This window comes from Faecousia sp., assembly GCF_048519415.1.
In the GTDB taxonomy this organism is placed as follows: domain Bacteria; phylum Bacillota; class Clostridia; order Oscillospirales; family Oscillospiraceae; genus JAZOXB01.
The window spans coordinates 1-43034 of the sequence record NZ_DBFZUT010000036.1; the positions used below are offsets into that span (position 1 = coordinate 1).

A 43034-nucleotide genomic window follows, 5' to 3' on the forward strand; every position below is an offset into this window, starting at 1 on the left:
ATGGAATGGTCTTCCCTGACGCACCGGGCAAAGAAGACCGTGATATCTGAAAAGACCGGAAAGCCCCGAAGCAAAAAGCGGTTTGGAAAGTCCATTGCCAACAAGGCACCCGCCATGCTGATCGAAATATTGCGGCAAAAATGCAAGTCTCTCGGGCTGCCGAATGTTGTAGAGATCAACCCGGCAGACATCAAAGCAAGCCAATATAATCATTTGACCGGTGAATATGTTAAAAAGTCTCTTTCCCGGCGTTGGAACGAAATGCAGGACGGTGAGCATCTCCAACGTGATCTCTATTCCGCCTTCCTGCTGCAGCATTATGACTCTATGTCAAAAGCTCTTGATCTCGATTCCCTTGCGCGGGACTACCCCGCCTTTGTGCAGTACCATCATCGGGAAATCGAGCGTCTGCACGCTCTCCCCAAAACGCCCGCCAGTATGGGCATCCGCAGAAGCATTGCCTGACGCGAAGGGCAGGCAGATATAAAATGCCGGTGCCGTTCGCACCGGAGAAAACCGGTCGATTGTCCGTCCGGGGCTACCGTTAATGGCAGCAGAGGCTGCTTTGGTAGCAGAAGAGCTCGGGAAAATAGTCAGCGCGCAGCAGATCTTCGTGCTGCGAAAAGCTATCTACCGACTCACAGCGCATTCCACAAATCCGCACGCGGTGCTTTGTGCACATTTGCCGTTGCGATCTGCACGCGGTGCGCTGAGACAAAGTGTAACACCACGCCACGTCGCCGATTGGGTCTCGGTTGCGATCCGCACGCGGTGCGCTGAGACAAAGAACGCCGGGATCCATAATATTTTGACCTATAACGATTGCGATCCGCACAAATCGCGCTGAGACGAAGAAGCAAGCCGTTAAATACATCAGTATTGAGATGCTGATCTCCGATGCCAGGGAGGCCTATTATGAGGCCCAAAATAGCACAATCTTTCCACCCTCACGAAAGGACCCAGACGACCACGACCGGATACATTTACATTCTCACGAATCCCTCCTTCCCGCAATATGGGAAGCTCGGCTATGCCACGGATGTAAAGCAGCGGCTCGCGGAGCTGAACCGCAGCTCGGCGGTCCCCTTTGCGTTCCGGGTGTACGCCACCTACGAGGTGGATTCCGCCCTCTCGGACAAGAAGCTCCACTCCATTCTGGGCAAGCTGAACCCCGATCTGCGTTCTGCCGAAGAAGGAGTAAAGCCGCATCAGACATTCTGTCATCCCTGCAAACGTCAAATTATTCTACACAAGAGGTCCCCCATGCTGCCCGTAAACGAATCCGACTGGAAGCTGTTCCGCAAAAGGCTGCCGGAGTGGCAGGAGCGCTGCATGGAGCAGCTGGCTGAATCCTACGCGGCCCTGCTGGCCGGGCCCGGCAAGGCATCCGACAAGTTCTGGGAGCTGGAGAAGAGGCTTCGCAAGGACAAGAAGCGCGTCGGTGTCGTGGCCGATGTCAGCCGCTCCGAAATGTACTATAACCTGCTCTATCTGCTGGGTGACAAGACCATCCCGCTCGAGGACCTCGCAGGCTTCAGCCCCGACCTGCAGGAGCGGCTGGCCATGATTGCACGAGATCACTTTGTGTGAAGGCTCCCTCATATAACATAAAGACGGAGGGCTGCGGCTTTATGCTGTGGCCCTCCGACCATACCACGCAAACCATGCAAAGCGGCTGCGCTCCGAAACCGGGGCGCAGCCGTTCCTTTTCCCTATTTTGTAACGTTTTCAATGTAGCGCATGAGGATCGCCGCAACCTGTGCGCGGGTGGCGCTTCCCTGCGGCTTGAGCCAATCGCGGCCGTCGTATTCGCGGCTGCCGCCGATGATGCCCTCCGCCACAACCCAGCGCATGGCATCGCTGGCATAATCCGACACGGCGTTCGCATCCGGGAAGCCGGACAGATCAGCACGCTCCGCGGACGCAGCGCCAACCTTCTGCGCATAGCGGAACAGGATCGCCGCTGCCTGCTCTCGGGTTACGCGGCCATTCGGATCAAACTTACCGCCGCCGATGCCGTTGACCACGCCGTTCTCCGCTGCCCATGCGACAGTCTGCGTGTACCACTCGCCGCCCGGAACATCCGTAAAGGGGTTGGCAGCAGCCTGCGGCTGTCCGGCATAGCGCCAGAGGACCGTCACAAGCATCGCGCGGGTCATGCTGCTCTCCGGCTCAAAGCTGTATTCGCCTGTGCCGTTCATAAGACCATTGTCGTAAGTATACCGCACGGCCGAGGCATACCAGCTGTCCGGGCTGGCATCCGTATAGGGGGCTGTTGTCCAAACCGCTGTGGGGTAGCTTAAAGTTTGATCAAAAACTGTCGGTCCCCATCCTGAGGTTCCTTCCCGGTAATAAAACACCATGCCGGGGATCGCAGCAAAGTCACTTATTGCATTGCTGTCAGCGAAGCTGAGCCAGCCGATTTCAGGCAGATCTCCCATAAAATAGACGTGCTTGAGTGAAATACAGCCAGAAAAGGCGCGCTCACCGATTGTTTTAACGCTCTCCGGAAACACGATCTCACGCAGTGCGGCACAGTCTCTAAAAGCGGTAGAATCTATTGTTAATAAGTTCTTAGATAGTCTGACTTTGCTAAGATTCTTGCAGCCGTCAGAATAGTAAACTTCTGTTACGCTGTCCGGCATCCAGATTTCCGTCACACCGTCATGTTCATGAAATCCGTTTACAATCCGCGTTCCAGCCTGCAGGACATACTTCCCGCGGAAGCCCCCCGGGCACTCTTTAAACTCCAGGTTTCCGGATAAATTCTTTGTCGTGTATAACCCGCCATAGGAATCCGTAGAATAAAAACGATTATTCGACTCCACCTGAAACCCGCGGAAATTAGGACTGCCTAAACTGATGCACCTTTCAATGTTCACCGTAGATTTTGGAATGGTAAGCCCGGTCAGATTGGGGCAGTCGGCAAATGCTCTCTTATCGATTCTGTAAAGAGAGTCAGGCAGTGCAACATCGTGGACTAAGGAGCCTTCAAACGCTCCCTCACCGATTTCTCTCGTCATAGCACGGACTTCATAGCTTCCGGTTCTACCCGCAGGGTACCGAATAAGCTTGGTATCCCGATATAGGGCCCCTGCCTCATCGATCTTATAAAAAGTGTTATATTTACTCAGATCAAATTTTGTAATACTTATACAGCCTGCAAAAGCACTTCCGGAAATATAATTTACATTACCCGTGATTTTGATATCTTTCAGGCTTGAGCAGTTTTTGAATGCATTCTCATAAATAGCTGAGGCCGAAAACAGATTTACACTTTCGAGCCGGGTACAGTTTTCAAATGCCCCGCTTGGGATTTCAAACATACCAGCTTTCAGGGTCACCTTTCGAATATAATCGCTGTAATCGGAAAAGCGGACCTTCATCTTGTAACCTTGGACCATATCTCCATCGCCTTCAAAGGTCAAAGCGCCGGTTTCCTTGTTGATCACGGCTACACATGTATCCGTACACGAAAGACGGATCTCCTTGTCAGTTTCTGTCACCTCCGCAGCGGCGGCAGTGGGGAATGCCGGAACAAGAAGCGCACAGGCCATTACGGCACACAGCAGGAGCGCAAGTAGTCTCTTTTTCATGATCGTTCCCTCCGAAATTCAGTCAGACAGCGCCGTGTCCTCACTCCGCCATCTGCCGTTTTTAGTATATAACGCGCAGCACAAAAAGTAAATAACAAATTACAGTTTATCAGGCATATTATCCAAGAATGTTATACCACGGCCATCATTTTCCCGCTATCCTCTCTATTTTCTGCACCATCAAAATCGCAAAGCTGGGACCGGCTTGTCAAAAAAAGTCCCTCCGGGGCTTTTTCGCCAAGCTGCTTCCATAATTGCAAAATCAAATTTTGCAGCATGATTTTGCAGTTCTGCCGCTGCGGCGGGTGATTGAACGCGAAAGGAAACCCTGACGGTTTCTTCCCTTCGAAACCTTTGGCTTGGCGGGTTTTCTGACAGGCGAAACCGGGGCCGGCTCTTTCGAGCCGGCCCCGGTCGCATTTTTCCCGTCAGATTCCGTTCATTTCCTGGAACAGGTAGCAGTAGGAATAGTTCCAGCGGGTCAGATAGAACGAGCCGTTAGAGTAGCGCAGGTAGGCATTGCCGAAGCCGAGACGGTTATACCAGTACGAGACGCTCGTGCCGGACGTGCTGATGCGCAGAGAGGAATTGCCGGACTTATAGAGGTAATACGTCGTCGTGCCGCTCTGGAAGCTGAAACAGCCGTTGGAGTAATCCCAGAGCATGCTCTCGGTCACGTCGGAGGTGATCCGGCCGTTTTCGATGGTGACGGCCTGCGCACCGATCGTCGTGCCGTCGTGCGTCATGGCATAGTAGCCGCCGCTGGCGTAGACCGTGAGAACGTAGCGGCCGCCGGACGTGAGCCTGCTCACGGAGTCATAGGTCGCGGTCTTCACCGGCTCGGAGTAGCTGTCGCCGCAGGCGGAGCAGGTGTAGACGTAATTGCCGTTTTCCTCCGTGCGGACATAGCTGTGGCCCGTTGCCGGGATCGCCTCGGCGTAGCTTTCGCCGCAGGCGCAGGCATAAGTGCGGACGCCGGGCGTCGTGCACGTCGCCGCCGTGGTGACGGTGGCCGTGTAGGCATGGGCGTGGACCGTGACGGCATAGCGCACGCCGCCGATGACGGTGCGGGTCGCGCCCTCGGCCACGCCGGTGATCGTCACGTCATAGCCCGCAGGAACCGCGCGATAGAGCTGCCACCGCTCGTTCGCGTTCGCATTGCCGGGATAGGCGCCCGCAAACGTTGTGCTGTAGCGGTCGAGATAGGTATCGCTGAAGCGGATGGAGAAGGCGCTGCCGAGATCCGTGATCGTGAGGACCTGCGGCGCAGTGGTCAGCGTCACGCTTGCAGAGCGGGTGCTCTCCGTGAGATTCAGGTAACGGCCGTCCGCGCTCTGCACGGTGTAGCCGCCGGAGACCGCCGTGACGGTCCACAGGGCGTTCGACAGGTCGCCCGTCGTGCTGTAGGCCGCGCAGGTCAGGCCGCTCACAGTGCCCGCGCCGTCCCAGGAGCTGTAGTACGTTGAGGCCGTCGCCGTCAGCATCCGGTCACCGCTCACGAGGAGGAACGTCCCCTCGGCAAGCTCCGTCACCTGCTGATAGCCGCCGGAGAGCGCCTCGATCGTCGTCGCAGCGACGGCGGGATCGGCGGACTCCGTCACAGCGGCGTCCTCGGTGTGGAACGTGTAGGTCTCGCCCGGCTGGAGCTTGACCTCGACCGTCGGCAGGATGGCCTCGGTGTAGGTATCGCCGCAGCGCGTGCAGGTGTAGATGCGGTCATTGCCGTTCTCGGTGCACTCATAGGAGTGGCCCAGCGCACCGACGACATGGCCCGTGCGGCGGTCGCCGCAGTTCCTGCAGGTATAGGTCGTGTAGCCGTCTTCGGTACAGGTCGGAGCCGTCACGACGGCTTCGTAGTCATGTCCGAGCGCGGCCACCTCGTCTGCCGTGTAGGTATCGCCGCAGGTCGCGCAGGTGTAGGTCGTGTAGCCCTTTTCCGTGCAGGTCGGAACCGTCACAACGGCCTTGTAGTCGTGGCCGAGCGCGGCCACCTCGTCCGCCGTGTAATGGTCGCCGCAGCGCTTGCAGGTATAGGTCGTGTAGCCCTTCTCCGTGCAGGTCGGGGACGTCACGACAGCCTTGTAGTCGTGGCCGAGCGCGGCCACCTCGTCTGCCGTGTAATGGTCGCCGCAGCGCTTGCAGGTGTAGGTCGTGTAACCCTTTTCCGTGCAGGTCGGGGACGTCACAACGGCCTTGTAATCATGGCCGAGCGCAGGCGTCGTTTCGGTATAGGTGTCGCCGCAGACGGTGCAGGTATGGACGGTCTTGCCGCCCTCGGTGCAGGTTGCCTCGCTGCCGGAAACGGTGTAGGTATGGCCCGTGGCCGGGAGGGTCTCGGTGTAGCTGTTGCCGCAGCGCGTGCAGGTGTGCGTCACGGAGCCGTTTTCCGTGCAGGTCGCAGGAACGGTGGTCTCCGCATAATCATGGCCGAGCGCAGCCACTTCGTTCGCCGTGTAATGGTCGCCGCAGGCGGTGCAGGTGTAGGTCGTATAGCCCTTCTCCGTGCACGTCGGAGCCGTTACGGCGGCCGTGTAGCTGTGGCCGGTGGCCGGAGTCGTTTCGGTATAGGTGTCGCCGCAGGTCTCGCAGCGGTAGGTCGTCACGCCGTCCTCGGTGCAGGTCGGGGCGGTCCGGCTGACCTCCTGATAGCTGTGGACATGGTCGGCCTCGACCTCGATGACATAGCGGGTGCCGCCGATGACGTAGTACGTCGTACCGGCAGCCACGCCGGTGAAGCGGACCTCCGTCATGGGAGCCGTGCCGGTCTGGACCGTGCCGGAAGCGGCGGCGCGGGTAAACGTCGCGCCGTCATAGCTGCCCCAGGCGATCTCGGACAGCTGCCACCAGTAGTTGCGCGCCGTCGTGAGGGCGACCTGAATGTAGCGGAAGCTCTCGACGGAGGACGGGACGGCGTAGGTCTTCGTCACAGCCGTGCTGCGGCTGCTCGTGAACGTGCCGATCGTCGTCCAGGTGCGGCCGTCAGACGAAAGCTGGACATTGGCGTTCGTGCAGTAGTCGCCGTGCGCCGGAGCACTGATCTGCACGGCGTCAAAGCGGACCTCCGCGCCGAGGTCGACACGGGCATACATGCCGGACGTCTGGCTGCTGGTGGACCAGTAGTAGGTGGAGGTATCGCCGTCGATAAGTTTGGAGGCGACGCAGTTGTAGCCGCCGTCCGTATAGCCGGAGACGGAGGCCGAGGCGCTGGCGGAATAGGGCACCTTCGTGCCCGTGCCCTGCACCACGGTCAGCTCGCCGCGCGCGATGGCGGCGTCGCCCGTGTGGGTGAAAGTCTGCTCGCCCTCGAGCGTGTAGGCCTCGGTCGTCTTGCCGGTCTTGACGGAGACATATTCGCGCGGCAGCAGCTCGGAATGCTGCTCGCCGCAGCGCGTGCAGGTGTAGATCGTGTCGCCCGCATCGTCTGCCGCCGCGTAATCGTGGCCGAGGGCGGGAACGGTCTCGGTGTAGCTGTCGCCGCAGTCGGCGCAGGTATAGGTCACGCTGCCCGCCTCCGTGCAGGTCGCAGCCGTCGAGGCAGTTTGACGGTAGTCGTGGCTCTGCGCGGGAGGATCGGTGTTGATGGAGCCGTCGGCGTTGAAGCCGCCGGGCACGACGGACGTGTCCATGCCGCTTGTGTAGGCGCCGTCCATGGCGAGGCCCATGGCGCGCAGCGGCAGGCGGATCTTCTTGGCTTCCTGCGTCTGCGTCTCTGCGCCGGGATAGTCGCTCCACATGCAGAACATGCCGCCGATCACGGAGGAGGCACTCAGGCTCGTGCCGCACACCTTATAATTGCTCCAGTTGGCGGCATAGGTATAACCATTGTCGAAGCTGTCGTTCTTGCCGAGGACATAGTAGAAGTCGCCTGTCGTGTTGATAATACGGAAGCCATCCGAGGCAAGGTTGGCCGCCGTGCGGGGCGTGTAGCCGCTCCAGCCGCCGGACCAGTAGCACACGACGATGTCGCGGTCGAACGTGTAGGTCGTCGAGCCGACCGAGGCGCTCATCTTGTTGGCAAACTCGATGCCGTCATTGAAGGCGATGGGCGTCATGCCCGCCTGCTTGACCATGGCGGCAAGCTCGTTGACATATTTGATGAAGTAGCCATACTTGCCGCTGTTCTGCAGGCTGCCGAAGCCCATGGAGCCGCTCGTGTAGCGGTCGTTGGCGTATTCATCCGCGCCGAAGTTGAAATAGCGGCAGCCCTTGCCCGCAAAGTAATCGACATACTTCTGCAGGAAGGCCTGCGAGAACCGGACGGCCGTGTCGTTCGTCACGTCGATGGTGCGGCTCGAGCCGTTGTAGCTGCAGTTCGTCCCCGTCAGGGAGGACGCGGCATACAGCACCGCGTCCATGTGGCCCGGGCTGTTCAGCAGCGGAATGATCTCGATGCCGGCTTTCTTGGCCGTGGCAAAGAACTCGTCCATCTCGCTTTCCGTCCACTCGCCCGAAGATGCCGTCGTGTAGGCGTTGTTGCCCGCGCGGATAGCCGAGGCGACCGCGTCGCTGGAATACGTTTTGCCGCCCACGGTGAGCGACATGTCGTCCAGCAGGAAGCGCATACCGTCATTGCCCACCGCGAGCATGACGTGCGTATAGCCGTCCGCCTTTGCCTCATAGAGGAAGGCCTTGACCCAATCTGCCGAAAAATACTTTCGGCCGCTGTCCAGCATGGCGATCTTCAGATAATCGCTGCCGGAAGCAAACGCCACCGTCGGCAGCATGCACAGCAGCATGCAGACCGTCAGCAGCAGCGCTAACAGTTTCTTTCCCGCTTTCAATGGTTTCTCCTCCTGTATCATGTCTCTGTTCGGCGATGCCGAATCCTGATTTGATCATACACGAGACATTCTCATTTGTCAACAGGCAGTTCTTTTAGCATAATTTCAAGTTAACTAGCCTTATTCTGACTCATGATAGACTACATTCCTGATTATCTCATTTCTGGCTGCGTGATTTTATTCACGCCGACGCATCTCGTTACGATACGGAATGTGACGTAAAATTCCGGCGATTTGTTTCGTCCAATGAAGTTGGCGGCGGGTTTTCTGACGAATTTTTTCCACCTGCTCTGCAGAGGAATTTTTGAAAATTTTGTTGACATTTTTGCGCGATCCGTCATAATGGAAGCAGAAGCATACCGTTCTCACCGCCGTGCTCCCCTGCTGTGGTGCACCAGTGCTCTCCTTCCGTTGAATGCCCCTGTACAGGGCGCTCGATGAGCGCCATTGGCAGACGCAATTGGCGCGTGGCGTTTTGATGATGGTCTGTACCTATCGGCAGTGCCTTCCCGAGATTGCCGCGTCGGCCTACGGCCTCCTCGCAATGACAAACCTGAGGGCCGTGCGCCATAAAATCAATACCGCAAATATTGCCGACCTGCATGGCGCTCAGGGAAAGCCGCAGCGGGCCTGCTTTCGGCGTTTTCCATTTCATGTCAAAGGGAGGCCACTCCGCATGAGCAGCGATATCATCCCCGCCGCGTTATCCGGATTTATCATCAAAGCAGGCTTTTCTAAAAAAGGGCGGCTATATACCCGCGAGCATCACGATATCATGCAGTGCATTCTGTTTGAACGGCCGTCAAGTCTCATATACCCGACTTATTTCATTATGCCACTCTACATACCCTGCAGCACGCGATATCTTACCTATGGTCGGCGTATCTCCGAGATCACCAACGGCCGAAACTCCAAACAGATAGACGTCGACCGTTTGATCAGCGCTCTGCAGAAAGAGGTGCTTCCTTTCTTTGAACGGATCGCTACGCCGCAGCTTCTCATGGAGTATCTGCTGACCGCTCGGGACGTACAGCGCTATTTCTTCTGTCCGCCAGTGAGGATCGCCATGCTGAAAGCATACACCGCACTGTATCTTCACGATCGCAGTCTTTTTTCCCGCATGGCGGCAGAAACCGGGCAGTTGATTCCGGCAGACCGTTGCTCTTCCGAGGCAGTTGCGCGCCGGATGCACGCGGAGCTGGAAGTACTGAAGGCGCAGGCCAGATTGTCGGATGCCGAACTTGCCGCTTTCTTTGCGTCGATCATAGAAACCACCCGGCGCGTTGTACGCACCGGGCACTGAGCCACGCCGCAGCCCGGCAGTACATCTCTATGATAGAAGGAGTCCATCATGTCCCGTCAGATATCGTTCTTCCACGCAGAGCCGGATGCCGTCCGATTCCTTCAGGAAATCGACCGACGGGGCGGCACATTCTGGATCGGAAATGCCGCCGTTCCGCCGCTTTCCATGATAGAAGCTGTGCAGGACAAAATGTCCACGCACTTGTGCAAGTTCCGTATCGTCCCGGCCGGGCTTGCAGCCGCATGCAGCGCTTCCATGCCGGAGGCAGCAATAATTGAATTCTGCAATTGCCGCAGGGGGAATGCCATGTCGCGGACATACGAGGTCGGCCGCCTGTACCTTGTTCCCGCCTGCAGCGGCGCATATGTTCCGGAGAGTGCGGCACTATACGAGGCGCTCCGCAGATATCTCAAGGCGGCCTATCACTATGAGCCAAAAGCGGGAGCCTACTTTTCTCCCGCCTTTTGGGAAAAACTCCGTACCAATTATTATCATGCTGCCCGCGCAGGAAGGCCCGTCTTTCTCGGGTGCGTCGGAGACCCGGTAGAAGTCAAACGGGGCAATAGGCCATGAAGAAAAAGAAAAGAAGATCGATTTCCCTTTCCGCCCGTGCTGCGATCGCATTTTCGATGCTGTGCCTGCTTTCCTTGATCGCGTGGCGTGATGTTGCGATCTATATTGGCGTAAAATGCGGGAACACAACAATAATAACAGAAGAATGCATCAAAATTCAGGAAAGTGCAGTAGCAGACATCTATGGAAATCGGTCCTATAGGCCGCTGTATGAGCTGAAATTGAGAAACGGCACATCAGTCGCCATATATCAAGAAGAAACAACGAAATTTTTCTCGTCCGCAGAGGAACTGGAGCAATGCTTCGTGACTGGCCAGTCGATCACATTCACCTACGTCCGAAAACCAGCATTCAGAGATAACGTGTTCGCTCTAATTTCTGCGGTCTGCGGGGAAGAAGAGCTTTATCCGATTTCCGTCGGTATTGCGCCGTTTTGGCAGCGAACAAGGACGTTCATCATTGTCGATTCCATCATTTTAGGCGTTGCCTCGCTATTCCTTATCGTCCCGCCGCTTCGCGCCGCCATACGGAAGCGAAAAAGCAGGCTCAAAAAGGAACAGCGAAAGCAGGCACGAAGAGAGAAGCTGCGTTCCGGGAATGGACAATAGGCCCTTTGCAGCGGCAGGCGCAGGTTTTTTGCAGTACAAATTCGGTGGCTTAGGCCATCAGATTTGTCATTGCAAGGCCCCAAAAGGGACGCGGTGATCTCGCAGCATCCGGTTGAATCGTGGGAAACTATCGACGAAATCGTAACTGCCTGCACGAGATTGCACCCCAAGGGCACTTCCTCGCGCTTCGCGCTCAGGGCGCCACGTCGCTTCGCTCCTCGCAATGACACATCAGGGTGGTGCTGTGGTGCAGCAGTGCCCTCTTCGTTTGAATGCCCCTGTACAGGGCGCTCGATGAGCGCCATTGGCAGACGCAATCGGCGCATACCATTCAGCGGAAACCTGTTCATATCGGCAGTGCCGGGCCCGGCTGTCCGCTCCCCTACAGCAGATAACCAAATCGGGAGCCGTTCCATCTCGGACGGCTCCCGATTTTATGACTTGTTTTTCATCGAAAAATACGATAGAATGGAGAAAACGACAAAAGGGAGATGCCGAACATGCAACACGACCCGCGCTGCGGCGCGATCCTCTGCGCGGCGGAAGAGGAGCTTGCGCCCTTCCTGCCCCATCTGGCGGAGGAGCAGCGCCTTTCACGCGCCATGCTCACGCTGCACATCGGCCGGATCTGCGGCCTGCAGATGGTGCTCGCCGCGACCGGCATGTGCAAGGTCAACGCGGCGCTGGCCGTGCAGACCGTGCTCGACACCATCTCGCCGGATTTCGTCCTCAACGCCGGGACGGCGGGCGGCATGTCCCCCGCGCTCGGCCTGTTTGAAACGGCCGTAACGACGGAATGCGCCTATCATGACGTGGCAGAGGCGATCCTGACGGAGTCGCACCCCCATCTGCCGTCCGTGTGGTTTGCCTCCGATCCCGACCTGCTCGCAGCCTGCAGGCGTGCCGCGGAAAGGGCCCCCGGCCGCGTCCACTTCGGCAGGACGGTGACGGGCGAGGCCTTCATCACGGACGAGGGCCGCGCAGAGATCAATGCGCGCTTTGCCCCGCTGACGGTCGACATGGAGACAGCCGCCATGGCGCATGTGTGTTATGTAAACCGTGTTCCCTTTGCGGCCATCCGCTCCGTGACGGACACGGCGGATCACAGCGGCATCGGGACGTTTGAGGAAAACTGCGCCCGCGCCTCAGCCGTTTCGGCCACGCTGGTGCTGGATGTCCTGCGGGAGCTGACCCGTTAATTCTCTTTAGGCTCCGGCTTTTCGTAATGCGGTGCATGCTCCTCCTTCTGCACCTGCAGCAGGAGCTCCTCGCGGGCAAGGATGCGGTTGAGCTTATCGTGCAGTGCTTCGATCATAATCTCCGTCTTCAGATTGACCTTATAGTCATTCTCCGCACGCGCGCGGTCCTTTTCCTCCTGCCGGTTCTGGCTCATCATAATAAGCGGAGCCTGAATGGCAGCCACGCAGGACAGCACCAGATTCAGCAGAATGAACGGATAGGGGTCGAATGCCTTTGCAGCCAGCAGGACATTGAGGATCATCCACGCCAGCAGTACGCCCGTGAACGAAAAAATGAATGCCCAGCTTCCGGCAAATTTTGCGATGCTGTCCGCCGCGCGCTGACCGAGCGAGGTCAGCTTGCCGGACTCCTTCTCCGGGTTCACAGAAATGCGGCTCGAGGCCAGCAGGTTCAGGATCTCCTCGTCCGTCATATCGTGGCGGACATCCGCAAGGATCTCGCTGATGAGTTTTTTGTTTTCTTTCATAAGAACTCCTTTCCAGAGCGCGGCGCTGCCAAACGGTGCGCTGCGGCTATCGTTATTCTGAAAAAAATATTTCGAATGTGAGGGTTTTGACCATGGCAGAACAGAGTATTCAGCTCACGAAGCTCGCCTCGTGCGCGGGCTGCGGCGCAAAGGTCGGTGCGGGCGTACTGGCGCAGCTTCTGGGCGGCCTGAAGGTCCACAGCGATCCCCGGCTGCTTGTCGGCTTTGACAAGAGCGACGATGCCTCCGTCTATCAGGTCACGGACGAGCTGGCACTTGTGCAGACCGTGGACTTCTTCCCGCCGATCGCGGACGACCCGTATCTCTTCGGGCAGATCGCCGCGACGAACGCACTTTCGGACGTCTACGCCATGGGCGGCGAGCCGAAGCTGGCGCTGAACCTGCTGTGCATCCCGGAATCCATGCCGAAGGAAGCCGTGCACCAGCTGCTGCGCGGCGGCTACGACAAGGCCTATGAGGCGGGCGTCATCATCACGGGCGGCCACAGCATCCTCGACCCGGAGCCGAAATACGGCCTTGCCGTCACGGGCTTCGTGCATCCGAAAAAGCTGCTGACCAACTCCGCCGCCCGCCCCGGCGACGTGCTGCTGCTGACGAAGCCCCTCGGCATCGGCGTGCTCACAACGGCCGCAAAGGCCGGGCTGGCCTCGCCGGAGGCCATGGCGCTGGCGCATCGCCTGATGACGACGCTGAACAAGGCCGCGCGCGACTGCATGGTGCGCTATGCCGTGCACGCCTGCACGGATGTGACGGGCTTCGGTCTGCTGGGCCACGCCTTTGAGATGGCGCAGGGCAGCGACACACATCTGACACTCTTCCCCGGCGAGATTGACCTGATCCCCGAGGCGCTCGAATTCGCGCGCGACGGCATCCTGCCCGCCGGAATGTACCGCAACCGGCACTATGCCGAGGCGGCCGTCGATCCCGGCAGTACGGAGCTTGCCGTGCAGGACATGCTCTATGATCCGCAGACATCCGGCGGCCTGCTCATCGCCGCTGCGCCGGAGGACGCCGATGCCCTGCTGCGCGAGCTGCGCGGGGCCGTGCCGAGCGCGCAGCGCATCGGCGTGGTCGAGGCCTACAACGGCGGCCCGAGGATCAGCCTGTGCTGATCGCCCGCAGGGCCGCAACGGCGGCGTCGACGTCCTGCTCGGTATTCGCAAAGCCGAGCGAGAAGCGGATGGTCCCCTGCGGGAACGTCCCGAGGGAACGGTGTGCCGCAGGAGCACAGTGCAGGCCGCAGCGCGTCAGGATGCCGAACTCCTGCTCCAGCCGGAACGCCGCCTCGGCATTGTCCCGGCCCGGCAGGTCCACGGAGATGACGCCCACGCGGCGGCCGGGCTCCCGCGTGCCGCACAGGCGGACGCCGGAAAGCGGCGCGATGCCGTCCAGAAAGCGCTCGCACAGCGCCAGCTCATGGCGGCGAAGGCGCTCGACGCCCTGCTGCTCCACAAAGGCCAGCGCGGCGCGCAGACCGTAGATGCCCGGCAGATTCGGCGTGCCGGATTCCAGCCGGTCCGGCAGATACGGCGGCAGCAGCTCACTGTCCGAGGCGCTGCCGGTCCCGCCCGCCACAAGCGGCGTGAGATTGGCGGCAAGCTCATCCGTCAGCAGCAGCGCGCCGATGCCGCTCGGGCCGAGCAGACCCTTGTGCCCCGGCACGGCCAGCGCCGAAAGGCGGAGCGCCGCAAAGTCGATGGGATAGTGTCCTGCCGTCTGCGCGCCGTCCAGCAGGAAAAAGCATCCGTGCCGCGCGCAGGCCGCCCCGACGGCGGCCGCATCCTGCACACTGCCGCAGACGTTGGACGCATGCGCCAGCACAACAAGGCGCGTGTTGGGCCGGAACAGGCCCTCGAGCGCGCCATGCTGCAGAAAGCCCTCGCTGTCGCAGGGAATGCGGTCAAATTCCACGCCCCCGAGCTGCTGCAGCGGCCGCATGACGGCGTTGTGCTCCATCCCGCTGACGATGCAGTGGTCGCCGGGGCGCAGAAGGCCCTTGATGACGAGATTCAGGCCGAACGTCGCGCCCGGTGTCAGGACGACATGGGTCGCAGGCTCCGGAAAATGAAACAGCCGCGCGAGCACCTCGCGCAGAGCCAGCGTTTCCAGCCCGGCCTCCTGTGCGCGGCCGTAGACGGAGCGATTGATCGTCGCGCCGACGCAGTCGAGATACTGCTTCATGCTGTCGCTGACCCCGGCCGGCTTCGGGAACGACGTCGCAGCGTTGTCGAGATAGATGCTCTGCAAAACAGGACCCCTCTTTTCTGTTCAAATTCAGGGCAATGTGGTGTTGTCCTAGTATATCATATCCGGCGCGGTTTGTCACGCTCGTTTGGGAGGCAGGATCATGCTCGAGATCAACCTGAAGCAGCTGGAATCCTTTGTGGCCACCGTGGAGCATTCCGGCTTCACGGCGGCGGCCGCTGCGCTGTATCTGACGCAGTCGACCGTCAGCGCCCACGTCAGCGCGCTGGAGCAGACGCTCGGCGTGCCGCTGCTCGTGCGCGGCGCGCGCAGGCCCGTCACGCTGACCCCGGAGGGGCAGAATGTCTATGTGCAGGCACGCGAGATCCTGAACCGCTGCGAGCGCCTGCAGGCCCTCGGCCAGGCCGAACAGCCGCCGCTGCGGCTCGGAGCCTCCACCGCACCGGGGCAGGGCCTGCTGCCGGAGCTGCTGACGGGCTTCCTGCAGCGCTGCCCGGACAGCCGCTATGTCCTGCTGCGCGGCGACAGCGCGCGCATCCACAGCCTGATGCTCGAATCACGCGTCCACCTCGGCTTTGTCGGCGCAGCCATGGATCCGCGGCGCTTTGTCTATCATCCGATCGCGAACGACCGACTCGTGCTCATCGCCCCGAACCGCGAGCCCTATCCCACGCTCCGGCGGCAGGGGGTCTCCGGCCTGACGCTTCTGACACAGCAGCCGCTCATCCGGCGCGAGCCGGCCTCCGGCACGCGGCAGTCGCTCGAGGACTACCTGCGCCGCAGCGGCATCGCCGCCGACTGCCTGCACTCCGTGGCGGAGATCGACACGCCGGAGGACGTGAAGGCCGCCGTGCAGCGCGGACTGGGCGTTGCGGTCATTTCGGCGCTCGCCGTGCAGGAGGAGCTGGCTGCGGGGAAGCTGCTGTCGTTCGATCTGGACCGCAGCGGCGTGTTCCGCCGCATCTATCTGGCTTGGCCGGCCGGCTGCCCCCTCACGGCCGCCGAGCGCCGCTTTGCGGACTATGTGCTCTCCCACGCCGAATCAGAGTAATACGGGATGATATTTGTAGGGGCGAGGCATGCCTCGCCCGGCGCTGCACGGGCGATTCGTACCAACCGCCGCTAAAATGGCAAGCACCCCCGAATTGTCATTGCGAGGGCGCTTTGCGCCCGTGGCAATCTCGGGAAGGCACTTACAGGGCGTACAGGGCATCGATAAAACGCACAAACCGATTGCGTCTGTAGCGGCGCTCAGTGAGCGCCTTTAGCAGCCGCAGGTATTGCAGCAGCGATTCGGCGGCTCAAGGCCCCCAGATTTGTCATTGCGAGGAGGCCGGAGGCCGACGTGGCAATCTCGCAGTACTATGTCGGATAACAAGCAGGCCTCGGCGAATTCGCGGGCTGTTGCAGGAGATTCCCACGTCGCTTCGCTCCTCGGAATGACAAACTTGGGGGCCTTGCGCCAATGAATTTGTGCCTCAAATAATGCCAGCCTGCATGGCGCTCACTGAGCGCCGCTACAGACGCAATCGGCGCGTGCCATTTTAACGGCAGCCGGTACGAAACGGCACTGCCTTCCCGAGATTGCCACGGGCGCAAAGCGCCCTCGCAATGACAAACCTTTGGCCATTTCCATTTTAACGCCGGCCTGTGCTGATCGGCAGCCTTGCGCCGTGCCCGGCTGTCCGCTCCCCTACAATGCGTAACTGGCAGCCCGACAAAACTTTCCACTTTTCATTTTCAATTTTCTGTTTGCCGCATCCTCCCAACCTTATTTTCATCAGGATATCATCGTTTCTATCGATGATATCCTCGTTTCACTCAAAATAACGATTGGATTTTTCCGGTTTTTCCCCGTATAATAGTGTTATTCTTCTAAAAAAATAACGAGAGGGGTACCACAATGAAGAAAAAGATCAGTTGGTGGGTCATTGTGACCGGGGCGATCGTCGGTCTGTCCGCTGTCCTGCTGACGCATTTCGGAAACCCGGCCAACATGGGCTTCTGCATCGCGTGCTTCCTGCGCGATATCGCCGGCTCGCTCGGCCTCCACAGCGCCGGAAAGGTGCAGTATGTCCGCCCGGAGATCATCGGCCTCGTGCTCGGCGCGTTCGTCATGTCCGTCTGTACGAAGGAATTCCGCGCAAAGTCCGGCTCCGCGCCCGCGCTCCGCTTTGTCCTCGGCGCGTTCGTCATGATCGGCGCACTGGCCTTCCTCGGCTGCCCGCTGCGCATGGTGCTCCGTCTGGCCGGCGGCGATGCCAACGCTCTGGTCGGTCTGGTCGGCTTCGGCGCCGGTATCTTTGCCGGTACGCTGTTCCTGAAGAAGGGCTTCTCGCTCAAGCGCTCCTATGACTCCGTCCCGCTCGAGGGCGTCGTCCTCCCCGTCAGCATGACGGTCATCCTGCTGCTGTTTCTGACGGTCCCCGTCATCTTCAAGCTCAGCGAGGCAGGCCCCGGCTCGAAGCACGCGCCCATCTGGCTGGCTCTGGCCCTGTCCATGGTCATCGGCGCGCTGGCGCAGCGCTCCCGTCTGTGCATGGCAGGCGGCATCCGTGACGCCGTCATGTTCGGCGATTTTAAGCTGCTGTCCGGCTTTGTAGCTATCTTCCTCGTTGCCCTCATCGGCAATCTGGTGACGAAGCAGTTCCATTGGGGCTTCCAGCTCCAGCCCATCGCCCACAGCAGCCATGTGTGGAACTTCCTCGGCATGACGCTCGTCGGCTGGGGCTCCGTGCTGCTCGGCGGCTGCCCGCTGCGTCAGCTCATTCTGGCCGGCAGCGGCAACGGCGACTCCACCGTCACCGTGTTCGGCATGCTCGCCGGTGCGGCAGCTGCCCACAACTTTGGTCTGGCCGGTACGGCCGACTCTACGAACGCCGCCGGTGAGTTCGTCCGCGGCGGCCTGTCGAACACCGGCAAGATCGCCGTTGTCTCCGGCATCGTGGTCTGTCTGGCAGTTTCCGTGCTCAACCTTCCGAAATTTGCCAAAAAACAGGAGGCGAAATAACATGGTCGATGCAAGAGGTCTGCTCTGCCCCATGCCCGTCGTGATGGTCCAGAAGGCCGTGAAGGACGGCCATCCCGCCGAGATCGAGGTCCTGCTGGACGACGCCTGCGCCGTGGAGAACGTCACGCGCTATGCCAACCGTCAGGGCTACACCGTCACCTCCGTGCCGGAGGGCTCCGACACCCGTCTGACGCTGAAGAAATGACCGCGTACATCGCGACATTCCACACACATCTGTCCGCCCTGCTGACCTGCCGGGCACTGACCGCGGCGGGCGTGGCTGCGCAGATGATGCCTGTTCCCCGGCGGCTGAGCGCCGCCTGCGGCACCTGCGTGCGCTATACGGCCGATTCCCCCATGCTCTCATGCATGGACACGGATTATGAGGCCGTGTATGAGACGGCGGATAACACCACCCCGCGTCTGCTGTGTGAAAATCGATAACGATAAAAACACTCCCGGAGCCGAACAGCTCCGGGAGTCCTTTTATGTAGGGGAGCGGACAGCCGTGCCCGGCGGTACAGTAACGATCGGTACGCGCTGTCGATAAAATGGAACCGTCCCCCCGACGGGGCCTGTAGCGGCGGTCAGCGACCGCCTTGTACGGGGCCATTCAACTGCGTAAGAGCGCTGGTGCACCTTGGCACTACTTGACGTGTCATTGCGAGGCCCTGAAGGGGCCGTGGCAATTTCGTGCAGGCAGCTGCGTTTTCGCCGAAAATTCCCTGTTATCCGCTCGGATTCTGCGAGATTGCCACGTCGCTTCGCTCCTCGCAATGACAAGCCTGAGGGCTTCACGCCATAGAATCAATACAGCGCATCTTGCCGGTCTGCAAGGCGCTCACTGAGCGCCGCTACAGACACAATCGGTTTTTACGGTTTTATCGACGCCCTGTACGAACTGCCAGTGCCTTCCCAAGATTGCCACGTCGGCCTACGGCCTCCTCGCAATGACAAGCCCGAGGCATTGTACGGCGCGGTGGAAAGCCTTATTCCAGATTCAGATGGCGGCGCAGGATACGCTCCGTGACGAAGAAATACACAATGCCGAGAACGGCCAGCAGGGCCGTCACCACGCCGATAAACAGGTTGAACATGCCTGGCGCGCTCATGCCGGCATAGAGCTGAACAAGGAAGCGGCAGAACGGCTCAAAGTTGCTCAGCACGATGATGGACGTGACTGCAACCGTCTCGAGCACGACGTTGATGGCATAGTAGAACAGCACGGCGAACAGGATGCGCTTGCGGCGGAACAGGTGGCCGATGGAGCAGGACAGATAGATCTGCAGCACGGACACCGCGACCTGCACCATGACCAGCAGGACGAGCAGGGCGATGCCCCAGCCGTTGATTATCCCGCCGAAGCTCTGCTCCAGCGAGGTGCGGATGGAAGGCAGCAAGCCACGGATACCGCCGAACAGGATGCCGACGGAAACGAAGCTGACCAGGCCCGTCACGATCAGCGTCAGGAAGGCCGTGAGGAGCTTCGACAGCACAAGCTGCCACGGCCGCACCGGCAGCGTGAACATCAGGTAGCCTTCATCACGCAGCAGGCCGGAATAGAAGCGGATGACGGAGATGACGAGCGCAAACACGCAGGCGGCAATGACCGCGAGCACGAACAGCACTGTCGTCAGATTCACAAAAATGGCAGAGATCTTGACCGGCAGCTCCGCCATGAGGGCAACGCGCTCGAGCAGGCCGAAGGCCAGAATGGCGGGCCAGATGAACAGGAAAATTTTCAGATTTGCGCGGAGATCGTATTTTAACAGCTTGCTCAGCACGGCCATTCACCTCCCATCGGGATCGTGCGGAAGACTTCGCGGAAGACCTCGTCGACGGACTTGCCCTCGGCGCCGCGGATGTTATCGGTCGAATCGTGGCGGACGACGCGGCCCTCCTTCAGGAAGATCACCTCGTCAAGCACCGGCTCGATGTCCGCGATCAGGTGCGTCGAGATCAGGACGGTGCTCTCGGGCGAATAATTCGTCAGGATCGTCTGCAGGATGAAGTCGCGCGCGGCAGGATCGACGCCCGCGATCGGCTCGTCGAGCAGGTAGAGCTTTGCGGCGCGGCTCATGACGAGCAGCAGCTGGAGCTTCTCCTTCGTACCCTTCGACATGGTCTTCACGCGCGTATCCAGCCCGATGCCCAGCGCACGGCACATGGCCTCGGCGCGCTCGCGGCGGAAATCGGGATAGAAATCCGCAAAGAAATTGACCATATCCTTCGTTTTCATCCAACCGGCATAGTACATTCGGTCGGGCAGGTAGCTCACGAGCGCCTTCGTCTCCGGGCCGATCGGCTTGCCGTCGATCGCGACGGAGCCCTCCGTCTGGCGCAGCAGGCCCGTCAGGATCTTGATGAGCGTCGTTTTGCCGGAGCCATTCGGCCCGAGCAGGCCGATGATCTTGCCCGGCGCAAGCTGCAGGTCGACGTGATCGAGTGCGGGCTTTGCCCCGTAGCTCTTCGTCAGGCCGCTGCAGCAGACCAGCATGTCATTCATTTTCATTCCCTCCAAACAATGTTGCAATTTCCTCCTGCGTGTAGCCGAGCTGCCGCATCCGCGCGCAGAACGCATCGATCTCGGCCTGCGCCAGCGAGCGGCGCGTCTCGCGGATGCACGCCTCATCCTGTGTGACATAGCGCCCGGTGTTCCGCTGGGCGCTGACGAGCCCGCTCTCCTCCAGCGCCGCAAGCGCGCGCTGCATGGTGTTCGGATTGACACCGGCCTCTGCGGCCAGCTCCCGCACCGACGGCAGCTTCACGCCTGCCGGATACTGTCCGGAGACGATGCGGAACTTCAGCACATCCACGAGCTGCAGCCAGATCTGCCGCTCCGGATTCAGTTTCCATGCCATTGGCTCACCTCCAATGTGTTATTGTACTAATATACTAATACACTAGTACGGCTTTGTCAAGAGGGTTTTTCAAAAATATTCCTGCCTTCCTTTCTGTCCGTCCCTCACGGACACCGCACCGCAGCAGGCAGAATTTTGATTTGGGTATGGGCAAGCGGGCGTTTCTGTGATATGATGGAGGCAGGACCCCAAGATACAACAAAATACGGGCCATCTCCGCACCAAATCGAGGGGATGGCCCCAAATGGAGGATGCAGCCTATGAGAAGTGCAAGCAGATGGATCTACGTCGCAGTCGGGTGCGTGGTACTTCTGTTCTCGGGCCTGGTGTACGCGTGGAGCGTACTGTCCGGGCCGATCGCCGCAGAGTTCCCCCACTGGAGCACCGCACAGCTTTCCCTGACCTTTACGATCGTGATGAGCTTTTTCTGCCTTGGCGGCCTGACCTGCGGCGCGCTTTCCGCGCGCATTTCCCCGCGAATTTTCCTCTGGATATCCGCCCTGCTGTTTCTGGCGGGCTTCCTGCTGACGGCGAGTATGCGGTCGCTGCCTATGCTGTATGTCGGCTTCGGCGTGGTCTGCGGGCTGGCCTCCGGCTTCTCGTATAACGCCGTGCTCGGGACAGTCGGCGCATGGTTCCCCGACAAGCAGGGCCTCGTCTCCGGTATCCTGCTCATGGGCTTCGGCCTGAGCAGCTTCCTCATCGGCAAGCTCTATCAGCGCTTCACGCCGACGGCCATCGGCAGCTGGCGGCGCAGCTTTGTCGTGCTTGGTATTATCACGGCCGTGCTCGTGGCGGCCTGCGGCTTCCTGCTCCGGCGGCCCGGCCCGGACTTCACGCCGCCGCCCGCCGCGAAAAAGAAGCGCTATGCAAACCCCGTGGCAGAAGAGCTCGGCACGGCAGCCATGCTGCGGCGGCCCGCGTTCTGGCTGTACTATCTCTGGGCGGTACTCCTGAGCGCGGCAGGGCTGGCCCTCGTGTCGCAGTCCACCTCCATCGCGCGGGAGATCGGCAGAACGGTCTCGCCGGGCGGTATCACCACGGCCGTCGGCATGATCTCGCTGGCGAACGCGGCAGGGCGCGTTGTGCTGGGCGGGCTGTTTGACCGACTGGGGCGCAGCCGGACCATGCAGCTCGTGGGCGGCATTTTCCTGCTCACCGGCCTTGTGCTCATCGGTGCGCTGAAGCTCGGCAGCTTCCCGCTGCTCATCGCCGGCTTCCTGCTGGGCGGCATGGCCTACGGCGGCGTCACGCCCGCCAACGCAGCCTTTGTCAGCTCGTATTACGGTATGCGGCACTACGCCGTGAATCTCTCCGTCGTGGTGACGAACCTGCTGTTCGCCTCGTTCGGCAGCACGATCGCGGGCGCGCTGTATGACGCGACCGGCTCTTACCTCAGCACGGACGCCATGATCCTCGTTCTCGCTGTCCTGAGCGCCGCCGTGTCGTTCGGCATCGACCTGTGCGACCGGAGGATGCTGAAACGGCGATAACGGTACGCCATTGCAGGAGCAGGGCACGCCCTGCCAGTCCGCGAAGCGGCAAAAGCAGTGCCAATTCGGCGCTGTGCACCGTTCCCACAGCCGCACCACCCTGATGTGTCATTGCAAGGAGCGAAGCAACGTGGCGCCCTGAGCGCGAAGCGCGAGGAAGTGCCCTTGGGGTGCAATCTCGGGGAGGCAGTTGCGATTTCGCTGGAGTCTTCCTGTGTGATCCGACCGGGTACTGCGAGATTACACGGCCCCTTTGCGGCCGTGCAACGACAAATTTGGGGACATTGCACGGTCGGCGATACTTCCCAGATAATTGCAACTGCCATAGGCGCTCAGGGAACGCCGCTACAGATGCAATTGGTTGGTACGTTTTTATCGGCAGCCGATGCAAATCGTAAGTGCTGCGCCGGGCCCGGCTGTCCGCTCCCCTACAATGGCCCACATAAAAACCACCGGCTGCCGAAAAAGCAGCCGGTATATAGGCAGCACCGCACAATTCAGCGAGAGCATTCGGCGAGAGATTTTTTGTCGGGCCAAGGTTTGAAAAGCGCAGGAATACTTTGTGTATTTCAAGTTTTTCAAACCGATGGAGCGGCGAAAAATATCCGGCGAAGGCCGAAGCTGCAATTGTGCGGTGTTGCCTTATAAATTCTCATCTTCGACAAATTGATAGAACGCCGCCTCCTGCGCGGTATCCTCCGGGCGGACCGTGCCGACCGGGGCGGCATAGACGATAAACTCCTCCTCGCCGTCCAGCCCGAACAGCTCGCAGCACAGCTCATGGCGGAAGGCGCGCAGGCCGCAGGTGCCGAGGCCCTGCGACGCGCAGGCAAGATAGAGATTTTCGCCCACATGCCCGGCATCGACGAGCAGCGGCGCATAGGCATAGGGACCGTAGCGCCACTCCGCGCGATAAGGCACAACGGACCAGTAGAAGATCACGCTGGCCTTTGCCGCCCAGCTCTGGCCGCAGAGCGTGTCGGAAACGACGTCCTCGAGCCGCTCGACGGGGTGCAGAAACTCGAGCGCATGCTCCAGCGGCAGGTAGTGATACGCGCCGGGGCGCAGGCCCTCGACATGGCGGAGGAGGAGATAGGTCTCAAAGGCATGGCGTGCACCGCCGCTCGGGACGGTGCGCAGCGTGGCATAGGCCCGGCCGCGCATGGCGCGCACGCCCTGCGTGGCCCAGAGCAGGAACGAAAGCTGCAGCAGACTGAGCTCCCCCTCCGTATAAATTCTGGCGCTGCGCCGCCGCGTCAGCAGGTCATACAGGCCGCCGCCCTCCGGCAGCGCGGAAAAATCTCGCGGCAGCACCGTCCGTTCGCCGCCCATCGGGGCCTTGCACAGCGGAGGCTGCGGCAGCTTTTTCTCCTGATCGGAGACAAATTCCGTGGTATCGTCGTCGCGATAGCCCATGAGGAAGCGTCTTCCCTGTTCGGTGCGTTCGTCCATGGTCAGTCTCTCCTCCGGTTCCCGCCCGCCACGATGAGCAGCAGGCGCAGGAACTGCATAATGGTCACGCTCAGCGCGGCCACATAGGTCAGGGCCGCAGCTCTGAGCACACGCTTTGCCGCGACCTGCTCCTCCGGCAGCAGCAGGGCGCTCTCCTCGATGGCGCGCAGGGCGCGGTGGCTGGCGTTGAACTCCGTCGGCAGGGTGACGAGCTGGAACACGACGCAGAGGCCATAGCAGGCCACGCCCGCCAGCGCCACATAGTAAAACACCTGTCCGAGGCCGCTGAGCGCAAGGCCGAGCACAATGAGCGGCATGGAGAGCCGCGAGCCGATGTTCGTCACGGGGACGATGGCCGCGCGGATATAGATCGGCGCATAGTGCCGCGCATACTGCACGGCATGGCCAGCCTCATGCGCCGCCACGCCGACTGCGGCGGGCGTTGCCACATTGTATACGGAGTCCGACAGGCGGATGACGTGGTCCTTCGGGTCAAAATGATCCGTCAGATCGCCTGACACATGCTCCACGCGCACATCGGTCACGCCATGCGCCCGCAGCACCGCCATGGCGGCCTCTGCGCCGGTCATGCCGCGCGCATTGCGCACCTGACTGTAGCGGCGGAACGTGCTCTTGACATGGGCGCTGGCCCAGAGCGACAGGATCACCGCCGGGAGCACCAGAACGATATAGTACCAGTCTACATAGAAAAACGGCATTGCGCCTCACCTCGCATGGAAATTATACTGATATTCAATTAAAACCTTTCATTCATAGAATGGAAGGTTTTAATATGAAGATCATTATGAGACGAGATTTCGTGATTTTTCCAAAATCGCGAAATTGGTTACGCCAAAGGCGGAACCTTTCTGATGAAAGATTTGAATCAGAAAACAGTATTACAGCGGCTGCGGCTCCATGGCGTTGTGGAGCTGATCCGTGATCGCGCCGCGGAAAATGCGGTCCGCATGGGTATGGACGGTGTTGAGCGCTCCGGCGGAGTGCTTCAGCTCGATCTTGCCGTTCATGAAGACGTCGTTGTCCAGAATAAAGCGGACCTCCTTGTCCTCGACATTGCCGCGCTTGACCATACCGGGGCCGCAGTGCAGCTTCAGGCGGCAGCCGCCCGCCAGCGCCATCTCCACATCCTGCGTGACGCGCTGGACGCTCTGCTCCTGCACGTCGTCCTCCGCCATCAGGCCAAGATAGGCGGGCTGGATAAGGTCGCGGAACGGCACGCCCTCCAGACCGAGGGCGCGGCGGGAAAAGCCGTTGATGTAGCGCAGGCCGATGCGCTCAAAATACGCCGGGTGATAGATGGCGACGAACTGTGCCAGCACCTCGTCGAGCTTCCGGGCAAAATCCTCCCACGTCGTATAGACCGGCGTGGCCAGCGCAAGGAAGGTGTTTGTCAGGTTGACCTTCCAGTCGCCTGCGGCCGTCAGGAACTGATAGTTCACGACCGTCGGCTGCTCCTCGAGCTTCATGGCGCCCGGCTGGCCGATCACCTTGGGCGGGAGCTTTTCCAGATTGCGCGCATAGCGCGGGAACTCGGCGCGGATGGCCTCCTGAAATTCGGCAGGCTCCTTCGCGCTGATGGAAAGGATCGTCGGAAAACGGAGCTGACAGATCACCTCGATCAGCTGGCGCTTGCCATAGAGAACACGCTCCGATGCAGAAAACATAGTCAGGACTCCTTTTGGTATTGGGCGTACCGCACGGCCTGTCTTCGGCCTTCGGCGGATCTTTTCCGCCGATCCATCGCTTCGAAAAGTGGGACATACACAAAGTATGCCCGCACTTTCCAAAGCTCGACTCGACGAAAAATCTCTCGCCGAAGGTACTCGACAAACCGCGCGGTACTGCCCTTAATTTATCTCATTTTGTATACTTCAAGCTTTTCAGATCACCAAAGCCCGAAGATACATTTGTGCAGTGTTGTCATTATTATACCACGGTGATTCGCGGGTTTGCAAGGTCATTCACAAAAGTGTTATACTAGAATCTGATAAAAAGCTTTAAAAGCTTTTTATAGCGCCGAGGGCGCGTCAGATTCTGCATGAGACGGCGCAGCGTGCGTCAGCACGATGCGAGTGTGCGCAGCACACGGGATTCCTGATGAAATGTTTTAATCAGGAATCAGTATTACATGTCCGCCTCGAGCAGACGGTCCAGGATCGCGCGGTGGGTATAGAACGACGTTTCATACGTCAGGTAGCGCATGGAGTTCCGGTCCCACAGGAACTGCAGCTGGGCCGGGAATTCGTCGTCCGCCTCCCAGAAGCGCAGCAGCACCGGGAAGAACGGCAGCACCGGCAGCACGGCGGAAAAATCGCCGGGGCCGTCCGTTGGTGTGCCGCCGAGCCGTGCCACGGCCTGCCGCAGCCGGTCGATCCGGCCGGAGAAATGCTGCGCGGCAGGCGGCGTGACGGAAGCCTTCAGCTGCCCCTGCAGCGTTCCGGCCTGCACGGCGTTGAAGCTGTCGTGCGAACACCACTGCCCGGCCAGAACGGGGAACCCGTTCGGATTGCTCAGCAGGTCATAGGCCGTCATGGCCGCGCCGAAGGGCGCAGGCATCCAGACGCCGCCATGCAGCCGCTCGGCCGCGCCGTCCGCGCGGGAAAGGCGCAGCGGCTCATGCAGAAGCTCCAGATAGAGATAGGTCTCATCGCGCCGCAGGGCGAATCGAGCCGCGATGGCATCGAGGTCCTGCGCGGCGAAGCTGTGCCCCGCCGCCTGCGCCTGCAGATCATAGTTGGAAGGTCTCATATCGGTTCCGTCCTTTCCGCTTGTCAAAAAGTCCCGCCGCGGCTGGCGATCAAACGCGAAAGGACACCCTGACGGTTTCCTTTCACACGTCTCTTCCCCCTGAAGCTTTTGGCTTGGTTGGTTTTTTGACAGTCTGCTTTTTCTTTCGGGTCTTCAGATAGCGCTCCGCCTGCCGGAGCTGGGCGGCCGTCGGCTTGCCGAACGCCTCCCCGCGCTCCGCTCTGCGCGGCTCCTTTGCGGCGGGCTGCGCCTTGCGCGGCTTTGCCGCAGGTTTCTTTTCTGCGGGCCTCTCCCGCTTCTGCGCGGGGCGCTTTTGTGCGGGCTGCTTCTGCGCCGGGTGCGGCGCCTTTTCTGCCTCGCCGCGGCGCGGCCGGATGAGGCACTTCGGGCCATAGCCGATCAGGTCCGTGCGCCCGGCCTTGACAAGGGCCTCGTGGATGAGGGCATAGTTCTTCGGATCGCGGTACTGGATGAGCGCGCGCTGCATTTCTTTTTCGTGCGGGTCGGTCGGCACATAGACCGGCTCCATCGTCCGGGGATCGAGGCCCGTATAGTACATGACGGTCGAGAGCGTCGAGGGCGTGGGATAAAAATCCTGCACCTGCTCCGGCATATAGCCGAGGTCGCGGACATATTCCGCCAGCTCCACGGCCTCGCGCAGGCCACAGCCGGGGTGGGAGCTCATAAGATAGGGCACGAGATACTGCTTTTTGCCGAGCTTTTCGTTCAGCGCGGCATATTTGCGGCAGAATTTTTCATAGACCGCGTGGCGCGGCTTTCCCATATAGCGCAGGACCTGATCCGAAACATGCTCCGGCGCGACCTTAAGCTGGCCGGAGACGTGGTACTCCACCAGTTCGCGCAGGAAGGTCGGATCCTCGTCGGCCAGCAGATAGTCAAAGCGGATGCCGCTGCGGATGAAGACCTTCTTCACACCGGGGATGGCGCGCAGCTCGCGCAGCAGGTTTACATAATCTGTATGGTCCGCCCGCAGATTGCGGCACGGCGTCGGAAACAGGCACTGCCGGTTCTGGCAGGCCCCGTGTGTCAGCTGTTTTTCGCAGGCGGGCTGGCGGAAATTGGCCGTCGGGCCGCCGACGTCATGGATGTAGCCCTTGAAGTCGGGATGCTGCGTCATGCGCGCCGCCTCGGCCAGCAGAGAGTCATGGCTGCGCGTCTGGACGATGCGGCCCTGATGAAACGTCAGCGCGCAGAACGAGCAGCCGCCAAAGCAGCCGCGGTTCGAGACGAGGCTGAACTGCACCTCGGCGATGGCGGGCACGCCGCCCGCCTTGCGGTAGGACGGGTGATAGGTGTCCTGATACGGCAGAGCGTAGACGTCGTCCATCTCCTGCGTGGAAAGCGGCGGCTGCGGCGGGTTCTGCACCACGAACTCGCGGCCGTACGGCTCGATGAGGCACCTGGCGGAAAACGGATCGGTGTTGCGGTACTGAACGGCGAAGCTCTCGGCGTAGCGGCGGCGGTCGGCGCGCAGCTCGTCATAGGACGGCAGCGTGATGGCGTCCACCACGCCGGAGCAGTCGCGCGTGCGGTAGACCGTGCCGTTCACGAAGGTGATATCGTGGATGTCCAGCCCGCTGTTCATGGCGTCCGCGACCTCGACGATAGCGCGCTCGCCCATGCCGTAGAGCAGGAGGTCGGCCTGCGAATCGAGCAGGATGGAGCGCTTCAGGCTGTCAGACCAGTAGTCATAGTGTGCCAGGCGGCGCAGGCTGGCCTCGATGCCGCCGATGAGGATCGGGATCTTCGGAAAGCTGCGGCGGATGAGGTTGCAGTAGACGACCGTCGCATAGTCCGGCCGCTTGCCCGTCACGCCGCCGGGCGTATAGGCATCCGTGCGGCGGCGGTGGCGGCCGACGGAATAGTGATTGACCATGGAGTCCATATTGCCGCCCGTCACAAGGAAGCCGAGGCGCGGCTCGCCGAATTCCAGCACGGACGACGAATCGCGCCAATCCGGCTGCGGCAGCATGGCCACACGGTAGCCCGCACGCTCGAGCATGCGGCTGATGATGGCATGTCCGAACGACGGGTGATCGACATAGGCGTCGCCGAGGACATAGACAAAGTCCGGCCGCTCCCAGCCGAGGGCGCGCATCTCGCGCGCGTTGATCGGAAGAAAGCCCGCCATTATTTCGCCCCCGTGGAGCCGAAGCCGCCCTCGCCGCGCGCAGTGTCCGTCAGCGTCTCCGTCTCAAAGAACTGCGCCGTGAGATAGGGTGTGAGGATGAACTGGGCAATGCGCTCGCCCGGCTCGATGGTCTGCGGCTGTGCGCCGTGGTTGCGCATGGGGACGAAGAATTCCCCGCGATAGTCGGAGTCGACAACGCCGACCTTGTTGGCCGGGGCCAGATCGCGGCGACTGGCAAGCCCGCTGCGGGCAAACACCAGGCCAACATAGCCCTCCGGGATCTCCATGGCGATGCCGATTGGGATCAGGCGCGTCTCGCCGGGCGCAAGCACAGCAGGTGCGTCCAGGCAGGCGCGCAGATCAGCCCCGGCCGAGCTGGCCGTGCCGTAGGTGGGGAGCGCCGCGCCCTCGCGCAGAATTTTAACGGGTACCTTTTGCATCATAATGCCCTCCGCGTTGATAGCCGTCGTCCCACAGGACGATCCGGCCGGATGCCAGCGTCGCCGGAATGTCGATGAGCCGCTGGTTGGACGAGCCGCGGAACCGCAGAGCAAGGTCCTTTTTCTCCAGCACGAACGGGCCGTCCACCAGCACGTCGATGCAGCCGAGCATCTGCCGCACAAGAGCCGCGTCGCCGACCCGGCCGGACAGCAGGTCCCGGTCGAGCAGGAAGCCCGTAAAGGCCCACACATTTTTGCCGGGGCAGCGCGCCCGCAGCTGCCGCAGCAGTTCCGCCACGGCGGGCTGGTTGGCAGGCTCGAACGGCTCGCCGCCAAGCAGGGTCAGCCCGGCCACATAGGCAGGCTCCAGGGAATGCAGGATCGTGTCGATGACGTCCTGCGTAAACGGCTCGCCATAGGAAAAATCCCATGTTTCGGGCTGGAAGCAGCCCTTGCAGTGGTGCGTGCAGCCCGAGACGAACAGACTTGTCCGCACGCCGGGGCCGTTTGCGATATCACAGGTCTTGATAGCTGCATAATTCATGCTTGTTTCCTCCCCAGTCGTGCGAACCACCGGAACGTCAGCGGCCAGACCGTCGCCGCCAGCAGCACCACGAAGAAATAGCGGATGGCATGTGTGCCGATCCAGGTAAAGCCCACGGCGGCGAACAGGAGCTTCAGGCCCTGCTTGACAGCCAGCAGCAGCGCTGCTCCGCCGAGCACCTTGAGCACCTGCGCCCACCAGACGGCCTTCGTCTCAAAGCGGATATACTTCCGCTCCAGCGTGTAGCCCACGCAGAAGCCGAGCAGCGCACCCAGCAGCGAGCAGGAGTTCTTGCGGCCCTCAAAGAGGTTGTCCGGGTCGACGTCCGCCGGGAAACGGGCAAAATTCGCATAGATCACATAGGCCAGCGCCACGACGGTCATCACGCCGAGCAGAACGGCCATTTTTTTCGGGTCCTCTGCCGCGCTGCGCACGATAGGATAGATCACGAAGATCAGCACAACGGCCGTCACAGCCGCCACGCTGACGTCCAGCGGCGTGTGCACGCCGAGATACATGCGGGAAAATGCCGTCAGCGCCGCGAGCACGATGCACACGATGCGCAGCGCGCGATTTTTATGCCAGCGGGCAATGCCGCCGAGCGTGCCGACGGCGTTCTGCGTGTGGCCGGACGGGAAGGAATAGCCGCCCGCCCCGCTGCGCGCGCTTTCCACGATTGTGAAGCTCGGGTCGCGCACCCATGGCCGCGGGATGCGGCACAGCAGCTTGAGGAACTGATTGAGCACCGTGCCGAAGAAGCCGACAAACAGCAGATAATAGCCCTCCTCCTTGCTGACGCACCAGAAGATCGTCAGGGCCAGCAGCAGGAACGCCAGCTCCTCGCCGAAGCAGGTGAATGCCTGCATGACGACGTCGAGAAACGGGCAGCGGATGGATTCGATCCAGTATAAAAAGGACATGGCAGCGCCTCCCCTATCGTTGGTTTATTGGTATAGTATAGCACACCGCCGGAAAAACCGCAATCGGGCAAATCATGAGGCGCACCATCGTAGGGGAGCGGCATGCCGCTCCCGGCGACGCACTGACGATTCGTACCGGGTATCGATAAAATGGCATGCACCAATTGCGCCTGTAGCGGCGCTCACTGAGCGCCATGGGCAGTTGCAGATATTGAAGTGTTAATTTCGTGGCGCAAAGCCACCAGATTTGTCATTCCGAGGAGCGAAGCGACGTGGGAATCTCGTGCAGGCAGCTGCGTTTTCGCCGGGGCCATCTTGTTATCCGGCCGGGTACTGCGAGATTGCCACGGCCCCTTTGGGGCCTCGCAATGACAAACTTGGAAGCCTTGCGCCACTGAATTTGTACCGCAAACAACGTCAGCCTGCATGGCGCTCCGTGAGCGCCGCTACAGACGCAATCGGTTTGTACGTTTTTAACGACAGCAGCGCCGCCCGGATGAGCGGCGCTGCGCGTTATCGTTGCTTATTTCTGCTTCAGGAAGCGCATGAGGATCGTCGCCACCTGCGCGCGGGTCGCGCCCGCCTGCGGCTCGAGCCAGCTCTCGCCGTTCTGCGCCACGCCGTTGATGAGGCCGCGGTCCACGGCCCAGGCCAGCGGCTCGCAGGCGTAGGAGCTGACGGTCTTCTCATCCGGGAAGGCCGCAAGATCGGCATCCGTCGTCATATCGTCGCCGCGATAGGCCGCATAGCGATACAGGATAGCTGCCATCTGCTCGCGCGTGATCTCCGCCTCCGGGGCGAACGTGCCGTCGCCCATGCCGAGGACGATCTCGTTCTCCACGGCCCAGATCACGGCCTCGGTGTACCAGCTGTCCGGCTCGACATCCGTGAACGGGTTCGTGCCCGTCGGCTCCTTCTGGCCGTCGAGGCGATAAAGCACGGTGACGAGCATGGCGCGCGTCATGGCGACGTTCGGCGAGAATTCCGTATCAGACGTGCCACGGAACAGGCCGAGCTCCAGCGTGTAATCGATGCCTGCATGGCTCCAGTGGCCGAACTCCGGCGCATCGTGATAGTCATGGCTCGGGCAGATCGTCCCGGCGCAGGACTCGAGGACCGGGAGCACCGTCTTCTGCTCCGCGCCGCAGCGTCTGCAGGTCTGCTCCAGCAGGCCCTCCTTCGTCAGGCGCGGGGCCTGCACGACCGTTCCGGCGTTCCAGTCATGGCCCAGCTCGCGGACATAGTCGCCCGTCGTCCGGTCGCCGCAGTGCGCGCAGACATAGGCCGTGTAGCCAAGCTCCGTGCACGTCGGCTCGACGATCTGCGGCACATAGCTGTGCGCCAGCTTCGCGATCGGCTCCGTGTGAGTCTTGCCGCAGGAGCAGGTGTAGGTCATCTCGCCCTCGCGGGTGCAGGTCGGCTCGCGCGTCACGACGCCATCGCCGTAGGTGTGGCCCGTGGGGGCGATGTAGCTGTCGGTAAAGTGGTCGCCGCAGCGGCCGCAGGTGTGCGTCGTGAAGCCCGGCGTTTCGCACGTCGGCTCCGTCACGACGGCCGCATAATCGTGGCCGAGCGCAGGCAGATTCGTCAGCGCACCGGTCTCGCCGCAGTGCGTGCAGACCTCCTGCTCCATGCCCGCGGCCGTGCAGGTCGGGGCAAGGACGGTGCGGGTCTGCATGTCGTGGCCCGTCGCGGGAACGGACTTCAGCGGGCCAATCAGCTCGCAGCGGCTGCAGACACTCTGCTGCATGCCGTCCGTCGTGCAGGTCGGGGCGAGGATGGTGTGATCAACCATGTCATGGCCGAGGGCCGGGAGCACAGTCGCCTCGCGGAACACAAGGCCGCAGCCGGGGCAGGCCTCGCTTTCGCTCAGGCCCGGCTCCGTGCAGGTGGCCGCCTTACCCGGTGTGACCACATGGGCATGCTCGCCCGTAGACGGGACCGTCGTCTGCGCCGTGAAGACCTCGCCGCAGCGCGCGCAGTGGCTGCCCTCGGTCAAGCCGTCGGAAACGCACGTCGGCGGGACGGCGGCGTCCGTCACGACATCGTGGCCCAGCGCCTCCAGCTCCCCGGCCCGCTTCGTCAGGCCGCAGTGCAGGCACGTCAGATTCGTGAAGCCAGGCTCCGTGCAGGTCGGCTCCGTCGTAGCCGAGATGTAGATGTGTTCCGTAGGCTTCACCGTGATCTTGTAGGTGACGCGATAACCGTTGGACGCCCGCACGGCGAACTGGTATTCTCCGGCCGGCAGCGGCTTGTTGATCAGATTTGCGCCCTCCGTGATCTCGAAATACGGGTACTTGGCACCTTCCTCCACATGGAAGCCGACATCCTGCCAGACGTTCAGGCCGGAGAGGGTGAGATAGTCGCCCTCGACATAGTTCTTCCTGATCGGGCCGTCCGTCAGCAGAACGGCCTGATATTCCGAGCCACTCGTGCCGAGGTCGAACTCCGGATACAGGCCCGCGCCGTCCTCGCGCTCCGTGTATGCCTCGAGGTCGAAGTACGGCTTTTCCTTCCAGTTTACCCCATCGATATGGTCCTGCAGGGCCTTCGTGGTGATCTTGTCGACTGCCTTCGTGCTCCACTGGAGCTGCCACCACGGGTCGCCGTTGAGCGGCGTGCTTCCGCGCTCGGACGCGCGGCTGCCCCAGAGGTGATAGACCGCATTGGCCGCATAGCCGTTGCCCGTCAGAAGGCCGACCTGATAGTAACGGTCCTCCGCAGAGGCGTTCTGCTTCTCGACCTTCGGCGCAGCGCCGAGCGCCAGCCACATCAGATTGGAGAACGGCGCACGCTCATAGCCGGTCAGGCCGCCTGCCGCCGCGCCCGTTGCACCCTTGGCGCTGATGGAGCCCTGGAACTTCTCGGACTGGATATAGCCGCACTCGTTTATGGTCCCCGTCAGGTAATAGCCGATCAGACCGCCCGCGATCGCGCTGCCGTCCGCCCACGGAAGGAATTCCTGCGGGTTGGCCGCCTTCGTCGTGACCGCACGGACCGAGGTATCCACACAGACGACACCGCGCAGGGCGGCCTCGCCGGCCTCGCCGGTTTCCTTGCCTGCCAGCTTGCCGACCGCGCCGCCGGCATAGGCAACGCCTGCGCCGTTGTGCTCGCCCGTGACCGAGCTGTCGTAGACCGCGCAGTATTCGATCCTGCCGCCGTTGACAAGACCCGCAAGAACGCCGACGCAGAGGTCGCCCGAGCGGCCGCCGGAGTCGCCGTCTGCCGTCAGGCCGGTCACCGTGGCATTGCGCACGACGAGGTTGCGCACTGTGCCGGTCAGCTCACCGAACAGGCCGACGGTATGGGCCGTGTCGCCGCCCATGCCCGTCAGAACCACATTGTAGATCTCGTGGCCGTTTCCGTCAAACGTGCCGCTGAAGTTCCGCATACCCGGGAAGGACTTGCCCTCCATATTCAGCTCATTATGCAGGATAAACTGACAGTCCGCATAGCTGGGCTTCGAGGTATCCTGCGGCGAAATGGCGGCGAACTGATCCGCCGTTATAATGATATACGGATAGTCCTCCGTGCCGAGGCCGCCCGCAAACGGGCCGCTGTCGATCTGCTTATAGAGCACGAGCGTGATGGTCTGCATCGTCTTACCGCCGAACTCCACGTCGAGCTTGAGGAATCTGCGGCCGTATTCAAACCCGCCCTCTTCCGTGGTCTTCACATGGAAGAACGCGTTGTCGTGGATCTGCAGATAGGTCGGATCCGCAGCGCTTACGGCGCGGATGGTGAATTTCGCGATGCCGGAGAAGGCCTCGCTGAGGGATTCGTCAAAATACTTTGCCAGCTCCTCCGCCGGGTCGCGCAGCCAGAAATTGGCCCCGTTCTCGATGACGAAGCTGTCGCCGGTGATGGTGCGGTTCAGCATCCTGCCGCCCGGCGTCTGGTAGACGACCTCAAAGGCCACGTCCTGATGATAATTCGAGCGCAGGTCGCCCAGAATGCAGCCCGCCGTCTGCTCGACGTCGCTCCAGAGGGCGGTGACGGTCGCGTCGATCTGCTTCTGCGAGATCATCGTGCCGAAATCCGTCTGATAGAGGCCGCCGTTTTCCGTGATGTAGGCCGTCTGGTACAGGGCGATCGCCTGCTCATAATACGCGCCCATGACATAGGCGTAGTAGAGGTAGACGATCATGTCCTGCGTGCTCTGCGCGGCTGCGGCGCGCGCCTCCTCCTCCGTCTTGCCGCCGCCCTGATAGGCGAGGATGTAATACTGCGTCAGGACGTCCACAACGCTGCCGGGGCCGGAATAGATGTACTTGCCCTGCAGATAGCGGCCGAGCTTGTCAACGGCGGAATGCAGGTTGCCGCTGTATTCCACGTTCTGGAGGGAGTAGAACTGGTCGTAGATGTTCTTCTGATAGGCGGGCGAAGCGGATTCGTCCAGCATATCCGTCACAAGGCGGTCATAGTAGCTCAGGGCCTCGTAATACTGGTTGAAGAACTCAAAGAACGTGTTGAGGTAGGTGCTGTACTTCAGCTCGAGCGTTGCATTCTGGATCTGCCCGCTCAGATTCTCCATCTGCTGCGAGAGGCTGGCGATGCCGTTCGAGACGGTCCGTTCCAGCTGATGGATGGCAGCGCTGTTCTTTTCGAGCTGCTTGCTGATGCTGCTGAGCTCCGCCTCGACCTTGCTCAGGTCGACCTTCTGGATGACGGTCTCCTTCGTCTGGCCGCTGGAGCTGCCGCCGAAGTCGATGCCGAGCAGATCGCTGCCCGCATATTTGAACACGGCCAGCACGCCCTGCCCGGCGTTGTCATACTCGCTCCCGTTCCTGCAGGCGTATATGCCGCCCTTGACGAGCGAGGTGCACATTTTCAGACTGGTGCCGATGACGGTGCTGATGACGGCGTCCGCCTGCGGGGTCACGGCAGGCAGAAGCCCGGCCAGCAGGCACAGCGCCAGCAGCAGGCTCACGATGCGTTTTTTCATAGGAGTTCCTCCTTTTTGGCTTGGGGGAAGCTTGAAGCATCCGTTTGATTGTGGTTTTAACTGTAGTTAAATTATGCCATATCGTTCTACAGAAATCAAGTCCTATTTTGGACCGGCCTCAAAATTCCGTCATGGAGAATGGTATATAGGCTGCCAGATGTACGTTGTAACAGGGCGTGCGGCAAGCGGATAATTGAAAATGGAAAGCGGAAAGTTTTCGGATCTGCCTGCAGCGGCGCTCACTGAGCGCCTTGCAGGCTGACAACATGCGCCGCTTTCCCTCTATGGCGCGAGGCCCCCAGATTTGTCATTGCGAGGAGGCCAACGGCCGACGTGGCAATCTCGGGAAGGCAGTTACGTTTTCGCGGGGAGTATCCTGTCATTCAACCGGGTACTGCGAGATTCCCACGTCGCTTCGCTCCTCGGAATGACACGTCAGGGTGGTGCAGTGGTGCACCAGAGCACTTCTACGGTTGAATGTTCCCCTACAAGGCGCTCACTACCCGCAAGGGGCACGCCGCATCCGTAAGGCGGCAAAGCCGCCAACGGCTGCGCAGTGAGCGCCGCTACAGACGCAATCGGTACGCACCATTTTAACGGCGACTTGTGCGAGCTGCAAGTGCCTTCCCGAGATTGCCGCGTCGGCTACGCCTCCTCGCAATGACAAGTCTGGAACCTAGCGCCGCTGAACTTGTATTGCAAAATCTGCGGGCCAGTCGATCCGTTCCCCACTATTATTCATTCTTCATTTGTCAGGTTTCAGTCTTCATTAAAAAAAATTTCCCTCCCGGCGAACCGGGAGGGAAATTTTTACTTATGAGATCAGCCCTTGAGGAAGCGCATGAGCAGCGTTGCGATCTGCGCGCGCGTTGCACCGGACTGTGCATCGAGCGTGACCGTGCCGTCGGCGGCCTTCACACCGTTGATGAGGCCGGTGGCGACTGCCCAGTTCATGGCGTCCTTCGCCCAATCGGCGACGGAGGCTGCATCCGGGAAAGCGGCGAGCTTATCCTCCGCGACGGCCTCGGCCTTGGCGAAGCGATAGAGCATCGTAGCGATCTCCTGACGGGTAACGGGTGCCTCGGGAGCGAACTCGTCGGCGCTGATGCCCTTGACGACACCGGCTTCCGCCGCCCACTTGACGGCGTCGGCATACCAGACGCCCTCGGTGACATCCTTGAACGGATTGGCGGTGTTCTTCACATCAGGCTTGCCGGCCACGCGGTACAGCACCATAGCGAGCTGCGCACGGGTCACCGTGCCGTCCGGCTCGAACAGGCTGCCGCCGACGCCGAGCATGAGCTCGTTGTTCAGCACGTAATCCACGCCCTCATGATACCACTGCGTGTTGTCCAGGTCGGAGAAGGCCTTGGACGGGCAGTTCTCGGTGCTTGCGGGGATCTCGCGGGTCTGCTCTGCACCGCAGTCGGCGCAGACGCGGGTCTCCTCGCCCGGCGCGAAGCAGGTCGGCTGCTTCGTAACAATCCACTCGCCCCAGTTGTGCTCGACACCGTCACTCTTGACAACGATGGTCTCGCTGAGATCAAGGCCGCTTTCCGCATTGCGCTGCAGCGTCTTGACCTGCACCTCGAGGTCGCAGTGGACATCGTCCTTCGGGCGGAACTTCAGGTTCGCCAGAACGGCGTCGCTGGCGATCTCCTTTTCGGCAGCATAGCCGAAGAGAAGCTTGCCCTCGGCGGGCTGGAAGCTCGAGAGCTGCGCCGTGCTCACACCGGAGACATAGTCCATCAGGGACGGATCCCAGGTGATCTCAAGCAGGCCGTTCGTCGTGGCCTCGTCGGCCGTCAGGGTCAGGTCCACATCACCGTTGACGGTCATGGAGCCGCCCTTCACGGCAGCGATGCGCTGCGCGGCAGGAGCTGCGGCGTTCGAAACCGTGTTGAGGCTGCCGGAGGCTTCCTGTGTGCTGCGCTCGATCTTCTCTGCGGACACGATCTGCGCGGTGAGCTCGATATCGTTCTTCTCCGCAGCGGCCTCCGCAGTCTGGATGCTCTTGATGCTGGCATTGCCGTAGACACGGTTGACCGTCGCGGGCCAGACGGAATCGCCGACATTGCCGACATCCGTCGCGTCGAAGTACAGGCCGTCGGAGCTTTGCATGAGGTTGAGCATATAGAGCTCATTGGTGTCGCCGGTGAAGTAGGACAGGAAGAGCGTCAGGCCGTCCGTCGTTCCCTCGTCGGCCATGACGAGCGAGCAGTACATGGAGTCCTCATGGCCGCCGAAGGCCAGCTCAGGCAGCGTGGTCTCGTAGCAGCCGCCGCTCAGGCTATAGCCGTCCGCTTCGGTGTAATAGAGGTTGAGGACCCACATATTGCCCTTATTGTCCAGCGCAAGGAACATCTCGGCCGGGACGGTCTCGCCGCTCTTGAGCTTGACCGTCGTCTCGCCCGCAGAGGTGATGGCGGTGAAGTAGCTTGCACCGACCTGCTGCAGGAAGCTCTGAAGCTTGAAGCCGTATGCATCCAGTTTCATCGGATCCTTCGGCGAGAAGAAGTAGTAGTAATAGACACCCACGATCTGGTCCTGCTCCTCGGTGCTGAAGAGAGAAGAGTAGGCCATATCCCACAGCGGGACGCCTGCGCCGTTGGCGGAGCCGAGGTCCTCGCCCGTGGCGGTGTTGATCTTGTGCATGGCCCAGGAATCCGCCGTCGCATCCATCAGGTACATGAGGTCGGAGCTTGCCAGCGTCGTGGACTCGATGCTGATCTCGCCGTCCTTGATGAGCTTGCCGGGCGTCCAGCTCTTGTTCTCCAGATTCCACTGATAGAACTGGGCATGACCGTCCTTATCCTGCAGCGCACCTTCCACGGTGATGTGGAGCGTAGTAACGGTAACGTAGCACTCCGCCTTGACCTCAGGATCGACCGCAGAGGCTGCCGTGATAACGGCGCTGCCCTCGCCGACGCCGGTCACGACGCCGTCCTTGACGGTCACAACCGAATCATCGGAGCTGGACCACGTCACGCTGCGGTCGCTCAGCGTCCACGGGTTGGCCTGCGCGGTCAGCGTGGCCTTTTCGTTGACAAGGAGGGACAGCGTGCTTTCGGACAGGGAGACCGCCATGGCCTCGGTGCTGGGAGCAAAATGGGAGGCGTCGTCCGTGCGGCCCGCCTTGACATAGCAGCCGAGGATGACGGACAGGCTGGAATGATCCGCAAGCTTCTTGCTCTCGCGCGTCGTCGGATCGATGGTGTAGATCGCAGAATTGAGGATCTGGCCCGTGAAGTTCGACGCTGTCGCCAGCGTGAAAACGAGCTTCTGGTTCTTGGCATCCCATGCCAGCGAGGACTGTGCCATGTAGATGGACAGCTCGTCATCCAGTGCGCCGAGATCCTCCGGCTCTGCGAACGTAGCAGCCGTGAAGTGATAGAGCTTGTTGTCGAACGTGCCCTGGCCATAGAAGCCATTGGAGCCGTCGGAGGCCAGCGTCCAGATGTCCTTGCCCATCTCGCCGACGAGCGACGTTGCGCCGGTCAGCAGGTCGAGCTTGAACAGATAGGAAGCGCCGAGCTCATTGGCCTCGGAGTATGCGAGGAAGTACATTTCCTTCTCCGCTGCGTTATAGGCCATGTCGCTGACAAAGAAGTCATAGCTCAGCGGGCCGGAGGCTGCACCGAGATCTGCAATCTTCGTCACATTGGCGAAGTCGTTGTCCGGCATGACATACAGGGCATTTTTCTCGTCAATGGCGAAGACATAGCCGTCGGCATACTCGGCAGCGTAGAGCTTCAGGTTCGTCGCGCCCATGGCGGCGGACTCGGAGCCATCCTCGGTGTAGGTGTACCACTGCTTTTTATTCAGGTCGAAGAAGGTGTAGTAGCCGTCGATATCGGGCAGGAAATCATAGGAGACCTTGTAGGTGGAGACGTTCATGGCATAGTCATAGACCTGCAGCAGGAACGTCTTGCCGACGACCTTGCTCACATCCAGACGGACATGCTGCGTCTCACCGGCAGTTTCCTGATTCGGCGCGACATAGGTCAGCGCCTTCGAGCCGGCCGCGTCATACAGAGCGACGACGGAGACATACTCGTTGTCCTTCGCCGCGACGTCAAGGGAGCCGTCCACCAGGCTGACGGACACGTCCTCGATCTCCGGAGCCGTGTTGTCGATGGTGGTCATCGTGCTCAGGCTCGCGCCCCTGCCGAGAGCGTCCCAGTCATAGGTACCGTCGGCCTTGCGGTAATACTCCGGAGCCAGCACGAGGGAGATGTTGACCGTCGTGCCCTCGGGGAGCTTCTCGCCGTTGGCCTTCGTACCGGACCAGCCGAGGTTCACGGCCTTCTGCGTGTCCTGCCAGCTTCCGCCGTTGGCATAGTAGAAGGCGGCAGAAACCGGGCCAAGATCCTCTTCTACATAGACCTCACCGGTCTCCGCATCGGAGATGACATACTTGGCATCGCCCGCATTACGGATGGAGGCAAAGTAGAGCTTGAAGATCTGATCGCCGTTCTCGTTGTTCAGGGCGTTGCGCGCGGGCACATACTCGTCGTCCTCGGCAAGCGGGTTGCCGAAGTAGTAGTACTCGCCGTCCTCGTTGGCATACTTGACGGTGACCATGTTGCCGAACATGTTGGGAGAACCGTCGGAATCCGGGAGATACGGGTTGCGGGTCTCCTTCTCGTACCAGTACTCGGACAGCGTGCCCTTATCGAACATGGAGGCATCGGACCAGTTGCCATAGAAGCCCAGCACGGGGATGGAATGGGAAACGCGCTCGACGCCGTCTTCCGCGGAAACGGGATTGGCATACAGGAAGGCCTCGACATAAGCGCCGTTCGTGTAGTAGGCGTCGAGGAATTCCTTCTCCTCGTCGATGAGGGAGAACGTCACATGGACGGAGATGCTGCCATCGGCCGGGAGAACGACCTTTGCAGCGGAGATGAGCTTCAGCAGCTCGGAGACATCGTGCGTGTCGGTGTCGCCGTCGCCGTCGACATCAGCCTTGAGCTTGCCCGCGCCGGCCGTGACGTCGTCGAGCAGGAGCTGTGCGTCGTCGGCATCGGTGTCGCCGTCCTTGTCGAAGTCATAGGCAGTGAGCTCCGACGGAGCGGTCAGGACCTTGCCGTCAACCGTCCAGACAACATTGGCTGCCATGGACACGGTCTTCGGCAGGAGATACAGGACGCCGTCGACAGAGGCCGGAGCCTGCGTGAAGACATCGGCAGAGAGGGTGTATTCAATGGCCTCGTCCGTAAGGTTGTTCAGGGTGAAGTCTGCGGAGTAGACGCCCGTGCGGTCGGGATCGTCGCCGAGCTCCACCTTGACCTTGCCGTCGGGCTGGCCGTTCACAAGGACGTAGCTCTCGGCATGGATCGCATTGGAAACGTTGGCAAGGCCTGCGCCCTGCCTCAGGATGGAATACCAGGATTTGGTGCTGGCATCATAGACGGGCTCGGCCGTGGACATCAGCAGGCTCTGGGCCAGATGACGCACGGAGACGCCGGTCTTTTCCTTCAGACCGTTTTCGCGGATGTACTGCGCCACGAGGGCTGCCATACCGGCGACCTGCGGGGCCGCCATGGACGTGCCGCTCATGACCTCATAGGCCTGACCGCCTGCCACGGCACCGTTGACGGAATAGATGTTGCCGCCGGGAGCCGTGATCTCGGGCTTCATGCTCAGATCACTCGGAACACCCCAGGAGCTGAAGTCGCTCATGGTGTAGGAATCGGAGGAACCGGTGCTCGTGCTCATCTTGCCAGAGACGGTCAGCTTGCCGGTGTAGTAGAGCACGGTCGTGCCGTCCTCGGCATAGACCGGGGTGGAGGCCGCCTTGATATCGGCCGCTTCCGTCTGCAGGATGCTGATGCACGGGATGGTCGCGGTGGAGTCGGACAGATCCATGCGGATCACGCCTGCCTGGTTGTTGCAGACGACTGCGCCGGCGGCACCCGCTGCAGCTACGGCCATGTGCTTCTGATAGAAGGAGCTCGTGCCGCGGAAGACAAAGGCGATCTTGCCGGAGACGACGTCGGCATAGTCCGTCAGGAGACTGTTGCCGTCGGCATCCGCGCCGGTGTTCTCGAAGTAGACATACTCATATTCGGTGCCGCTGCCGTCGGCAGAGGTATCGAGCGTTGCAAAGGCCTTGTTCGTATAGCCGCTGTCCGCGGTATCGGTGTAGAAGACCTTCGCGCCGTCGCCATAGGAGAAGGAGTAGCCGGTCGTGCCGGAATTATCCACGGAGGCCACGCCGAAGGAGTTCTTGTAGGAGCCGGGAGAGCCGCCGGTGGCGAAGTTCACATCGTCCAGATACAGGGCACCCGTGCCGTTAACAGAGTTTTCCGGCCAGCTGGAGGAATTGCCTGCAGAGATGGAGACGACGGTGTCGGTCTCGGCCAGCTTATCCAGGATGCTCTGATACTTCGCATCGGGGGTGGTAAAGCCCGCGTTGCCGGAGCCGAGAGACAGGTTCACGGCGTCGCAGCCGAGCATCACGGCGTCTTCGATGGCGACCATGTAGTCGGAATCATATGCACCGCCGCCCTTGCCGAAGACCTTCATCGTGATGAGCTGGGCATCGGGGGCAACGCCCTGCACAAACACGGAATCGAGCGCCTTTTCATAGCCGCCCTTGCCGTCGGAGACATAGCGGTTCGCCGTGGCGATACCGGCGACGTGGGAGCCGTGCTCACCCTGTTTGTCATTATCGTGCGTGATGTCGAAGTTCTCGTCCACATAGTTGAACGCGAACGGGAGCTTGCTGGTGAGATAGAGCTTGCTCGCATCGGGGACAAGCTTGCTGATGTTCAGCTTCGGCAGAACAGCGGCGATCTCGTCAACATCGAGCAGATCCAGAGAAGCAACGAACTCGTCCTTGCTCTTGCCCGCATCGGCAGCCAGCTGCTCGAGGGAATACTCGAACGCCTTGCCGTCAAAGGAGATGTGGTCGGTGTCCGTACCGGTGTCGATGACGGCGATGCGGCTGCCCGCGCCGGTGTAGCCGTCTGCCCAGGCGGCCGTGGAGCCGATCATTGCGCCGGAGGTAGCCATGTCGGGATCGGCATCGCCGGTGGAGACGACATCCGGCTCATAGCGGTTCTCGAGCGTGACAGAAGCCACGCCGTCAAGCGCTTCGATCGCCTCGATCTTGCCATAGGGCACGTTGGCGGAGATCGTGTTCGTCAGGAGCGTCATGTTCCAGACGACATCGAGCGCCTCGCCGCCGAGCACATCCTGTGAGATGCGCTGTGCCATCGCCTGCTGCTGGACCTTCAGACCCGTGCGGTAGATGTCCGCCGCAGCATTGTTCGCGATGCTGCGCGTGGCATAGCCCGCGTCGATGGTCGAAGCGCCCGCCAGCGTAATGGAGACACGGACCATGTCGGTGTCTGCATATTGCGGCGTATCTTCCTTCGTTTCGGCTGTATGCATTTCCGGTTCCGCAGTCACGGCGTCATTGCTGACCTTTTCGATCGTGACCCTGGGGCCAGGATCGGCCGCGGCGGCCGGCAGCGCGAAGCCCATGACGACCGCAAGGGTCAGGACCAGCGCAAGCAGCTGCTTCAGCTTCTTTTTCATACGTTTTCCTCCTTGATATGATGTAACCGGCCGAAGCCGGTATTGTTCCCCCATTGTAATACGTCCGCGTCGGAAAAACAAGTG

The 43034-nt window shown here is 61.0% G+C and carries 28 protein-coding genes and 1 pseudogene; 11 read left to right on the forward strand and 18 right to left on the reverse strand.

What is annotated here, in order from left to right:
- Both ACMKFF_RS04095 and ACMKFF_RS04100 read left to right on the forward strand, forming a co-directional pair.
- Positions 1-465 (forward strand): annotated as a pseudogene (locus ACMKFF_RS04095) (RNA-guided endonuclease TnpB family protein); the annotation flags it as partial.
- 450 nt (positions 466-915) lie between these two features.
- Complete coding sequence (locus tag ACMKFF_RS04100; protein ID WP_419496133.1) at positions 916-1590, forward strand: GIY-YIG nuclease family protein; 675 nt, start codon at positions 916-918, stop codon at positions 1588-1590.
- Between the two features lie 122 nt (positions 1591-1712).
- Here ACMKFF_RS04100 and ACMKFF_RS04105 read toward each other — a convergent pair whose 3' ends face one another.
- The 3 genes from ACMKFF_RS04105 to ACMKFF_RS04115 form a co-directional block, all read right to left on the reverse strand.
- Positions 1713-3596 (reverse strand): leucine-rich repeat protein, encoded by a 1884-nt coding sequence (locus tag ACMKFF_RS04105; protein ID WP_419496134.1) that lies wholly within the window; start codon positions 3594-3596, stop codon positions 1713-1715.
- A 428-nt stretch (positions 3597-4024) separates the two neighbouring features.
- A complete protein-coding gene (locus tag ACMKFF_RS04110) occupies positions 4025-8377 on the reverse strand; it encodes a family 20 glycosylhydrolase (RefSeq protein ID WP_419496135.1) in 4353 nt (1450 codons plus the stop codon).
- A gap of 337 nt (positions 8378-8714) precedes the next feature.
- Entirely contained in the window at positions 8715-9032 is a 318-nt protein-coding gene (locus ACMKFF_RS04115; protein ID WP_419496136.1) for a hypothetical protein, read from the reverse strand.
- 21 nt (positions 9033-9053) lie between these two features.
- Between ACMKFF_RS04115 and ACMKFF_RS04120 the strand changes: the two genes are divergently transcribed.
- From ACMKFF_RS04120 to mtnN, 3 genes are all read left to right on the forward strand, one after another.
- A complete protein-coding gene (locus ACMKFF_RS04120; protein ID WP_419496137.1) occupies positions 9054-9680 on the forward strand; it encodes a hypothetical protein in 627 nt (208 codons plus the stop codon).
- A gap of 569 nt (positions 9681-10249) precedes the next feature.
- A complete protein-coding gene (locus tag ACMKFF_RS04125) occupies positions 10250-10861 on the forward strand; it encodes a hypothetical protein (protein WP_419496138.1) in 612 nt (203 codons plus the stop codon).
- A gap of 500 nt (positions 10862-11361) precedes the next feature.
- A complete protein-coding gene (gene mtnN / locus ACMKFF_RS04130) occupies positions 11362-12060 on the forward strand; it encodes a 5'-methylthioadenosine/S-adenosylhomocysteine nucleosidase (protein ID WP_419496139.1) in 699 nt (232 codons plus the stop codon).
- Here mtnN and ACMKFF_RS04135 read toward each other — a convergent pair.
- Positions 12057-12587, reverse strand: coding sequence for a DUF1003 domain-containing protein (locus ACMKFF_RS04135; RefSeq protein ID WP_417325879.1), 531 nt, complete (start codon positions 12585-12587; stop codon positions 12057-12059). The genes mtnN and ACMKFF_RS04135 overlap by 4 nt on opposite strands.
- 92 nt (positions 12588-12679) lie before the next feature.
- Between ACMKFF_RS04135 and selD the strand changes: the two genes are divergently transcribed.
- The gene (selD, locus tag ACMKFF_RS04140; RefSeq protein ID WP_419496140.1) at positions 12680-13720 is read left to right on the forward strand and encodes a selenide, water dikinase SelD; all 1041 of its coding nucleotides are present in this window, start codon (positions 12680-12682) and stop codon (positions 13718-13720) included.
- Here the strand turns inward: selD and ACMKFF_RS04145 are convergent.
- Positions 13707-14855, reverse strand: a complete 1149-nt coding sequence (locus ACMKFF_RS04145) for an aminotransferase class V-fold PLP-dependent enzyme (RefSeq protein WP_419496141.1) — start codon at positions 14853-14855, stop codon at positions 13707-13709. The genes selD and ACMKFF_RS04145 overlap by 14 nt on opposite strands.
- A 100-nt stretch (positions 14856-14955) precedes the next feature.
- Here ACMKFF_RS04145 and ACMKFF_RS04150 point away from each other — a divergent pair, with 100 nt between their 5' ends.
- From ACMKFF_RS04150 to ACMKFF_RS04165, 4 genes are all read left to right on the forward strand, one after another.
- Complete coding sequence (locus tag ACMKFF_RS04150; RefSeq protein WP_419496142.1) at positions 14956-15864, forward strand: LysR substrate-binding domain-containing protein; 909 nt, start codon at positions 14956-14958, stop codon at positions 15862-15864.
- An 852-nt stretch (positions 15865-16716) separates the two neighbouring features.
- Positions 16717-17823, forward strand: a complete 1107-nt coding sequence (gene yedE / locus ACMKFF_RS04155; RefSeq protein WP_418467830.1) for a YedE family putative selenium transporter — start codon at positions 16717-16719, stop codon at positions 17821-17823.
- A 1-nt stretch (position 17824) separates the two neighbouring features.
- The gene (locus ACMKFF_RS04160) at positions 17825-18028 is read left to right on the forward strand and encodes a sulfurtransferase TusA family protein (protein ID WP_418467831.1); all 204 of its coding nucleotides are present in this window, start codon (positions 17825-17827) and stop codon (positions 18026-18028) included.
- Positions 18025-18267 carry a DUF3343 domain-containing protein gene (locus tag ACMKFF_RS04165; RefSeq protein WP_349134386.1) on the forward strand — a complete coding sequence of 81 codons (243 nt, stop codon included), beginning with the start codon at positions 18025-18027 and terminating at the stop codon, positions 18265-18267. The genes ACMKFF_RS04160 and ACMKFF_RS04165 overlap by 4 nt, the downstream gene beginning before the upstream one ends.
- Positions 18268-18812: 545 nt before the next feature.
- On the opposite strand, the gene ACMKFF_RS04170 is transcribed toward ACMKFF_RS04165, so the two are convergent.
- From ACMKFF_RS04170 to ACMKFF_RS04180, 3 genes are read right to left on the reverse strand one after another with little or no spacing between them, the layout of a single operon-like run.
- Entirely contained in the window at positions 18813-19607 is a 795-nt protein-coding gene (locus tag ACMKFF_RS04170; protein WP_419496143.1) for a hypothetical protein, read from the reverse strand.
- Complete coding sequence (locus tag ACMKFF_RS04175) at positions 19601-20329, reverse strand: ABC transporter ATP-binding protein (protein WP_417325864.1); 729 nt, start codon at positions 20327-20329, stop codon at positions 19601-19603. Before ACMKFF_RS04175 ends, ACMKFF_RS04170 begins: the two co-directional genes overlap by 7 nt.
- On the reverse strand, positions 20322-20684 hold the full coding sequence (locus ACMKFF_RS04180; protein WP_349136880.1) for a GntR family transcriptional regulator: 363 nt from the start codon (positions 20682-20684) through the stop codon (positions 20322-20324). The genes ACMKFF_RS04175 and ACMKFF_RS04180 overlap by 8 nt, the downstream gene beginning before the upstream one ends.
- Positions 20685-20944: 260 nt before the next feature.
- Between ACMKFF_RS04180 and ACMKFF_RS04185 the strand changes: the two genes are divergently transcribed.
- Positions 20945-22177 carry an MFS transporter gene (locus ACMKFF_RS04185; protein WP_419496144.1) on the forward strand — a complete coding sequence of 411 codons (1233 nt, stop codon included), beginning with the start codon at positions 20945-20947 and terminating at the stop codon, positions 22175-22177.
- Positions 22178-22819: 642 nt separating this feature from the next.
- On the opposite strand, the gene ACMKFF_RS04190 is transcribed toward ACMKFF_RS04185, so the two are convergent.
- The 10 genes from ACMKFF_RS04190 to ACMKFF_RS04235 all read right to left on the reverse strand — a co-directional run bounded on the left by ACMKFF_RS04190 (position 22820) and on the right by ACMKFF_RS04235 (position 42950).
- Positions 22820-23629, reverse strand: a complete 810-nt coding sequence (locus ACMKFF_RS04190; protein ID WP_419496145.1) for a SagB/ThcOx family dehydrogenase — start codon at positions 23627-23629, stop codon at positions 22820-22822.
- Between the two features lie 2 nt (positions 23630-23631).
- Positions 23632-24348, reverse strand: coding sequence for a zinc metallopeptidase (locus ACMKFF_RS04195; RefSeq protein ID WP_419496146.1), 717 nt, complete (start codon positions 24346-24348; stop codon positions 23632-23634).
- A gap of 180 nt (positions 24349-24528) precedes the next feature.
- Complete coding sequence (locus ACMKFF_RS04200) at positions 24529-25314, reverse strand: TIGR04255 family protein (RefSeq protein WP_367926935.1); 786 nt, start codon at positions 25312-25314, stop codon at positions 24529-24531.
- A 460-nt stretch (positions 25315-25774) separates the two neighbouring features.
- Positions 25775-26398: a DUF3786 domain-containing protein gene (locus tag ACMKFF_RS04205; RefSeq protein ID WP_419496147.1), complete on the reverse strand. Its 624-nt coding sequence runs from the start codon at positions 26396-26398 to the stop codon at positions 25775-25777.
- Positions 26399-26480: 82 nt separating this feature from the next.
- Positions 26481-28550, reverse strand: coding sequence for a YgiQ family radical SAM protein (locus ACMKFF_RS04210; protein WP_419496148.1), 2070 nt, complete (start codon positions 28548-28550; stop codon positions 26481-26483).
- Complete coding sequence (gene dut / locus ACMKFF_RS04215; RefSeq protein ID WP_417325708.1) at positions 28550-28993, reverse strand: dUTP diphosphatase; 444 nt, start codon at positions 28991-28993, stop codon at positions 28550-28552. The genes ACMKFF_RS04210 and dut overlap by 1 nt, the downstream gene beginning before the upstream one ends.
- Positions 28971-29534, reverse strand: a complete 564-nt coding sequence (nrdG, locus tag ACMKFF_RS04220) for an anaerobic ribonucleoside-triphosphate reductase activating protein (RefSeq protein ID WP_349136748.1) — start codon at positions 29532-29534, stop codon at positions 28971-28973. Before nrdG ends, dut begins: the two co-directional genes overlap by 23 nt.
- The gene (locus ACMKFF_RS04225; protein ID WP_419496149.1) at positions 29531-30454 is read right to left on the reverse strand and encodes a phosphatase PAP2 family protein; all 924 of its coding nucleotides are present in this window, start codon (positions 30452-30454) and stop codon (positions 29531-29533) included. Before ACMKFF_RS04225 ends, nrdG begins: the two co-directional genes overlap by 4 nt.
- Before the next feature lie 523 nt (positions 30455-30977).
- Entirely contained in the window at positions 30978-35402 is a 4425-nt protein-coding gene (locus tag ACMKFF_RS04230; protein WP_419496150.1) for an S-layer homology domain-containing protein, read from the reverse strand.
- A gap of 822 nt (positions 35403-36224) precedes the next feature.
- Positions 36225-42950 carry a S8 family serine peptidase gene (locus tag ACMKFF_RS04235; protein ID WP_419496151.1) on the reverse strand — a complete coding sequence of 2242 codons (6726 nt, stop codon included), beginning with the start codon at positions 42948-42950 and terminating at the stop codon, positions 36225-36227.
- Between the last annotated feature and the right edge of the window lie 84 nt (positions 42951-43034).

Coding starts and splice junctions, on each gene's coding strand:
- ACMKFF_RS04100 (WP_419496133.1), top strand. CDS start 916: ATGAGGCCCAAAATAGCACAATCTTTCCACCCTCACGAAAGGACCCAG.
- ACMKFF_RS04105 (WP_419496134.1), bottom strand. CDS start 3,596: ATGAAAAAGAGACTACTTGCGCTCCTGCTGTGTGCCGTAATGGCCTGT.
- ACMKFF_RS04115 (WP_419496136.1), bottom strand. CDS start 9,032: ATGAAATGGAAAACGCCGAAAGCAGGCCCGCTGCGGCTTTCCCTGAGC.
- ACMKFF_RS04120 (WP_419496137.1), top strand. CDS start 9,054: ATGAGCAGCGATATCATCCCCGCCGCGTTATCCGGATTTATCATCAAA.
- ACMKFF_RS04125 (WP_419496138.1), top strand. CDS start 10,250: ATGAAGAAAAAGAAAAGAAGATCGATTTCCCTTTCCGCCCGTGCTGCG.
- mtnN (WP_419496139.1), top strand. CDS start 11,362: ATGCAACACGACCCGCGCTGCGGCGCGATCCTCTGCGCGGCGGAAGAG.
- ACMKFF_RS04135 (WP_417325879.1), bottom strand. CDS start 12,587: ATGAAAGAAAACAAAAAACTCATCAGCGAGATCCTTGCGGATGTCCGC.
- selD (WP_419496140.1), top strand. CDS start 12,680: ATGGCAGAACAGAGTATTCAGCTCACGAAGCTCGCCTCGTGCGCGGGC.
- ACMKFF_RS04150 (WP_419496142.1), top strand. CDS start 14,956: ATGCTCGAGATCAACCTGAAGCAGCTGGAATCCTTTGTGGCCACCGTG.
- yedE (WP_418467830.1), top strand. CDS start 16,717: ATGAAGAAAAAGATCAGTTGGTGGGTCATTGTGACCGGGGCGATCGTC.
- ACMKFF_RS04160 (WP_418467831.1), top strand. CDS start 17,825: ATGGTCGATGCAAGAGGTCTGCTCTGCCCCATGCCCGTCGTGATGGTC.
- ACMKFF_RS04165 (WP_349134386.1), top strand. CDS start 18,025: ATGACCGCGTACATCGCGACATTCCACACACATCTGTCCGCCCTGCTG.
- ACMKFF_RS04175 (WP_417325864.1), bottom strand. CDS start 20,329: ATGAATGACATGCTGGTCTGCTGCAGCGGCCTGACGAAGAGCTACGGG.
- ACMKFF_RS04180 (WP_349136880.1), bottom strand. CDS start 20,684: ATGGCATGGAAACTGAATCCGGAGCGGCAGATCTGGCTGCAGCTCGTG.
- ACMKFF_RS04185 (WP_419496144.1), top strand. CDS start 20,945: ATGAGAAGTGCAAGCAGATGGATCTACGTCGCAGTCGGGTGCGTGGTA.
- ACMKFF_RS04190 (WP_419496145.1), bottom strand. CDS start 23,629: ATGGACGAACGCACCGAACAGGGAAGACGCTTCCTCATGGGCTATCGC.
- ACMKFF_RS04195 (WP_419496146.1), bottom strand. CDS start 24,348: ATGCCGTTTTTCTATGTAGACTGGTACTATATCGTTCTGGTGCTCCCG.
- ACMKFF_RS04200 (WP_367926935.1), bottom strand. CDS start 25,314: ATGTTTTCTGCATCGGAGCGTGTTCTCTATGGCAAGCGCCAGCTGATC.
- ACMKFF_RS04205 (WP_419496147.1), bottom strand. CDS start 26,398: ATGAGACCTTCCAACTATGATCTGCAGGCGCAGGCGGCGGGGCACAGC.
- ACMKFF_RS04210 (WP_419496148.1), bottom strand. CDS start 28,550: ATGGCGGGCTTTCTTCCGATCAACGCGCGCGAGATGCGCGCCCTCGGC.
- dut (WP_417325708.1), bottom strand. CDS start 28,993: ATGATGCAAAAGGTACCCGTTAAAATTCTGCGCGAGGGCGCGGCGCTC.
- nrdG (WP_349136748.1), bottom strand. CDS start 29,534: ATGAATTATGCAGCTATCAAGACCTGTGATATCGCAAACGGCCCCGGC.
- ACMKFF_RS04225 (WP_419496149.1), bottom strand. CDS start 30,454: ATGTCCTTTTTATACTGGATCGAATCCATCCGCTGCCCGTTTCTCGAC.
- ACMKFF_RS04230 (WP_419496150.1), bottom strand. CDS start 35,402: ATGAAAAAACGCATCGTGAGCCTGCTGCTGGCGCTGTGCCTGCTGGCC.
- ACMKFF_RS04235 (WP_419496151.1), bottom strand. CDS start 42,950: ATGAAAAAGAAGCTGAAGCAGCTGCTTGCGCTGGTCCTGACCCTTGCG.